Below are 57671 nucleotides of genomic sequence, written 5' to 3'. Positions count from 1 at the left end.
GCATCCCGTAACCAGAAATCTGATGCTGTGCTAATGTTATCGCCTGTATCAGCTAAATCAATCTTAGGAAATTCCCCATCCGGATTACGAGTTTCGTGAAATCTGTCGAGAATAAGCCGATCATGATTTTTAGGAAACTGGGTAAAGTAATGCAAGGTCCCCAAATTCCCTCCCACCAACAGGTTTCTGGTTATTCCCTGAATACCTTGCAGTTGTACATTTACAGTGATTTTTTTATAACCAACCGTCCCTGTTAAACCATAAGTTAGATCCGGATATCTGCTGGCCAGAATAGTACGATCATCGGCATCAACAACCCCATCACCATTTTCATCCACGAACCAAATATCGCCCACCTCTTTTCCAGCACGATGAGGATTATTATTCAGTTGCTCTTCGGATCTTATTATACCATTGGTTTTATAACCGTAAAATGAACGCAGGGATTTCCCCTCCACAATACCTGAGGTTTTCAGATCACGTCCTTCAAGATCTATAACTTCATTAGAAGCGGTTGTTACATTGGCTCCGAGACTATAATTCCAGTTTTGTGCTTGATAACGATAACCAAATTCAAGTTCAATGCCCGTGTTTTTTATATGCCCGGCATTAATATAAGGGTTACCACTTAAACCAGTTGAATTAGGTATCGGTTGGGCAAAAAGTAAGTCGCGTGTATCTTCAACATAAAAATCGGCAATGGCATAAATCCTGTTATCAAATATTTCCAGGTCAAAACCGAAATTCTTTTTTTCAGTACTTTCCCAGACCAGATCGGTATTAACGGCCGATGCAAGTGTATAACCCTGAAAAGCTTCATTATTCCGGGCATAATTCCAGTTAGTAAGACTGGCTTGGGTCCCATATGTACCAATACTTAACACATTACCCACAGTACCCCAGCTTACACGTAATTTAAATTCATTAAGCCAGTCTACAGATTCCAAAAATTGCTCTTCTCCCATTCTCCATGCAGCTGATACAGAAGGGAAAATACCATAACGATTAGCTTCATCCAGTCGGGATGTACCATCGCGTCTTACTGTTGCACCCAGTGTATATTTATCCTTATATGTATATCCTATACGACCAAATTGAGATTTAAAAGCCCAATCTGAAAAACTATTATTACTCGTAATTGAGGTAGGATCTGCTGCATTTAAATAACGGATTTCATTGGTGGGAGTTCCCTGTCCGCTTGAATACAATCTTTCATAAGTTTGTTCTTCAACAGAATATCCCAACATTCCTGAAAGTTGGTGATCTTCACCAAAGGATTTGTCATACTCTAATAAAAAATCAGTCACCCAGTGCAGCGTTTCACGATTATCTTTTGAAAGCGCATTTGTCGTTGGATCTTCCCACTGCCAAACAGGATTTGCTCCGGGCGTAAAATTACTTCTATAATCATTGGTCCACTCCATATTTCCTCTTGCAGTAAATTCAAAGTTATCAAGGAAAGTAAGTGTTAAGTAAAGATTACCAATTAATCCTTTCTGATTACGTTCTGAGGCCGTATTTTGTGCCATCCAAAGGGGATTTGAATACTGGTGTTCCAAATTTGTATTCCTAATTATACCCCAACCTCCGTCATCCTCAAAATTCCTGGTAAGCGGTACTTTCATAAGTGCTCTTTGATATTGTCCGACACTCCCAGATGTATTTGAGGTGAAAATATTTAGCGAATTTCCGAAGCTTATCCAATTGTTTATCTCATGGTCGGTATTTAACCTTAGATTATATCTGCTATAATCGAGCCCTTCTACCATCCCTTTGTTATTAGCGATGCCTGTAGATATATAATAATTTGATTTTTCTGAACCTCCGGCAACGGACAAGTCAGTATTGTATTGGTAGCCTGTTCGCCTGATCACGTCAAGCCAGTCCGTATCAATTCCCTCATACTTGGCCAAATCGTCATCCGTCCAGTTAGGCGTGACTTCAGCATTTTCGTGGGCTTCGGTATACAGGCGAAGCCATTCATCTGCATTTAATAACTCTACATCGAGATTACTCGACTGCTGAATTCCTGAATACGTATGTAAGTTGAATACAGGGTCCCGGCCACTTGAACCTCGCTTAGTTGTAATTTGTATAACTCCATTTGCTGCTCTTGATCCATATATAGCCACAGTAGAGGCATCCTTCAGAACTGTCACAGATTCGATATCATCACTGTTAATATTATCAATATCCGTTGTTATACTGCCATCAACCACAAAAATTGGAGAATTTGACCCACTTATAGACTGATCACCTCGTATTCGAATACTGGCGCTGGCTCCAGGCTCCCCCGAATTTGGTGTTATTTTCATGCCAGGTACATGTCCCTGTAAGGCCATGAGTGGATTGACAGCTGGTACGCGTTCAATATCTTCAGAGCTAACCTGAGAAACCGCCCCGGTCAGGTCATTTCTTCTCACGCTACCATAACCTATTACAACCATTTCATCACCCATTATAGCTTCGGGGGAAAGTTGGATATCAATTTGGGTCCGTCCATCAATGGGTACTTCCTGGGTCTGATAGCCCACAAACGAAACGACCAGCGTATCCTGAAGCGACTCCACAGTCAACTCAAAGTTGCCTTCACTATCTGTGGAGGTCCCGGTTGTTGTTCCTTTTACCAGTACATTAACTCCTGGCAGAGTTTCCCCAGAGTTACCATCTATGAGGGTTCCGGTAACCGACTGCTGTGACTGTTCATAGGTCTGCACTCTGCGTAGCTCTTTCGAGTGTTCAAATATGATTAGACTTCCCTTTTCGGATACGGCATAACGCAATCCGGTTCCCTCCAACAAGGTATAAATAACTTCATTCGCTGTAGTATTTTCAAAATATACCGTCACTTCTTTATCAATAGGCAGGACTTCTTTACTGTAGGAAAGTCTCATTCCGAGATCATTTGTTACCTGCTTCATTGCTTCCAGTAGTGGCACATCTTGAAAGTCAATAGATATAATCTGGTTTATAGAAGAAACAGACATTTCTTGGCTGGAGCGACTAACTAAAATATCAGATATTCCCTCCGAAGGAGCCAGCTTAGTATTCTCAATGTCTGATATTGACTGGCTCCATCCAAGCGCGAATGTACAGAAAATGAGCACCCAAGTGATACTAAATATTCGTAATGTTAAAGTCATGACTTTATACCTTTTTATCATAATCGATCCTTATTTATTAATTAAAAACCTGCTTTGATTCTTTGTTCAAAAATCTGACATATTGCTTGTCTTTTTCATAGCTTATGCCAACCGAAAGCGTAATAATCTCGAGAACTTCGATTATCGATTCCTTTTTAAATGTAGCCGTAACCGTACGATCTTCCAGGGCCAGCTCTTCAATCGTACATTCGATGTCGTACCTGCGCTCCAGTTTTTTTGCAACTTCTTTCAGGGGGGTATCCCTAAACACAAGTCGCCCCTCTGTCCATCCTATATAGCGCTCCAAATCATTAACCTCATTAATTGTCAGGTGATTCGTATCCGATAGCACCGCCCTCTGATTTTTTACTAATTCCGATGATTCATCTTCCATCTGGTGACTTCCTCCAAAAGCCACTCTACCTTCCTTCACAACAATTTGTACCTGTTCACCCGGATAAGCCTGTAAGTTGAACTGGGTACCCAGGACTTTAGTAAAGGATTCCCGGGCATGGATTAAAAACGGTTTATCGGGATTCTCGGCAACATCAAAAAAGGCTTCTCCTTCAAGATGTACTTCCCTGAAATCTCCACTAAATCGTGCGGGAACTTCCAGACGGCTGTCACTATTTAGCCAAACCTGTGTGCCATCACTTAATTTAAACTGACTTCGTTGTCCCCTTTCAACGATTAACTCCTGCATAGCAGGTGGTTCTTCGGATGTTGGCTGTTCCAGTGATAAAATTAGGGTGAGCAGCACTCCAACTATCAGAATAAGAGAAACAGCTACACGGTATCCCCAAATCTTATTGCGGTTTGTCTTTGACGAATAGCCTGTCTTCTTGACCTGGTCTCCAGATAGATTCACCAGTCGCAGTGATGTTTCTCTATCACCAATTAATTTCCCAGAAATATTTTCCCATGCTAAATCAACATCCCATTCTTCCTCTTGTTTGGATTCCCAAATATCTTTTAGTTCCTCGAATAGTTCTGCATGGTCCGGATCAGCTTCAATCCATGCCTCAACTTCTTTGCGTTGCTTTGATGAAGCTTCGCCGGAAATATATTTACCTACTTTATCCCAGGGTATTTCTTTTTTCATTGGATAGTGCATCTTGCCTTACGATTTTCATCTATAAAACAACTGAACATCCTGATACCCCTACAGCTATGAATTTTTTTTTAAGATTTTTGGGTGAAATATCACTTGAGACATCTGATCTCAACGTAAGCGAACGGATACGGGACAGTATTGCTAAAATCTCTTAAAACGCTGTCTATCTTTTTTTAGCCTGATAGGAAATAGCTAAAGTGCCAAGTTAGGACTACACAAAGCCGGGCATTTCGACATAATATCGGCATTGATGCCCCAATAAATTATATAATGTAAGGTTCAGGAAGAGGAAGTAAATGAGAACTATCAACAGAACTAGATCCTGGAGAGAGTACCATGAACGAAATATCGAATATACTAATAGAACGTAACCAAGCACACAATACTCTTAACTTCAGGTGCATTGTCGCGCCATTAAATCGAGATAAGCATGACCAGTATCATAATAAAATTATGATCAGCTACATAAGAACGCAGGTATTTAAGCGAACGGCCGATTTGCGTTTCTACCGTTTTAATAGATATATCCAGTGCATCGGCAATCTCCCTGTAAGTCAATCCGTGCTCACGGCTCATTTTAAAAATTTCCCGACGCCGTTCCGGAAGCTCCCGGATCCCATTGCGAATAACTTCTACTTTTCTTGCTATTAAAGTATCGGAATCTTGGTACCCTTTCCACTCCTTCATGCGGAGCTGAATTTCCGGCTCAGATTCCTGTTTTACTCTCTCATGCTTTTTATAGTTGAGTGCTCTATTACGAACTGATTTGAACATATAGGCTTTTGCACTCTCAAAATCGTCCCAAAGATCCTTCTGTTCCCATACATTCAGAAAGGTCGATTGTACAATACCTTCAGCTTCCTCCCTGCTGTTAACATAGCCAAATGCAAAGCTGCACAAACGCTCATAGGTGAGCCGGAAAAAAGCTTCGAATTCTCTTTTTTTCTGCCCCGTGTTCTCCCCGTATTTTTGTGCAGTATTATTATTGAACGGAACATCAGCCATATTACCCCACCCGTTGCTTCTTTTGATTTCTTAAAAACTGTCTGGATAGACCTTATCCAAACTTTCACCACTAATCCCTTAGCTATATTTATTAAGGATAGTTCCTTTTTAAAGTAGTAATCTTTAAATCAAAATCAAGTTATTTGAATTACATATTAAAAAAATTATGGCTTGGGCAATTTTTTCTGTAAAAATTACGCAGCTATGGCTGTTTGTTTAGTAGTCTTCCTCTGAAGATTTTTTTGTTCTTGTTGAAAGTCTTTGAACCCGTCCATCTTCAGGTCCCGACAACCCGTAATCCAATCCTATTGTACTTTGAGCAGGGCTCAAAATTGAGCCCCTCCCCGTAATTCACCCGGTCAGAAGTAGAGAATCGGGCGTTATGTGATGTTTCTGAATGTACTCATTCGGCGTTACATCTCATAGTGAGCTGTGAGGCCGGAAGGAGTTATATTCGGTCCTTACCCATCGAGTTTGTGCTAATTAAAGAGTTGAATGATCGATGTTTATCAAATAAAAATCTCGGGATAGAGTCTAAATCTATCTGTATTTTTTACTAGAACAAATTAAAAAAAGAGGAAAACGGTTCTATTAATAACTTATTTATATAAAACTATAATCAAACATTAGTTAAAGAAACTTAACTATTTAGGAAAGAAGTGAACTTGCTACATTTTGGTAGACACTCGGTTAAGGTATACCTTACGGTTATCGCATTAACCAAACCATACCATGAGTAAAAACAAACACGAACAACCTATACTGCTGAATTTAAATTAGACGTTGTCAATCAAAGTGAACACTGTGATAACATTTCGAAACTTGCCACCAATTTAGGGCTTCATCCGCAGCTCGTTTATCGCTGGCACAGGGAATTTAAATCCGACCCCGAGCGCAGTTTCCCGGGCAATGGGGTGGAAAAACAAACCCCGCAAGAAAAAGAGATAGCTCAACTACGCCGCGAGCTAACTGACGTTAAAACCCAGCGTGATATTTTAAAAAAGGCCATGGGCATCTTTGCCAACCACCCCAAGTAAGGTATCAATTTATGGACGAGTACAACGGTCAATTTTCCATAGTAAAGATGTCCCAGACCCTGGGCGTATCCCATAGCGGATACTACCGGTGGCGCGGTCGCGGGCCCTCAAAGCGCGCGCTGGAAAACAAGGAGTTTACCCAACAAATACGCCGGATCTGGGAAGCATCCGCAAAAACATATGGCAGCCCACGTATCCACCACCAGCTACTGGCCGACGGGGAGACCCTCAGTCGCCCGCGTGTAGCGCGTCTGATGAAAAAAGCGGGCATTGCTTCCCAAATCCGCCCGAAATGGGCTGCGACCACCGATTCGGGCCATGCCCTGCCGGTGGCGCCCAACCTGCTGGAGCGAAACTTTGAGGCCGAGCAATTGGCCAAGGCCTGGGTCAGCGATATTACCTACCTGCCGAGCTCCGGCGGCTGGCTGTATCTGACCACCATCATGGACTTGGCCTACCGGCAGATCATCGGTTGGTCGCTGGCCGAGAGCATGGCCACCGAGGCGACTACAGTCCCCGCCTGGAACCAAGCCTGTTCCCGGCGGCGGCCCGCCGAGGGACTCCTGTTTCACTCGGATCGCGGCATCCAATATGCCGCCGCGGACTTTACCGGCGCCCTGCAGACCTACAAGGTCACCCAATCCATGTCCCGCAAGGGAAATTGTTGGGATATTGCTCCGGCTGAGAGTTTCTTTAAAACCCTGAAAGCCGAGCTCCCGGCCGACACCAGCGGCTGTAGCTACTCCCAGGTGCGGCGGGTGCTGTTTAACTATATTGAAATTTGGTATAATCACAAGCGCCTGCATTCTTCCCTGGACTACCAAACCCCGGCCCAAACCGAACAGAATTTAACACAACAACCGGAAACCGCATGACGAGCTTAACTCACTGTCTACTTTTTTGTTGCAATTCCATACACATAATACATTAAACTTCATAGATCCCGTCTTAAGATTTAACCTTCTTGGATATGAACCTGAAGGATTAGATCTCCTCTCACAATTAGCTGATCATCAAAATTTAGATACTTTAAATATATTTTCTTTGAACCATGATACTTTATTCGAGAAATACTTTGCAGATTTAGACATAAATTATTTCGATGGCTTTGAAGAAGAGGACGGAGATATTATTTGGTATAACCCGAATTTTGATTATCAGAATAGCAGAGTAAAAATATTCAAGCATACAGGGTACGGCTAGAAGGGAAATTACCATCTGGATACATCCATTTATTGCTAATGTAAATAGGAAGACCGTTCCCTTTTAGAATCAATGAAATTTCTATTTCTGACAGATATTTCTGAGCAATTTTGTGGGCTAACTTCCTAAATTCTGTAGATTTAAAAGCCGGATTTATTTATAGATGTCCATGGTTTATAATTTTTAAGATAGGTATTATATACTCACTTTATATGATTTTGGAATTCAGGATCGACCATTAGCGCGTAATTATAATACATTCAAATGAATAAACTGGATTTCATGTATTAACTAACCTATCTGTTCCACCCATCATTTTTCAGTATTAACACGGCTCTGTTTAATTTCATATATAGCGGGATTTTCTACACCCATAATTCTTAATGCCTAATCAGATGCCATTGTCCCCGCCTATTGATACCAACAAAACCAAGATGAAGAAGTTGTTGTGTTCGTTTTTTGGCCTCTACCGGCTTCGATAAGCTTAAGACGTTAAGAACAACGTACTTTAACCGGCCAAAGACAGTTTTAAAAATCCTTCCTATTATATTTATCACTCTTAAGAAAATCCTATTTGTATTAACTGTATGACCCTACTTATCCTTTAATTGCTCAAAATTTTTTTGAAACAATTTTGTTATATATTTATTCCAGTACCTCATCCGGCAGATATAAACCACATATTCTCCTTCGTCTCTGACAGCATTAAATTGATGAAACGTAAATCAGAAAAGACAATTTATAAGTGGAACCCGTACAATCACACTTTGATGCAGGACTCATGCCTGAAACTTTTCGTCCTGCAACACAAAATCGAACAGATTCTTAGAAGAAGAACATACTTAAAACCCCAACTCCGGATTCAGGTAATTATTTAGTCTGCTAACGCTTCCATTCTAAAATGCTCTATGTCGGGAACTGTGTGCTCCCGTTCCATAATGGTCCGGATGCTGTCGACCACCTCCGGGTGCTGTCCGGCTACGTTGCGCTCCTCCCGGGTATCCTCCTCCAGGTCGTACAGTTCAATATCCAGGTTGTCCTCGGACATAATGTTCTGGCGGATCCCTTTCCACCGGCCCATCCGCACCGCCTGCTGGCCGCTGCTTGCCGGGAATTCCCAGTACAGGTAGTCGTGGCGGGGCTGATCCTCTTCGTTCCCCTGCAGCACGGGCAGGAAGCTGATGCCGTCGATATGCCCGGGCGGCTCCGTCCCCGCTACCTCGCTTAGCGTCGGCATGATATCCCAGAAGGCCGACAGGTGGTCGCTCGTGCTGCCCGCTTCAATTTGTGCCGGCCAGCTGGCGATCATCGGCACCCGGATCCCGCCCTCGTGCACCGAGCCCTTGACCCGGCCGTTTTGGTTGGAGAAGGGCCCCGCGCTGTCAAAATACTCGGGGCTAACTCCAAGACCGTTAAGCGGACCGTTGTCGCTGGTAAAGATAATCAGCGTGTTCTCATACTCTCCCAGTTCCTTGAGTTTGGCCACCAGCTGGCCCACCTGCTCGTCCAGGTACGAAATCATTGCCGCATAGGTGGCATTCGGGTAGCGCGCGGGCGTGTACTGCACCCTGCCTCCCCGGTCTTCTGATACATAGGGTTCTTCATCGCCGAACTTCTCCCGATAATGCTCGATCCATCGCCGGGGCGCCTGGAGAGAAACGTGGGGGATGTTGGTGGCAAAATACAGAAAGAAGGAAGTGTCCCTGTTTGCCTCTATAAATCTCAGGGCCTCCCTGCCCATTAGCTCCGGGGCATAGTCGGGCTGTTCGTGAAACCGCGCGTAACTTTCGGAATCATAGGGGTCGGCACCTTCCGGTAGTCCCTGGTGTGGGGGCACCAGCTCGTTGCTCAAGGCTACACGCTGGTTGTTCCGCCAAAGATAAATGGGATAGTAGGAATGAGCCTGCCGCTGGCCGTTGTATCCAAAGAAGAAATCAAAGCCCTGATTGTTGGGGACTCCTTCCGTAAACGGTGCGCCCAGTCCCCATTTGCCGATGGCCGCGGTTTTATAACCCGCTTGCTGCAGCACTTCTGCTATTGTAATGGTTGAGTCCGGAATCGGACGCTGTCCCTCCAGAGCCGGATTGGCCGCCATCTTTTCATAATTCCACACATCGCCCCGGGCTACCCACTCGTCATTACCCCGAATATAGGCATGCCCGGGATGCCTGCCGGTCATTAGCATATAGCGAGCCGGGGCGCAGACCGGCGCCCCCGAATAGTGCCGGATAAAGGTCATCCCATTTTGGGCCAGCGCATCGATGTTGGGGGTCTCGATTTTTTCCTGTCCGTACGCTCCTATATCACCATACCCCAGGTCATCGGCCAGAATATAAATAATATTCGGCTGCTCAGCCTCCTCGGGCTCAGTCGCTGCACACCCGGCAAGCACGCATAGTAAAATGGATAACGCGATACGGATATTGATCATATATCTATGATATATAATTCATTGGTTGCAAACTATTTCCCTGATGTGCCGGGTAATATTCAGTTCTCATTTTTTATTAATCCCCCAGCGCTTCCATGCGAAACCGTTCCAGCTCGGGGACCGTATGCTCGCGCTCCATGATGGTCCGTATGCTGTCGACTACTTCGGGATGCTGGTCAGCTAAATCGCTCTCTTCACGAATATCCTTTTCTAGGTTGTAGAGCTCGATCTCCAGATTTCCTTCCGTCATAATATCTTTCCGGATGCCTTTCCACTGGTTCATGCGTACGGCCTGTTGTCCCCCATAGGACGGAAACTCCCAGTATAGATAGTCGTGTTTCTTCTGCTCACTTTCCTCTCCTTTGAGGGTGGGCAAAAAGCTAATGCCGTCAACCTCCCGGGGTGGATTCACGCCGGCAATCTCACTGAGTGTAGGTAATACATCCCAGAAAGCAGACATATGGTCGGTAGTACTACCAGATGGTATAACGCCTTCCCATGTGGCAATCATCGGTACCCTTATTCCACCTTCATAAAGATGGCCTTTTACTCTTGATTGATTATTTTTGAAATTTAAAAAGGGTCCAGCACTTTTAAAATACTCGGGATTGACTCCGCCTCCGGTGGTAGGCCCATTGTCACTGCTAAACATGATCAAAGTGTTCTCATATACTCCCTGTTCCTTAAGTTTATCAACAATTGCACCGACCTGCTCGTCCAGATAAGAGATCATAGCCGCGTATGTGGCATTGGGATATCGGACCGGAACGTAACTTCCCTCCGTATACGGTTCTTCATTCCCAAACTTCTCAAGATAGTAATCGATCCATCGCTTAGGAGCCTGTAGAGAGACGTGCGGAATGGTTGAGGGTACAAAAAGAAAGAAGGGATCACTACGCTTGCCATCGATAAAGCCAAGGATTTCATCCAACATAACTTCCGCCGAATAATCCGGTTGATCATGAAATCGCGAGTAACTTTCCGGATCATACGGATCCAGATCTTCAGGAAGGTCCTGATGCGGGTTTACCAGCTCATTATCGAGCAGAATACGCTCGTCATTTCTCCACAAATGAGTTGGATAATACGTGTGCGCCTGCCGTTGGCAAAGATAACCATAAAAAAAATCAAAACCCTGATTGTTGGGATGTCCTTCGGAATTTGGTCCGCCATTCCCCCATTTCCCTCCGGCGGCTCCTGTCCGGTAACCCGCTTGTTTAAGTACCTCGGCAATCGTTACCGTGGAAGACGGCAGTGCAATCTGCCCTTCTATTTCCGGATGTTCAAACATCGCTTCAAAACGATTCTCATAATCATCCAGACTAACGCCCTCCGGCAGATCCCGGTCACCATTGGAACGAATATAGGCATGGCCAGGATGCTTGCCTGTCAACAACATATACCGTGAGGGAGCACAGACCGGAGATCCCGAATAGTGCTGGGTGAAGGTCATGCCATTGCGGGCCAGGGCATCGATATGGGGCGTCTCAATCTTCTCCTGACCATAAACCCCTAACTCTCCATAGCCCAAATCATCCGCTAAAATATAGACAATATTAGGCAAGTCATTTTTGTCCTGTGTATCGGCTGATTGACAGCCTGCACTCAGGACAAGTAAACAAAGTAAAATCGCATTAATATTTTTCATATTATTTTTTGTATTAGATCAAAAAGATAAAGTAGCGGCTAATGTAATAGCTTCACTTATTCCTATAACTTTGATGTTATCAATCTGGCTATTATCAACTGATTAGTAGCCGGGATTCTGCGTCAGATTAGAATTGATCGTCAATTCCTGTTCAGGAATTGGCCAAAGATAATGACGGTCAGGATCAAAATGACGGTTAATAATTCCCGATACAAACTGAACGGGTTCCGTTTCGCCCACCGGTATATAATCCATGCCAGGAACATTTCCCTGCAGTACATCTTCAGCTATACGCCATCTGATCACATCCCAGTATCTCAGACCTTCCATTGCCAACTCAACCATCCGTTCATTTCGAACAATCTCTCTCATCTCTTCCTGGGATTGACCGGTATTCGCTATTTCAGGCATATTTACATCAGGTCGTTGCCGCACTTCATTAATGGCATCGTATACACTGGCATCTATTTCGTTCAATTCAATCTTTGCTTCAGCATACATCAGCAATATATCAGCGTACCTCAATAAAATAAAATTGGTTCCGTTATTTGATCGATCGCTCATATCTTCCGGATTCACATATTTTCTCGTGTTAAATCCGGTATTGGTCCTATTTTGCTGAATAATAATCTCGTCAGCTGTCCCGGTTCCGGGTCTGTTTTCGTATATCTCACCATTATATAGTTCGCTTCCCGGCACATCATCAGAAAAAGTCGGAAGAAATAAAGTATATTCCAGTCTCGGATCTCTATTTGAATAGGGATCAAGTGGATCATACGATGGATCCTCTTCTATAGACAATCCGTTTTCTGTTTCATAGGCATCGACTAATATTCGGGTGGGACTTATTCCCACACTCCCATTCATCATACGGGGAGCATATGCTTCAAAAAAACTATGGGAATGATCATCTCGGGTATATTGGCGATCCAGGATCACCTCATCATTATTCTGGGCGGCGTATCCGAACAAATTTTCATAACTGTCATACAGATCGTATACGCCCAGGTTCATAACCTCAAGCGCAGCATCTCTGGCATCGGACCATCTATTATTATATATCATTGCCCGGGCCTTTAACCCCAAGGCTGCTCCTTTTGTAATCCGGCCTATATCATCCGATGAGGCATATTCAACCGGAAGGTTCCCGGCTGCCTGAGTTAATTCATTATCAATAAAATCAACGATCTCTTCCCGAGTAGCTGGCACCAGGCCACGTCCCTCTTCCACTGAAATTGAAGATGTGACAAGAGGAATATCACCAAACCAAAAACTCATGCGCATATACGTCATGGCACGGATTACCCGGGCTTCGGCCTGCAGGCGGGTCAGCAAGCTTTCAGAAGCGGCTGGATCATTCTCCTGGACTTTATCAACGTTTTCAAGAAAGTAATTAACCCTGCCTATCGTTTGATAATTGGAATCCCAGTAATTTTGAAATAACCCTGTACTGGCTCCATGCTCACCTCGCTGAATAGAAGCCCAGTCACCTGACGGAGACATTAGATTACCGATGTCCGAATATCTATCCCAGGCCATTTCACCGACTCCCGGCAATTCATTATAGATCGCATTAACGGCACTAAAAGCATCTTCCTCGGATTGCCAGTAGATTTCGCTATTCAGAGTATTCTGAGGGGTTGTATCCAAAATGCCCCCCTCACACCCTAAAAAAAGGATAGAGATACCAACTAACAAGAGTAAGCAAGATGATGACCAACGGTAAGTATTCATAAGATAGCCTGTTTTAAATTTTTAGAGATACAGTTTTATTTCTTTAAAATTTCACGTTTACTCCTACTGTATATGTTTTAGCGGGCGGATAGCGGTCTGCTCTTCCGGTTGGGGTTTCAGCATCTTTACCCCAGTCTTCCATTTCGGTGATAGTAAAAAAATTGGTCCCTCCTATGAAGGCTCGAACATTTCTGATACCAATTTTATCTGTTATATTTTCAGGTAAATTATATCCTATCTGAAGATTCTTCACCCTAATATAAGATCCATCTATTATCCACCATTCGGAAGGTTCTGTATTTTTAAGGGCAAACTTCTGTGGACGAGGAAAACGTGCATCTGTATTTTCAGGTGTCCAGTAATCCGTTGCCGCAGCCGGAGTAAATCCCGCCCAGCTTCCTGCTTCTGCATAAGCTCCGAATATCATCATGTCCCGTTTTCCTACCCCCTGAATCTGGGAATTAAAATCAAAGTTTTTCCAAGTTAAGTTAAGGTTGACTCCAAAATTAAAACGGGGGATCGTATTACCTATCACTTCCCTGTCATTAGCGGTAATCTGTCCATCATTGTTGGTATCGACATATTTGATATCGCCAGCGGTTCCATCAGCCGAGAAGGTAGGGTACCCCTGATCAATATCCTCTTGTGTTAAAAGACCATCTGTTTTATATCCCCATAGTGCATCAATCGGAGTACCCACCTGGCGTACGAGAGTATTTTTTTCAGCACTATAATAAGGTCCGGTTCCCGCCAAATCCAAAACTTTATTTCGGACGTCAGACAAATTGAAAGATACAGAATAAAAAACCTCGCTTAGCTGATTGCGATGTTCAATCTGAAACTCCCAGCCCGTATTTTGTACTTCTCCGGCATTTGTAGCGGCAGGATTAAGACCAACGGCTCCCGAAATAGGTAATTCCAAAAGGATACCTTCCGTATTCTTTCTATACCAGTCAATTACGACAGAGTATTTACCCTCTAAAAATGATACATCCAATCCGAAGTTTAACTGCTTCGTGGTCTCCCATCTCAAGTCTGTACTTGCCACACTATTTTTAGCCACACCAGTTACCGGGTTATTATTAAATACATACGTATTAGAAAGGATATTTAAATCATCAAAATAGGTATATAACCCTACATTTTGATTCCCTGTTTCTCCCCACGATGCCCGAATCTTAAATTCATCAACGGTAGTCTCCCAAGGCTCCCAAAAAGATTCTTCGGACAATACCCAAGCAAGAGAGCCCGAAGGAAAGAAAGAATATCTACTACCTTCAGGAAACCGAGAAGATCCGTCATACCTTAAATTAACTTCAAATATATATTTCTGGTCATAATTATAATTAAGACGACTAAAAAATGACCTCAATCCCCAATCGTTTATTGTACTCCCAATGTCTCTCGTTTCGGATTCTGTTAGTGAGAGATCTCTTAAATCATTGTTGTATAAGTTTCTGCCACTGGCATCAACACGTTTGTAATCAAATGTTTCTTGAGAGTATCCCGCTAAAAAATCAAATTGATGCACATCTATCCCAAAACTGTAATCAAGTGTGTTATATAAAGTAGTTTTAAGAGTCTCATCCCTGCGTTCAGTCAACGAATTGATTTGTCTCTCCCTGAGTACCTGATCCGGATTGAAATAATCCCTGATCTGATAGGTTGGATAATTTTCTTCTCGTATAAACCGCTCTGCTTCTACAGCAACCCGAGAAGTAAAAGCCAAACCATTTGTAATATCCCAAGTACCCGAAATATTGCCTATGGTATAGTAATCTCTTTCTGCAATACCTCCGCTTATATCGGGATCAAATTCAGCTAATACATTTTGGTTTTGGGGACTTAAACCATACGTGCCATCAGGATACCGGGGGACGGCAAACTGGGTTGCATGATCGAATAGGCGCATTGGACCACTTGCACCGGGAGTGCTTCGAGGTGTCCCAAACAGATCATTTCTCCCTATTCTCAAGTCGGCCGTAAAACTTAAGTAGTCTGTTACATAAATATCATTGTTTAATCGCAGCTGGTATCGCTGTGCATTTGTGTTGGGCATAAGTCCTTGCTGGTCAAAATGACTGGCGCTTGCATATGTGCTCAGATGCTCTCCCCCTCCAGATATAGAAATTGAATTTTTGATCATGGGTGCATTATCCCGAGGAACTATATTGTACCAGTCATTCGGAAGAGGATAATTCAGGGGATCACTTTGCGAAACATATTTCTGTATGTCTTCCTCAGAATATATGGGTGGGTCGCCAGCGTTTTGATATGCAATATTTTGTTGGCGCAAATATTCTTCGGTAGCCATATGCTCCGGTTTGAACGTCAAATTTTGAAAATCAATACTCGAGTTCAAATCGACCTGAATCGATTCTCCTTGTCCCCTCTTCGTTGTAATTAACACAACTCCATTAGCGGCTCTTGATCCGTAAATAGCCGTAGAGGAGGCATCTTTCAGGACGGTAATTGACTCGATATCATTTTGATTGATATCTTCATATGATTGTTCAACCCCATCTACAATAAATAATGGGTTATTATCATCAAGTGACGTTACTCCCCTAATTCTAATTTGGGCTTGTGATCTTCCCGGAGCACCGCCCAAATCTGATACTGTCACGCCCGACGTCAAACCCTGCAGAGCTGTCGTCACATTGACTGAAGAGGTCCTTGCGGCAACATCTTCACCTGAGATGCTGCTAATAGATCCGGTTACCTCCCGTCTATCTTGTGTTCCATACCCAACCACTACCAACTCTTCTCCTGCAATAGCTTGGGGCTGCAATACAACATCAATTTCTGTTCTTCCGCTTATTGGCACTTCCTGTGTTTGATATCCCACAAATGAAACCACGAGTGTATCCTGCAAGGACGGGACGGACAGCTCAAAACTCCCTTCAGTATCAGTTGATGCCCCAGTTGTTGTTCCTTTTACCAATATATTCACCCCGGGCAGGGTTTCGCGGGATTGCCCGTCCGTAACAGTACCGGTAACGGTCTCTTGGGTGGCGGCAGGAATTTGTTGGTGAGAATTATTAGCGTCTTTTTGCTCCAATAGTACCAGCTGCTTGTCGGCAGAAACAGCAAATCGCAGGCTGGTTTCTGCCAGCACCGCCCAAAGCGCCTCCGCAACGGTAATCTGCTCTAAACTCGTGGTTATAGAATGATCTTTTTCTGCCAGCAGCTTGCTGTTGTATACCATTTCCAGATTAGCCTTTACGGCTATTTTTTTAATCGTCTCCAGCAGAGGGACCTCATGTACGGATATAGAAATAATTTTATTGAGTACCGTAGACTCATCAACTTCCTGAGTTATGGGTATCCCGTTATATACCACCCTGTTCTTCTCAAGCGTGGCCATCCTGTCCTGACCCACAGCAACGGCTGAACACACGAACAATACCATCCCTATTTGCACTATCTTGCCCATCCCCTTCAAAATCGAATGCCGTATTTTATTGTCCATAACTGTTACTTTAATCGTTATTGATTGTCAATTAGTTTAAAATGATTATTTGCATCTATGGTGAATTTCACTATCAACTGTCCTCAAAAATGACGGTCCGCCCCTCCCGCCGGTAATCCATATCGAGCGACAGGGCAATCGAATGTAACACATTCGATAACGGTACATCCTTAAAGGAACCAGTCAGCAGTCGGTTTTCACTGGTAATCTCCTCGGCTATAGTGACCTCGATGTTAAACCAGCGCTCCAATCGTTGCTCTATTTCTTTAACCGGGCTGTCCCGGAAGGTTAGTCTCCCCCTGCTCCAATCCAGATATATTCCCAGGTCCGATACCTTCGATGCAGTAACCTCTCCATCAGAAAAAATTGTTCCCTTTTGATTCCGGATTAACCGAACCTCCGGGGACTCCCCGCTCTCACCAGAACCTAACATCACCTTCCCCTCAGAAACCACTACTTGTACTTTGTAATCTTCGGGATAGGCATTCACATTGAACTCGGTTCCCAGGACGCGAGTCACCGACCGAGGCGTATGAACCTCAAAAGATCTCTGCTTATCGGAAGCCACCTCAAAGAAGGCTTCTCCCTCAAGATAGACGATCCGATTTTTATCCCTGTTGTAATCAGCGGCTACACTCAAATGGCTTTCAGCATTCAGGTGGATACGCGTCCCGTCAGAGAGCCGGATCGTTGTCCGTTGACCTTTTTCGGTGGTAATTTCCTGCTTCACCAGCTCCGGTGAAACATCTGTAGTGGAAAATCCAACAAAGTGATAAAACATGACGGTCAGCAGAATAACCGCTGCCGCAGCGATCGCATACGCAACAAATTTTGATTTTCGTAACCTTCGATGCCTTGGCCCCTGATGACCTTTACCTGTATTAAGAGCATGCCCTTTGGAGATCTTACTGGTTTTGGAATCTTTATATGAAAAATATTGCTCGCTGAAAGCATCCCAGGCTTTGTAGGTATCTACCTCAATTCTTTTCCCGGGGGATACTTCCCAAATACGGGTCAGTTCTTCCATAATATTTTTGTTTTGGGTGGACTCGTCGAGCCAATGCTTCACCATTTCCTTTTCTTTAGGGCTACAATTCCCAAATACATAGTTATGCAGTACTTCTTTGTTCATTAGATATCTTTGGCTTTTACCATTTTCTCTATTAATAAAACGGCCGTAGCACAGGCCACCCTGCAACTTTTTTATTATTTCCCGGTATTTCTCAAAAATAGTATCAGACTGGTAAGCAATTATAGTCTCTAACTACAAATATTCTACTATCCAGTATCTAAAAAGGGCTGGTGTTGCTATTTGCTAATCGGTACAGTGGTTATTAGTATCACCCAACAGCTACGGTTGTCAAGCTGATAAAGTTGAAAACTGTGTTGGGTTTTCGGGGGGGGCGGGCTAACCCTAATATCCGGATGCTGAACCCCAATTAACCAAGTACAATTAACCAATAACGGAAATGTTGCTTATAAAAGGCGGCTGGAAATGCAAGACAACCTTAAAGTGCCCTATGCATTGTATAGTCAGTACACTACTCCGTACCCGTATCTCGTATAGAAAATATCTTCGCAATGGTTCGTTCGGTCACCTGGTCGGGCGAATTATTGCGCAGCCGGCTGCGCAGCATATCCAGTGCACGGCTCATCTGAGACTCAACGGTCTTAACGGTAACATCCATCACTTCGGCAATTTCCCGGTAGGTGAGACCGTCTTGCCGGTGTAATACGTATGTTTGCTGTGCTCGCGGGGGGAGGGCATCGATAGCCTGACGTGCCGCCTTAATGAATGCTTTATCTTCCTGGGTGATCATCTTTTGATGTACTTCCTCTTTTTGGTCATGACGTTGATCGGCCTGATACTTCCTGACCACTTTTTGATGGGCTACGTAGTCATACCCCTTATTTTTAACGGCCTGATATAAATAGACTTTTAAACTTTTATCAGGATCCAGCGTCTCTTTCAGGTCCCACAGGTCCGCAAAAACCTCTTGGACCAAATCTTCCGAAACAGCCCTCGACCGGGTGTACCTCCAGCAAAAATTACAGAGAGGCTCGTAGTGTTCCAGAAATATTGCCTTAAATGCCCACCTTTCCCCGTTTATAATTCCTTGTACATACCCTTTTTCGTTACCCATAGACACTTACCCTATTCAACAATTTGATAAAAACAATCAGCTTGGCTAATCCCAGATAGCAGCTAACTATATAATAAAAACGGCTCCTAACATTTCATCTCGAAAGAACCAACGGTAACCTGACATATCCCCTCTATAATTTACCCTCTCTATAATTAAAACGACTAAACTCGAATACACCCCGTAATTTTTTTTAAAATTATTTATAAAAATATTCTGAGTCTTTTCTAAAAGATTCCCCAAAAGACCCTTTGGAACATATTTTCTATTGATCACCCTATTTTGCTTACTCAGAGATGCTTACTCTTCCTTGAAAAAAATCCACATCATATTTATGAAGTAATAGCCCGAAAAAGCCCATCCTGTAAACTATCAACAACCTAACACACAAGTAACTATAGATATGGCATAAGAAAAAACTTGCCAAAATCCCTTCAGCAGTCTTTCAAAAGGTTATTGATGCCGACGGTCAATGGCAAATAAAGTTTACAGGATCATCCCGGAGTTCTATTAATACCTTCATAACTCAAACGTTAACGTACGGTCAGTAACTAAAATCGATTACGTGAGGATAATAATTGCTTGCCGGGAAGGGATTACATAATGGTTATAAGGGCGGAGTGGTTTAAGGATTTTATTTCAACCAGGTTTGCTTGATAATAGTCAATGACATGTAAAATAATATTTTATTTATTTAATAGGTTACTACCTCTAACTGTATTAAACTCATAATAGTTAGTAGTTTAACCTAAAAATCTTTAAAAAGGGATTTAAAAAAACTGATTTCAAATCGTATCTAATTGATCTGCAACCTCTTACCCTTCTCACTGATAAAATAATGATGTAGCCATGAGAGGTCATTTCAATAAACCATCAATAATAAATCGGGCAAAAAAGAGGACAAAATGAAAATAAAACTTAATCCAAATCTGAATCAGGATGACGGTATCGTTATTTCTCCACCGACCATACCTGACCTTCGAGATAAACTTGAAGTAGCCGAATTTCAAATTTCTAAATCAACGGTAGCCCCGTGTGAAGAAATTCAGGCAAACTGGGGGATACAAGCGAAGCAAAATAACGTCACTTTAAGTGATTATCAGTTCAGGCTTCGTGTACATTACGCGGATATTAATAACGATATACCTGCGAGGGGATCAGAGAATTTTTCGGTCTACAAGGATACCTTTTTGTCACTCATGGCCAAACATGTGAATAGTGGGAATATATGGTCCCCCATTGGTGAACCTCTCCAGATTACTACGGAAGGAGAAAATAAGATTAGGGAAATCCCACAATCATTACTTGATAATCTGGCCTTCAATCAAATAAACGATCAAATAGATGGTATCCAATACTTGAGATTTAGATCGGAAATCGAATCGACATGGTTTAATAACCGTATAGAATACAAATTGCCGCTGGAAATCGTCATAAATAACTTTTTTAATGGCGATCTTGATATAACTCTAAAGCTTTATATAAGAGCTGAACTGGATGAGGATAATGAAACCTCGTTAGAGGTAAGCATAACGTCCGATGAAAACGCCAACTTTCATTGGCTCGAAGACATAATTTCCCTGGGTCATAGTGCAACGGTTGCAAAAACTATAGAAAAATTGCTGCCCGTCATCATGGGCTACGTAACACGCGATGCAGAACGAGCTGTTCTACAGCAGGTACAAAGTTTCCTAAACATTGGTGGTTTCCTGGATGACAGGAGATTAATGGAAGTAAGAATTATCCCTTCCGGGAACCTTGGATATATCCAGTTTATTTTCTGTCTTCGAACTGAGGAAAGCCCTAACTTCGGTACCTCAATTGTAAGTCTAAGCGGTACTAAGGCTATCAAAGTTGAAGACCAATAAACCATAAACGAGCACGAAAATTAATGTTTTAAATACTATTCAGGTGGCCTCATAGCAGTAAATGGCGATATGTGTCCCCACGCTCAATAACTTTCTTCAAAAAAATTTGTGAAGATACCCACCAAAAGGACACTTACTACCTATTGTGAGGGTAGCGCCATACCCTCGCAAAACGAGTGAGCTGATACGCTTGGCGTGTCTCTCTCTGATAAATGATGGTTTGTCGACTGATACTCAACATGCTATTTTTTTACGCATTGGCTCCCCAATCCAGACTGCTTTCAATACTAGCAAGCCCCTTCTTTCCAAGTCACCGTTACACCCGGTCCTTTTTGTTTGTCACATGCAGCCTTAGTTATTCCTGGTTTTTGCTCGGACCAACCACCAGCACTTATAGTACAACAGCCAGTTGTTTCGTTTGGGGAATTTTTACTTTCTTTTTCAGCCTGTAAAAGAGCTTTTGCAACCTTTTTTTTGTCTGACATGTTTTTCTCCTTTAGTATCTATTGTTTCGGTTATCAACCCTGTAATATAATGTCGCGCTTGATATATAATGAATTAACAGATAATAAGCTATGATTTGTTACCTAATATTATACACCCTTAGTGAAGCATCTTATACACTATAAAATTGTTGAAAAAGACGATTTTGGAGAAAAACCGGTATGGGAAATATACTCTGTGGCGTCTATCAGATCAGGCGAATTATTGCTGACCTTACCAACCTTTTTATCCATTTAGTGAAAATCAATCGCATCATCAGGAAACGGATTAAGTAGCTCTTTGAGTGACTTGGTATTATGATCCAGCCACTTATCCCATTCTTCTTATAAGAGCATCACTGGCATGCGGTCGTGTAGCTCGCTCATTATATCATCCTTCGAAAGTACACCTCCGTCTCCTTATCTGTGCAAAAGATATAACATCCCCTCATACCCCTGGTCATAAGCGTACGGTAGGTATTCTTGATAATGCGGCCAGCCTTAGCTGCAGCTTTTTCCGGATCTTTCTTTCGCATCTTTTTAAGCCCTCGAATTGAGGAATCATAGGTATATCGCTCATCCAAATCGGTGACTACTTTTCCATCCCGAATTTTGAAATCCGGACCGATAATGACACCTACATAATCCAGCTCTAATCCCTGGCAGGTATGTATGCAGCCGATCTGATTAATCGAGCCTTCCTGTACCAACCATTTCTGCCCGTGATCCTCCAGATTCCATTGCTTGCTAAATCCATGCTCTGGAATGACAATATCCATCGCCCGGCTGTCCTTTTTACTTTTCCACGGCCAGCAATAGCCTGCTACAACCCGAGATTTGTCATTTACTTTATTCTTCTCCTTTATTTCCTCAAATAGGTCGTTAGGAGACGAAAACACCTGAAAATCATAATCGATATCCGAGAGATCTGTATTGGCCGTATCTCTTATCTGCAGGATGTGATCTACCCAAGCGAGGTATCCGTCAGACCCATTGCATCGAAACTGTGAGGAAAGCTCGGTTTCAATAACTTCCGCATCGAACTGATCGGCCCATTTCCTTATCTCCTCTTTCTTCCCTATGTCCTTTATATGTATGCGTTGGTCTTCGTCAATAAAAAAGACCGAAACGTTGGAGGCATTAATTATCTCTTTGATTTGGTTATCTCCCTGATTGCTGTAAAGACCGGACTTTTCTTTTAGACGGTGCGCTTCATCTACAATCAGGGCATCAAAATCATTGGGTTGAGCATCTATAAACTGTCCTGAACTACGAAATAGGTTCTCTACACTTGACCTTTTCATACTGCCCGTTAGATAGGAAGTATATACCTGTCGCGGAGCCGAATTTTTCGTGACATAACTGGCAACATGTCCCTTGCCTATTAATTTTACCAGTAAGTTTACTGCAATAACAGATTTACCGGTTCCGGGTCCTCCTTCTACAAGGATTACTTTCTTCTTCCCCTCTTCGGCACTTTCAACGGCGTCCATTACATACTCAAAGGCAACTTTCTGCTCATCAATCATGATAAACTCTTCGTTGCCTTCCAGCATCAACTTAAGGCTGTCGGCCAGCATTTTGGATGGGCGTATCTCCCCATTATCAATACGGTAAAGAATACCGGAACGGTCTCCGTATTTGACATACTTTTTTATGAAGGAGCGCAGCTTTCTATGGTCCCGATTTTTAAATACAGGGGCCTTGTTTACATACTCTTCGTAGAATGAGTGATCCAACACATTATCACCCATAAAGTTATGCAGGTATGCACACGGTTTTAAGTTTATCCCATCTTCGTACACGGACTTGTTGAAATCTTTTAGCAATTCAGCATATGACCATGCCTGGTAGGATGGGTGGCTCGTGTTATGCAACCCTCCCTGGAAATAGGTTTTTACGATCCCGTCCATATTGGTTCGCTGCGCTGTTTCCCACTGCTTGAGCTCAACGATCACGGCATGATCTTCTTTATTTTCATCCTGCCCGGCAATGATAAAGTCAATCCGCTTGGATGTCTGGGGAATCTGTAACTCGATACTAATTCCGGAATCCTCGGGGATCTCCTCATCATTCAATACCATATACATGTATTGCAGGGAATTCTTCCACGAGCGCTTTTCAGAATCAGAAACTCTCCTGTTGAGTCGAGCCTCATACATATAGGAAATAGATTCCTCAACCCCACCGGACTCAATATCTTCTGTAAACGACTCCTTATCTGCCTGGTAAACAATCATCTGTTAAAGCTCTGCATATTTCTTTGATGAACCCTTTGCTTTATTAACAGGATACTTTTTTTTGTTTTTAGCCAATTTCTTTCTTGCTACTTCCAGTAAATCAATATCATATTTTGAGGCCAGCAGTTGCAGGTATAGAAACACATCACCCAACTCTTCTTCCAGTTTTTCTTTCTCATCACGTTCTAGATCATAGCTCTGTTCTTCCTGCATCCACTGGAATATCTCGACAATTTCACTGGCTTCTACTGACAATGCCATGGCTATATTTTTGGGAGAATGAAACTGATCCCAATCCCGTTCCCTATTAAATTCCTGTAGTTTTTCTTTAAGATCGTCTAGCCGATTCATCAAAATCTTATCTCATCTTTAAGTAAAGCAAGCACTTCTTTGTAGGGGGAATAGACATCCAACATTTTGTTTATCCCATTCTAAGGACTGAAAAGGGAACAAGCAAAAAAAGAAATCCTAACCTAAAAGAGAAGGTATTCCTTTCCCTTTGCTGGTATAAACCGAATTATAGTATCCCCCTTTGCCAGCCGTAAAACATAATAATCAGCCGTCAGTATAATATGATCCTCCAGGGTAATACCCAGCATGTCCCCGGATTTGTTGATTCGCTGGATCTGGTGCCAAACCCCCCAAAAATTTTATAACAATGATCCATAATACCGTAATGCATCCCCGCTTGTAACGCGTTACATTGGGAGTGAAGTTGCGTTACCCCGTAACATAGAGCATCATGGCCACACGATAATTCAACTACGACTGAGGGATATTCCATGAATCACGATCAGCATAAAAACCACGAGCATAACGATCATGAGGATGCTCATGATCACAATCACACCGGGCATGACGAACAGGAGAGCCACCATGATCATGATCACGGTGATGGAGGGCATTCCCATCACGAACATCACAAAATGATGGTGGAGGATTTTAAATTCCGCTTTTGGTGGGTGCTCGCCTTAACGATCCCCATCATGGCGCTCTCCCCCATGATTCAACAGTTTCTGGGGGTCGACTGGCGGTTTGCCGGGGACACCTGGATTCTCGCTGCGCTCTCAACGGTGGTGTATTTCTTCGGCGGCTGGCCCTTTCTAACCGGTTTGGCCGATGAGCTCAAAAAGAGACAGCCGGGGATGATGACGCTGATCGGGTTGGCGATCTCCATTGCGTATCTCTACAGCACGGCTGTGGTATTCGGCTTTGAGGGGGACCTGCTGTACTGGGAGCTTTCCACACTGGTGGGCATCATGCTGCTGGGCCACTGGATAGAAATGAAATCGGTGATGAGCGCTTCCTCGGCGCTGGAAGAATTGGCTGCCTTGATTCCCGGAGAGGCCCATAAGGTGAACGAGGACGGATCCACCGAAGATGTTCCTGTTGAGGAGCTGCAGGAAGGGGACAAGGTTCTGATTAAGCCGGGGGAGAAGATTCCGGCAGACGGTATTGTGGTGAAAGGGGAAACGAGCGTCAATGAAGCGATGCTCACCGGGGAATCCAAGCCGGTAAGCAAGCAAAAAGACGACGAGGTCATCGGGGGCTCGGTCAATGAAAAAGGCTCGGTCACCGTACAAATATCCAAGACCGGGGACGACTCCTTTTTATCCCAGGTGATCAGCCTGGTGCGAGAGGCGCAGGAAAGCAAATCCCGCACCCAGGACCTGGCCAACCGCGCCGCTTTCTGGCTGACGATCGTAGCGATTACCGCCGGACTCCTGACCTTCGGGGCGTGGATATTCTTTACCGGGCAGAGTTTTGATTTTGCCATGAACCGCACCGTTGCCGTGATGGTCATTACCTGTCCCCACGCCCTCGGACTGGCGATTCCGCTGGTGGTCTCACGATCTACGAGCATCGCCGCCACCAACGGCTTTCTGATTCGCGACCGGGCCGCTTTCGAGCAGGCCCGCAACCTGGATGCCGTTATTTTCGATAAAACCGGCACGCTTACCGAGGGTACCTTTACCGTCACCGACATCCTGAATTTCGGGAGTGATCATTCCGACGCGGAGATCCTGAAATACGCGGCGTCCCTGGAGAAAAACTCCGAACACCCGCTGGCCAAAGGCATCCTGGAGAAAGCGGATGAAACCTGGGAGCCGGAGGAATTCAACTCCATCACCGGGAAAGGGATTGAGGGGAAGGTGAACGGCAAAGCGGTGAAGGTGGTGAGCCCGGGCTACATCCGGGAACAGAAAATGAACTACCCGGAAGCAGACGTCGAAGAGATTTCAAGCCAGGGAAAAACGGTGGTGTTTGTGATCATCGAAGAGGCCCTGGCAGGAGCGGTGGCCCTGGGAGATGAAATCCGCGCCTCATCCAGGAATGCGATCGATGCGCTGCACGATATGGGCATCGAGTGTATCATGCTTACCGGGGACAACCGGCAGACTGCTGATTATGTGGCCCGGGAGCTCGGTATCGATCAGGTGTTTGCTGAAGTGTTGCCCGATGAAAAGGCCGACAAGGTAAAAGAGGTCCAGCAGCAGGGCAAGAACGTTGCCATGACCGGGGACGGGGTCAATGATGCCCCTGCACTGGCGCAGGCCGATGTCGGTATTGCGATCGGTGCAGGTTCGGATGTCGCCGTGGAAACCGGGGATATCGTGCTTGTGAAGAACAATCCCGAGGACGTTACCGCGCTGATCAAACTCTCCAAATCCACCTACCGGAAAATGGTGCAGAACCTGTGGTGGGCCTCCGGGTACAATATCGGGGCCATTCCTTTGGCTGCCGGCGTGATGTATGCCTGGGGCGTCATCCTGAGTCCAGCACTGGGTGCTATCCTGATGTCGCTGAGTACCGTCATTGTAGCTGTCAATGCCCGATTTCTCAAGATGGAGAATTAGCTTCGACTTCACCATTCGGAACATCAAGCGCCTTACACTACAAGTGTATCAAATGTCTTTTTTTTTGATGCCTTGAATGCTTGAAATCCAACGTTCCGTCTTGACGTCTTGTACTACGAAAGGATTCCCCTGCAGAGACTTTTTCTTCACCCCTCAAACTGGTTGAACCGCTCGCGGGCGGCTTTGGACAGCTCTTCCCGGTGGTCGGGATGGGCGATCCGGATAAGCGCCTGGGCCCGCTGGTGCAGGTTCTTGCCGTAGAGGTTGGCGATGCCGTACTCGGTGACCACAAAATGCACGTGCGCCCGGGTGGTGACCACGCCCGCTCCCGGTTTCAGCTGCGATACGATCTTGCTCTCTCCCCGGCTGGTGGTGGATGGCAGCGCAATAATGGGCTTCCCGCCCTCGCTGAGCGAAGCCCCGCGGATAAAGTCCATTTGTCCCCCCACCCCCGAGTAGTGATACGTGCCGATCGAGTCCGCACACACCTGTCCCGTGATATCGACTTCCACGGCGCTGTTGATGGCCGTCACTTTCGGGTTCTCCCGGATCACCGCGGTATCATTCACGTAGGCCACATCCAGCATGGCCAGCATGGGATTGTCATCCACAAAGTCGTAGAGCCGGCGGCTTCCCATCACAAAGCTGGCGACGATCTTTTCGGGATGCTTGGCCTTCTTCTTGCCGTTTATAACGCCCTTTTCCACCAGGTCGATCACCCCGTCGCTGAACATCTCGGTGTGGATGCCGAGATCCCGGTGGTTCTCGAGGGACTTCAGCACGGCGTTGGGTATGGCCCCTATGCCCATCTGGAGGGTGGCCCCGTCTTCAACCAGTTCGGCGCAGTTGTTGCCGATCTGCTGCTCCACTTCGTTGGGGACGGGAATGGTGAGCTCGTGAAGCGGCTCATCGGTTTTTACCAGCGCATTGAAGCGGCTGGCGTGAAAGATGCCGTCCCCGTGGGTGCGGGGCATATTCGGGTTGACCAGCGCAATCGCCTTCCTGGCACACTGCAGGGCTGCGCGCGAAGCATCCACCGAGACCCCCAGCGAGCAGTACCCGTGCCGGTCGGGCGGGGAAACCTGCACCAGGGCCATGTCGATCGGCAGAATGTCCCTGCGAAACAGGCCGGGCACCTCGCTGAGGAATATCGGCAGGTAGTCGGCACTGCCCTCGTTTACGGCTTTGCGGACATTGGCGCCGACAAAGAGGGCGTTCGTGCTGAAGGTGTCGCTGTATTCCGGTCGGACGTAGGGCGCGTCGCCTTCGGTATGCAGGTGAATGACTTCGATATCTTCCAGCTCCGGCGCCCGCTCTGTCATGGCGTTAACCAGGGTCTGCGGGGCGGCCGCGACGCTGTGAACAAAAACGCGGTCGCCGGAATTGATGAGTGTTACCGCTTCTTCGGCCGTGGTGTAGTTAAAATGTGAACCCATAAATATCAATAATCCGTTATGTTAATTAGCTTTTATGTTTCGCCCGGCGAGTCGATTAGCCAACTCCCGGATACTGTCTTCGATGGACTGGTTGGTGTCGACCGGAATCAGATGGGAATCATCCAGTTCGGCGGGTGGTTCATAGGCCTTGCTGAGCTTGTCAAAATCCTCCAATCGCGCGTCGGAGACCACCCCGCTCTGCTCCTCTCGCCTCCGCAGGCGTTCCTTAATGGTCTCGTCGGGGCACCGCGCCTCCACAAACAGGTAATCGCGTCCGCTGGATTCCAGCTTCTCCACCAGTCGTTCCCGGTCTTCCCTTTTGCTGTAGGTCGCATCCAGAATCACGGTGTTCTCATCGCTGCCTGCGGCTTGTTCCCCCAGCACCCCGTAGGTGTGCTCTGACATTTCCCTTGAATAGAGCTTCGGACGCTGGTCCTCGGGCGTGCGATCGGTGAGCGGCAGGCCCATCGACCGCTTGCGAATGTGATCCGAGGAGTAGCGGCTGACCTTCAGCCGGTCCGACAACCACCCGGACAGGGTGCTCTTGCCGGTCCCTACCCGCCCCATGAAAATCACCACCACCGCATCAGAACCCAGCAGGGCATAGCGCAGCGACAGGCTGAAGTAGCGGGAAGCAAGACCGGCCGCTTTTTCGCGCTCCTCCGGGGGCACTTCCTCCTCGGTGCTCTGCAGGCTTTTGACCTTGCCTTTGACATACGCCCGGTAGCATTTATAAAAAGTGATGATCCGCTCCAAATCGCTGTCACCCAGTTTCCCGGCCATGCGGGACACAAAATAGCGCTGTTCCCGCCAGCAGCCGTTAAAATCCAGGTCCATCGCCAGAAAGGCCAGGTCGGCCGCCAGATCGCCGTACCGGAAGCGGTCGTTGAATTCAATACAGTCATAGACCATCACCTTCTCCGGGGTAATATAGATATGCTCGAGATGAAGGTCCCCGTGACCGTCGACGATGCGCCCCTCTTCCCGGCGTTTTTGGAACAGGTCCCCGTGCCCCCGGTAATAGTCCCCGGTATACTGCCGAATCGCCCGGAAGGTATCTCCTTCAATGGTCTCGCCGATAAATCGTTTCGTCTGGCTAAAATTCTCGTCGGTATTGACCTTCACCTGCTCCATCGCCCCCCACTCGGAGAGCTCGTCGCTCTGCTGCTGGCCGGTATAAAAGCGGGCCAGCCTCCCGGCCACACGGTCGAGGTGCCGGTTGGTCAGACGTCCCTCTTCAATATAGGAATGCAAAAAATATTCCTCGGAAAGCTTCCGCATCTTGACGGCATACTCGACCACGGAACCGGAATCCGGATCCATATCCATACCCTGGTCCACGGACCCGATCAGATAGCCTCTTTCCCCCTCCCGCCGGGCGATACCCACCACCCCGAGATAGATATCCTCGGTAAGCCGCCGGTTGAGCTGCACCTCGCGGTGGCAGTATGTCCGCCGTTTTGCGAGGCTGCTGTAGTCCAGAAACCCGAAATCAACCGGTTTCTTCAGCTTGTAGACATACGGGGGGACGATAAACACGTGGGAAATATGGGTTTGAATATGGCGGACTTCCCGGGGGGCATGGGGATAGGAACCGGGACGCTTTAGAAAATGCAGCAGTTCATCAGTAAGACCGGTAGGTGCTGGGTTGTCACTCATAACATCCGCTGATTAATGAATAATACTGACAGGTATTGAATATGGCTAAACACGGCCGCCTCAGCAAACGTTCTTTCCACAAACTCATTCTTCACATACCATTCAAACTCCAAACTATTACTCAACTATACACAAAAGAGGAGGTCCTCCCGGCTGCAGGCCCCTCATGCTCCCCGGCGGCACTGGGCTCCGGCCACCCTCTCTCTATTCGGCGGTAGAGAATTTATAGATGGTAGTGGACTCGTATCCCTCTTCCGGGGTGATACGGGTGGAGGGGAAGTTAGGGTGGTGCGGGGCGTCGGGAAAGTGCTGGGTTTCCAGGCAGACGGCGGACCGGGGACCGTAGGGATGTCCCCCTTTCCCCACCTGGCTGCCTTCGCCGGTCAGGGAGTTGGCCGTATACACCTGCAGTCCGGGCTCGGTGGTAAAGACCTCCATAACGCGTCCCGTCGCCGGCTCCGACAGTCGCGCAGCCAGCGCCAGTTCTCCGCCGTCCTTGTTCAACACAAAGTTGTGATCGTAGCCTCCCACATGCCCGAGCTGCCGGTTGTCCGCATCGATGCGCGCGCCGATGGGGGTCATCTCGGTAAAGTCGAAAGGCGTTCCCTCCACCTCCCGCAGCTCTCCGGTGGGTATGGCCGTTGAGTCCACGGGAGTGTACCGGTCGGCGTCCACATAAAGCTCGTGATCCAGGATATCGCCGCTGCCTTCGCCGGCCAGGTTAAAGAATGCGTGATTGGTCATATTCAAGATGGTGGGCTTGTCGGTGCTGGCTGAGTACTCCAGCTTGAGCTCATTGTTATCCGTCACGGTATAGACGACCGTCACTTCGAGGTTTCCGGGATAGCCCCCCTCCCCGTCTTCGGAAAAATAGCTCAGCTCCAGCGTCTGCCCGTCCACCTGCCGGGCGTCCCACACCTGGTGCCGAAATCCTTCGGTCCCCCCGTGGATAGAGTGCTCCCCATTGTTCTTGTCCAGGTGATAGGTGCTGTCGTCGAGCATAAACTGTGCCTGGGCAATGCGGTTGGCATAGCGTCCCATCGTAGCCCCGAGCGAAGCAATGCCGTCGAGGTACTCCTGGGCGGTTTCGTATCCCAGCACCACATCCCCCAGCGTTCCGTCGCGGTCGGGCACCAGCAGCGACACGATCTTGCCCCCGTAGTTGGTAATCTGAACCTTCATCCCCTGCTCGTTTTCCAGGGTGTACAGGTCAATCTGCTTGCCCTCATGCTGCACCTGAAAATCCGCCTGTTCTACGGGCACGTACTCCGGGGAGTCTTCCGCACACGAGATAAAGCTGATGATGATCAAACAAAGGGCGGCCCGGCGAAGATATGAATACATAAATATGAATAAAATTGGGTTAGCTGAATAATTTGAATGTGAACGATCCCGGCAGCCGGTCGAACTCAGCAAAACCGGACGCAAATCGTCTGGCTTTCACTACCATTCCCGGGTCCGACTACCGGTATAATATAACAGAAATTGCCTTATTGGAAAGAGCATCCCGGTATTTATCGCTCCCTCATGATACCCCCATAATATTCTCCTATAAAACCCTGCGTGCGGCCAGGTATCGATTCGCCCAGTATTCCCGGGACAGCTCGCTGATGGTGACCCCCCGCGAGGTGGAAGCGTGTAAAAATTCCTCCCGGTCTACCATAATACCGACATGCAGCCTGTTCCGGCCGGTCCGGAAGAAAATAAGATCGCCGGTCCGCACCGCGGTTCTGCGAACTCCCTCCCCGACATTAAGCTGGGTTCTGGTATTGGTGGGCAGGTCCATATCGAAGTAATCCGCGAAAACGATATTGATGAACATGGAGCAGTCCACCCCGCTTTCCGATGCGCCTCCGAGGCGGTAGGGCGTTCCCTTCCATTCCCGGTAGGCCTGCATCAGCGAAGCCCGGGTGCTATTCACCACAGACACGTTCATGGCGGACGGCGGACGGAACGATTCTCTGTCCCCCGCGGCAGCACTATCGGGGGCATTGCCGCCGCCGGATGCCGTTATAGCGGACGGCGGGCGGGCGGACTGTTTGACCGCTCCGCACCCGGATGAGAGCGCTGCCACACACAACAAAATCACTGTTTTCTTCGCAGATACCATAAAACGGATGATTTAGAACTTAAACTACTCCCCTAAATAATCTATATTTAAAGGCATAATTACAATGACAAAATGAAAGCAGCTATTGAACTATGCAACTTTTGGTGAATATTGATCATGTTGCCACGCTCCGGAATGCCCGGGGCGAAGGGTATCCGGACCCGGTAAAAGCGGCGGCCGTTTGTGAAAAAGCCGGGGCGGCAGGCATCGTTTTCCACCTGCGCGGCGACCGCCGGCATATTCGTGATGACGATGTCTATGCGTTAAAGGAGAGCGTGACGGGATCCCTGGATTTTGAGATGGCCGCCAGCGAAGAGATGCTGGATATTTCCACGGAAATCAACCCACACCTGGTCACCCTCGTCCCCGAAAGCCGGGAGGAGCTGACCACCGAGGGCGGCTTGCGGATGGAAAAGGTATTCGACGACTTTCAACAGCGCGTATTCCCCCGGTTCCGGGAAACCGATATCAGGATCAGCCTCTTTATCGATCCGAACAGGGAAGATATCGAGCTGGCCGGCGAGCTGGGGACCGACATGATCGAGCTGCATACCGGGACCTACGCCAACGCGGAAACCGAAGAAGCCCGCCGGCATGAGCTGCGCCGGCTGAAAGAGGGAGCCGTGCTGGCGCACGAGCTGGGCATGGAGGTCAATGCCGGACACGGGCTGAACCTGGATAACCTGGGACCGCTGGTGGAAACCGTGCCGCACCTCAACGATATCAGCATCGGGCACGCGCTCGTTTCGTCGGCGCTCTATGACGGGCTGGAAACAACGGTGAAGAAATTTTTGAACATTATGAGAGGAGGTTGAAAACCAGGAATCTTGCTCAATACAAACTCCTGAGCGATTTTGAACCGCAGTGTATATATTAAGTACATATACAGGCGATACATGAGGCTTTTGAAATCGCAAAAATGAAAATGTAGAGGTTGGGCAAAACAACGGCTTTGCAAAGGTCTCTGTGATCTGTGGATTGATCCCACGGTATTGTTATCTTCATTTCAACATTAACCCGGATTTTCACCAAGAAATTTGTACTTCAGCAAGGCGAAGGAAAAATAGCAGCGGAGACCTACCACGGTACGTTGAGCACACTCTTTTTATCTTCAACGCCGCTGATGGACCAATTTCGCAGTATGTTACACACTGTTATAATTTTCTGGCCTCTAAAAACGATATATGTTCATATATATCAAAAGGTTACAACAATATACCATAAATTTTTGTGAGAAATACAGGTTAGCAACGTATTAATATTAATGTAAAAAGTAGTATGGAGCATACAGCGGGACATAAATCGGGCTACGTCGCTATTATCGGCAAGCCGAATGCGGGCAAATCGACGCTCATGAACCGGCTGCTGGGCAGCAAGGTATCGATCACCACCCACAAGCCGCAGACCACCCGGCACCAGATCCTGGGCATCCATTCGGAAGACGACCTGCAGATTATTTTTTTGGATACCCCCGGCGTCATCAACCCGCGGTATGAGCTGCAGAAAGCCATGATGAAGACCGTCGACCGCGCCCGCGCCGATGCGGATATCATCCTGCTCATTGTGGATGTCACCGACTATGAGGTGCCGGGACGCATTTTCGAGATGCTTTCCTCGCTGAAGGGAAAAAAGATCTTCCTGGTGATCAACAAAATTGATAAAACCTCCGGGCAGCAGACGGAAGTCGTGGCCAAAAACATCCGGGAGAAATTCGACTTTGACGACACCCTGCTGGTTTCGGCCCTCAACGGGGAGGGACTCCAGGAGCTGATGGATACCATCAAAACCAACCTCAAAGAGGGACCGCCTTTCTATCCGAAGGATATGCTCAGCGAGCAGCCGGTACGCTTTTTTGTGGCGGAGATGATTCGCGAGCAGCTCTTTTTACGCTATCACCAGGAGATCCCCTACTCCTCGACGATTGAGATCGTGCAGTACGACGAGCGCGACGACCTGGATTATATCAGCGCGGATATTATTGTGAACCGCGACTCCCAAAAAGGGATTCTCATCGGCAAGGGCGGCAAGGCCATCAAGCAACTGGGCCGGAACGCCCGCGAGGTGATCGAGGAGTTTGTCGAGAAAAAAGTGTATCTGGACCTGCACGTGAAGGTGCGCGACAAATGGCGGGAAGATCCCAACCGCGTGCGGCATTATGGGTATGGATATTAATATTAATACCAGAGCGACCTTTGGAAAACCGGGAATGCTGGTCGATATCAACCCCGAGCGTATTCAAAACCACAGCGTGTAAAGAATATTTGATGATGTTTCGTTCGCGATAATGCAGCAATGGGCCAGAAGAACGGTTTTGCAAAGCTTTCTATGACGGTTACTATTCACGGAATCCTCTGACTTGCTTATGAACAGTCCAACGACCTGCTTGTTATTTCGAATCGGGTTATTCCTGCTGCTGTCTGTTGCCTTTGCGCGGCCGGCGGACGGGCAGGAGCAGGCCGCCCTTCCTGCCACCCGGGCAGACACCCTTCGCGGGTCCGTCACCCCCCAGCGGGCCTGGTGGGAGGTCACCTACTACGATCTCCATGTCGCCGTCCAGCCGGAGGACTCTTCCATCCGCGGGTACAACAGCATCACCTACCGCGTTACCGGGTCCCCCCGAAAGCTGCAGATAGATCTTCAGCCGCCCCTCCGGATCGACCGCGTGACCCAGGACGGGCGGGAGCTGTCCTGGCAGCGGGCAGGCAACAGCAGCGCCTACTTTGTGGAGGTCCCTACTACCCTGAGCCGTGATTCCCTTTATACCCTTTCCGTCCATTACCACGGGCAGCCCAAAGTGGCGGAAAATCCTCCGTGGGACGGGGGATTTATCTGGGCGGAGGACCCAAGGGGCAACCCCTGGATCGCAACCGCCAACCAGGGACTGGGGGCCAGCGCCTGGTGGCCGAACAAAGATCATCAAACGGCCGAACCCGACAGTATGAGTATCCACATCACCGTGCCCGACCCGCTGGTAAACGTATCCAACGGGCGTCTCCGGGATACGATCCGGCACGCCAACGGCACGACCACCTGGAGCTGGTTTGTCTCCAACCCCATCAATAATTATAATATCGCCGTCAATGCCGGCCATTACGTGCATTTCAGCGATACCTTCAAGGGCGAAGACGGCAAACTGGACCTGGATTACTGGGTGCTGGAGCAACACCTGGACAAGGCAAAGGAGCAGTTCCGGCAGGTAAAGCCGATGATGCGCTGTTTTGAGGACTGGTTCGGCCCCTACCCTTTTTACGAGGACAGCTATAAGCTGGTGGAAACGCCTTATCTGGGCATGGAGCATCAAAGTGCCGTCGCCTATGGCAACCGTTTTCAAAACGGTTACCGGGGAGAGGACCTTTCCGGCACCGGGTGGGGACTCAAGTGGGATTTTATCCTGGTCCATGAGTCGGCCCACGAGTGGTGGGGCAATAACATCACGACCAAAGACATTGCGGATATGTGGGGCCACGAGGGCTTTACCAGCTATGCCGAGTCCATCTACACCGAGTGCCGGTTCGGGAAACAGGCCGCCGCGGAATATACGAGGGGCCTGCGCGACAGGATTCAAAACAGGCAGCCGGTGACCGGGAGATACGGACTCAATGACGAGGGATCCGGGGACATGTATTACAAGGCCCATAACATGCTGCATATGATTCGCCATATCATTGACGACGACTCCACCTGGAAAAACATTCTGCGCGGGCTCAATAAAACGTTTCGTCATCAAACCGTTACCGCCGGCCAGGTCGAGCGATATATCATTCGTCACTCGGGCCGGGAGCTGGATGACCTCTTTGACCAGTACCTGCACTACGGCGGACTGCCGGTCCTCCGGTATTATATAGATGATCTCAACCGCCTCCACTATCGCTGGCAGGCGGACCTCCCCCATTTTGACATGCCGCTGAAGGTGCGGGTGACGGGCGGGGAATACTCTTTTATCTATCCGGTATCCGAACGATGGAAGACCATCCGGCTGCGGGACACTAATACGCTGGAGGTGGACCCGAATTTCTATATTCGGACCGATTCCCTTTCGAAGCCGTAGTTGGTTAACACCGGCGGAGCCGGTCAACCTTTTGGTCTGTAGCAGAAGTGGAAATCCCGCCCGGCGGGAATGAAAAATACGGGTAAAACTGTTATTAAAACTTGTATGGTTTCCAAAAAACATTTATGTTAGCCTTGAAATTATAAACAGATGTCCGATGAAACGAATAGTCAACCATATTACCTGCTGCCGGATGTGCATGATTCGATTTTGTATGCTTTGCACACATCCGAAGGTCTGATTCGTTTCATTTGATTGAACCAAATTGAAGGCCCTTCGGAAAAATCCCGGAGGGCTTTTTTTATGCACTGTTCTTTTTAATTACTGAGCATTGTTATCAAGAAAGGCTGAGGGAACAGGCCCGAAGACGCCTTAGCAACCGCTCTGCCCGGCGCATGTTAAAGTATACTGTAATAATTTATTTGATATGCCGGGGAGGAAGGTGCTACGTCCTGCTCCAGTAGTCCGGAGGAAGATAAATAAAGAGACTTCATTCAGCATCAGACTGTGACTGAATAGCCTCTCTGCGAATCTTCGCTCCGGAAGCAAGATTCGGGGAGAGGCTTTTTTATTGGCAGAGGTTTTGGAAAACCAGCGATTTTGGTCAATATGAACCCCTGAACGAATTCCAAACCACAGCATATAACGCCTATGCGATGATTTGAATGCGCGAAAAAACGGAGATTAAACAAAAACGCTTTTGCAAAATTCTCTGGTATTCATGCTAATTTGATATAAAGCAAACAACGGAATGCGAACTACTTTTAACAACTGGTACGATGAAAAGATGCGCGCCACGGAAGCACTAAGTGCTGAAACCGACCGCGCAGAAAAAACGCTGGAGACAACGTCAACCATCGCTATTGTCGGACTTTCGCGCAGTTTTCACAAAGACAGCCAGTTTGTAGGACGGTACCTGCAGAATGCCGGCTACGACATTGTCCCCGTCAATCCCAATGCAGACAGGATACTCGGCGAACAATCGTACCCGGACCTGTTGAGCATCCCGTTTCCCATTGATGTGATCGATGTTTTTCTGCCGCCCGGGGTGCTTCCGAAAGCAGTGGATCAGGCCCTGGAAATGGAGCCCCGTCCCAAAGCGATATGGCTGCAGCTGGGTACCGGACAGAATCCCGAAGAAGAGAAAAAGGTCAGCGGATCCGGTATTGAACTCTACCAAAACCGCTGTATCAAAGTGGACCACCAGTTCCTGATTCGACCTAAAAAACAAGCAAACACAATATCTGAAACTTAATCCATACAACCATGAGTAATAACGGAGAAGAACGTACCTTTAATTTTGAGACCCTGCAGCTACATGCAGGCCAGGAAGCCGACCCCACAACCGGTGCGCGTGCTGTTCCCATCTATCAAACCACTTCATACCAGTTTGACGATACCGAACACGCTGCCACCCTCTTTGCCCTCAAGGAGTTCGGCAATATCTATACCCGCATCATGAATCCCACCAGCGATGTTTTTGAAAAACGCATCGCCGCCCTGGAAGGAGGCGCTGCGGCGGTAGCTACGGCTTCGGGACAGTCAGCACAGTTTATGGCTATTGCGACGATCGCCCAGGCCGGTGACAATATCGTATCTACTCCGTTTCTCTATGGTGGAACCTACAACCAGTTCAAGGTAACCCTCCCGCGTCTCGGTATCGATGTAAACTTCGTGGAAGAAGATACCCTTGAAAGCTACGAGGCGGAAATTGATGAGAATACCAAAGGTATCTATGTGGAATCGATTGGAAATCCCCGCGGCAACGTGCCCGACTTCGAGGGATTGTCTGAGCTCGCGCAAAAACACGGCATCCCGCTGATTGTGGACAACACCTTCGGGGCCGCCGGCGCCATCTGTCAGCCGATAAAACACGGGGCCAATATTATCACGGAATCCGCGACCAAATGGATCGGGGGACACGGGACCAGTATCGGCGGCGTGATTGTGGACGCGGGGAACTTTGACTGGGGCAACGGCAACTTCCCGCTCTTTACGGAACCGTCCCCCGCCTACCACGGGCTTAACTTCTGGGAAACGTTTGGTCCCGACGGACCTTTCGGCAATATTGCTTTTGCTATTCGTGCGCGCGTGGAAGCGCTGCGGGATTTCGGATCGGCGCCCTCTCCTTTCAACAGTTTTCTGCTTCTGCAGGGACTTGAAACGCTGTCGCTGCGCACCGAACGGCATTGCGAAAATGCCCTGAAGCTGGCCAAATGGCTGCAGCAGCAGGATGCGGTGGAATGGGTGCAGTACACCGGTTTGCCCGACCACCCGTACCACGAGCGCGCCCAAAAGTACCTGAAGCCCGGGCAGTTCGGAGCGGTTCTATCTTTTGGCGTGAAAGGCGGATTTGACCCGGCCCGTTCCTTCATTGAAAACGTCGAGCTTGCCAGTCACCTGGCCAATGTGGGAGATGCCAAAACACTGGTCATCCACCCCGCTTCAACGACGCACCAGCAGCTGAGCGAGGCTGAACAGGCTTCCAGCGGTGTGAAGCCGGATCTTATCCGTGTTTCTGTCGGTATCGAGCATATCGATGATATCATTGAAGATTTCGACCGTTCATTCAAACAGCTCGAAGTAACCGCATAACTCACAGACAGCGCCCTGCAGCACCAGCGGCAGGGCCTGTTACAATACATCCATTGAATTAATAGCATCATATGAGTACTACTACTGTTAAAGAACAACAAACTCTTGACCAAAACGTCATCCAGGCTGTGCAGGCCCTCGCCAAGGAGATCAACAGCAATCCCGAAAAAGCGGATGTTTCTTTCAGGGCCGAGTCCAAACTCGAAAAAGGACTTCAGTCTGAAATCAACGTGCGGGAATTTCAGTTTGTCTCCGACGAGCCGGAAAGCCTCGGCGGCACTAACCGGGGCGCATCACCCGTGGAGTACGTATTGGCCGCATTGGCTGCCTGCCAGGAAATCGTGATCAAAGCACATGCACTGGCCCTCGGCATCAACGTAAAGTCAGTTACGATAAAAACAACCGGTAACCTTGACCTGCGCGGTTTCCTGAATCTATCGGATGACGCCCGGCCCGGATTTAATGACGTGAACCTCATTACGGAAATTGAAACGGACGAAACGGATGAGAAGAAGTTGAAGCAGCTGGAAGAAATTTCCTATAAAAACTGTCCGGTCCTGGACATCATTGAAAATCCCGTGCCGGTAGAAGGAACCATCAATTTCGTCAGCTGAGCAACCATATATTATATAATGTGTTAAATCCGCCGGACAACCTTGTTGTCTGACAGATATATCTTATTATGAACAAAGGCGTACAACAACACAAGCTAAAAGAACCTTTCGTCACCGAGTCGGGGCAGGCCATCCCGGAACCCCTCGTGGCGTACCAGACATGGGGCGAACTGAATAATGCCCGGAATAATGTCTTTCTTGTTTGTCACGCTCTTACCGGCAATACGGCCGTGGACGAATGGTTTGGCGGGCTGTTTGGGCCGGGCAAAACGCTTGACCCCGAACAGCAGTTTATTATCTGTATCAATTCGCTGGGCAGCTGTTACGGCAGCAGCGGACCCACGAGCCAAAACCCGGAAACCGGTCGGCCGTATCGCATTGATTTCCCGGAAATTACGATTCGGGATATGGTTCGACTGCAACAAAAACTGCTCGATGAACTCCGGATTACCGGCATTGAACTGGTCATTGGCGGGTCCATGGGCGGTATGCAGGCCCTGGAGTGGTGCATTATGGACGATCGTCCCCGCTCCGCGGTCTTTGTCGGCATGGGCAAGGCCCACAGTCCCTGGGCGATCGGAATCAGCCACACCCAGCGGCAGGCCATCTACAATGATCCGAACTGGAAGGAGGGCTACTACAGCGCAGACCAGCCCCCCAGGAAAGGATTAGCGCTGGCCCGCATGATCGCCATGATCAGCTACCGGTCCGATGCGGACTACGAAAATAAGTTCGGCCGGCTGCCCCAGGAAGACGGGGATCAGTTCCAGGTAGAATCGTACCTCAACTACCAGGGACAAAAACTGGTGGATCGGTTTGATGCGGTTTCCTATGTGCGGCTCAGCCAGGCAATGGACAGCCATGACGTGGCCCGCAATCGGCCATCGTACCAAGGGGTACTGGGACAGCTGGATATTCCCACCCTGGTGATCGGTATCGACACCGACCTGCTCTACCCGGTGCAGGAACAGCAGGAGCTGGCTGAGCTGTTGCCCGACGCCCGGTACCGTGAGATCCGTTCCGTACACGGACATGACGCTTTTCTGATGGAGTTTGAACAGATGAACGATCTTATCACGTCCTTTATAACTGAAACACCAAGACCAACGCTCTCGTCCTGACGATGAAACAACTTCCGATACATATTTTAAAATTTGGGGGCACTTCGCTGCAGAATGCGGCTTTTATAGAGCAGGCTGCCCGGGTGGTCATAGAGCGGTCGAAATCGGCCCGTCCTTTTGTGGTCGTTTCTGCCCTGAAAGATGTGACTGACGCCCTGATCGCATTGGCGGACAACCCCGGGGGAGCGGAACAACGGATCCATCGCCTGGAGCAGAAACATCTGGAGCTGTTTGACCAGCTGACAGAGCCGGGGCCGGACCACCCGCGCAGGCAACAGCTGCGCGAACTGTTTGAAGAACTCGGCCGGACCACCCGGGATGAGCAGCTGCGAAACAGTGATCGCGAGGCCTGGAAAGACCGTATCCTCTCGGTGGGAGAGCGGGCCTCCGCTCTTATTTTTGCCGCGACCCTCTCCAACCGAGATCTGGATGCGGAAGCTTTTGAAGCCCATCAGTTTATTAAAACGGACTCAACGTTCGGGCAGGCACGGGTGCAGCCTGCGGCCACGCGGAAACTCGCTCGCAGGTTTTTACAGAATCCCGCTACAATCCCCGTAATTACCGGTTTTATCGGTTCCGACGCCCACCAGCGTATCACCACCCTGGGACGCTCGGGATCCGACTATACCGCCGGTATCATAGCCGACGCGCTTGAGGCCGATCACCTCGAAATCTGGACGGATGTCAACGGCGTCCTTTCGGCCGACCCCCGGTGGGTGCCCACCGCCCGGCCGATCGATGAGCTCAGCTTTGCAGACATCGGGGAGCTTTCAGCACACGGGGCCAAAGTGATTCATCCCAAAACGATACGACCTATTTCGAACAAGGATACCACGGTGCTGGTGAAAAACAGTTACAATCCTTCGCATCCGGGCACACGCATCCACAGCGACCATCAATCCAACGGGGCGTTCAAAACCATCACGGTTACGGGCCCCTTTACCCGGCTGCAGGTGGAGGACCAATATGGGTGGGACCTGCTGCAAAAGCTGAAGGACCAACTGAGGGACCGGCCCGACGACGAAACGATCTCCTTTCACCGCAGCTCCTCTTTTGAACCTGCGCGCTTTCTCATCCGCCAACCGTTCTATGACGAGGTGCGAGAGCTGATCAAAAGCTGGGCCCGGGAGCGGGATATCGCACTCAATCCCCGGGAGCATCTTTACAAAGTTAAAAAATTCAGCAATCACTTCAGGGAGGGCGAACAGCTCACCAAACGGATCTGGGATCTGCTGGCTTCAAAAAATTTGCAGCCGCTCCACATCAACAGGAACAGCGACGAGCGGTTTATCTCCTTCCTGTTTGAAGAAGATGAGGCGCGCCGGGCAGCCCGCCTGCTCAACGATTACCTGCAGCACAGGCAAACGACGATCGATCTTTTCGTAGCGGGAACGGGTGCGGTGGGACAGACGCTGCTTCATCAGCTTGCCGCCGCTGATACTAAGGATCTCCATTTCCGGCTGCTGGGAACGTGCAACAGCCGGCACGCGTTATGGGACGACCGGGGACTGGATATGTCCCGGGAAGCCCTGGACTGGTCCGATGCCGTTGAAACCGACTGGTCTCTTCTGCTGGAAAAGCTTACCCAGTCGTTCCGGCACAATATTATTTTTGTGGATGCCACCGGCAGCGAGGAAGTAGCGCGCCTGTATCCCCGGCTCTTTGCCAGCGGAATCCATATTGTCACCCCCAGCAAGCTGGCGAATACCCTTGAACAATCATACTTTGACAGGCTCCAAAAAGAAGCACAGCAAAATAACGCCTCTTTTCGATACGAAACGACCGTTGGGGCAGGGCTGCCTGTTATCGCTACGCTCGAGGACCTGCAGGACAGCAACGACGAAATTCAGAAAATATCAGGAGTTGTCTCCGGTACTATGACCTACCTGTTTAATCAGCTCGAAAAAGGTATCCCGTTTAGCGAGGCCATCATAAAGGCACGTGAACTCGGTTATGCGGAGCCGGATCCCCGCGACGACCTGTCCGGAGAAGATGTGGCCCGCAAATTTTTGACCCTTGCCCGCACCCTGGGCCTGAAAATAGAGCGCGAAGAATTACAGGTCGAATCACTCATTCCGGAAGAACTTGCACAAGTCGATAAATCAGCCTTTCTTACACGCTTGAAAAAATACGATGAACAGTGGCAGCAGCGCATGCTGGAAGCTCAAAGTAACAATGAAACGCTACGATACACGGGACAATTAGTTGAGGGAAAAATTTCTATAGGTATTGAATCCATTCCCGTAAATTCACCAATCGGACAGCTAAAGGGAACAGACAATCTTATCCAGATTTTTTCTACATTCTATAGCCAGACGCCGTTGGTCATTCAGGGTCCGGGCGCGGGAAAGGAGGTAACAGCCGCAGGCGTTCTGAGTGATATTATGAAAACGGCTAAACGACTTAAGTAAGTAAATTTATACTTTTTGCAATTTCAATAACGAAAACCTAACCAATAATGATGTCTTCTGATCAGGGTTTATACCAATCCCACCATGAACATGATGCTTGCGGAATTGGATTTGTAGTCAACATTCAGGGAAAACAATCCCACAAAATTGTGGAGCAGGCGCTCACTGTGCTCCACAACCTCGATCACCGGGGCGCCACCGGCAGTGAAAAGAATACCGGCGACGGCGCGGGCATTCTGCTTCAGATTCCCCACAAATTTTTGAGCGATTCCTGCCAGGGTTTGGGCATAAACCTGCCCGGACGGGGACAATATGGCGTGGGCATGATCTTTTTACCGCCGGGACGGGAAGAACGGCTGGCCTGCGAGAAAGTCATCAGGGAAGTAGTCGAAGAAGAAGAACAGGAAGTACTGGGATGGCGCAAGGTGCCGACCGACAATTTCTACCTTGGCCAGTCGGCCAAAGATGCCGAGCCTTCGGTCCGACAGTTGTTTATCGGTCGAAGCCGGGACATCCGCACCGAACTCGAGTTCGAGCGCAAGCTGTATGTCATCCGACGCAAAATCACCAAAAGAATTGAAAACAGCGATCTTGCGGATAAGGATTACCTGTATATCAACAGTCTCTCTTCGCGCACGATCATCTACAAGGGGATGCTGACGTCGACTCAGCTGAAGGATTTTTACCCGGATCTCACTGATCCGAAAATGGAATCGGCCCTGGCGCTGGTCCACTCCCGGTTCAGCACCAACACCTTTCCCAACTGGAAGCTTGCGCACCCGTTTCGCTATCTTATTCACAACGGGGAGATCAATACGCTGCGCGGCAACCAAAACTGGATGCGTGCCCGCGAGGCGCAACTCTCAACCGATCTGTTTGATACGGATATGGATACCCTCACCCCCATCATCCAGGAAGACGGCAGTGACTCGGCTAAATTTGACAATTGCCTGGAGTTCCTGCTGCTCAGCGGACGATCCCTGCCCCATGCCATGATGATGATGATCCCCGAACCCTGGGAAAAGCATGAGAGCATGGATGATGAAATGAAAGCCTTTTACGAGTACCACAGCTGCCTGATGGAACCCTGGGACGGCCCCGCTTCCATCGCATTTACGGACGGTAAAATGGTGGGCGCGACGCTCGACCGGAACGGCCTTCGTCCCTCCAGGTACTATGTCACCAGCGACGATATGATCGTCCTTTCCTCTGAAGTGGGTGTGCTGGATATCCCCCCCGAGGATATCGTTTACAAAGACCGGCTGCAGCCCGGGCGCATGCTCCTCATCGACACCGAAGAGGGGCGTATCAAAAGTGATGAAGAGATCAAGCACCAGATAGCGCGCGAGCATCCCTACCGGGAATGGCTGGACGAAAACCTGATCGATTTTCATGACCTTCCCTATAGCTTTCAGGAAGAACCGAAGGCAGAGCACGAGGACATCGTGCAGCGCCAAAAGGTATTCGGCTATACCTACGAAGATCTGAATGTCAATGTGGGGCCGATGGCCGAAGATATGCTGCAGCCGGTGGGAGCCATGGGCAACGACGCCCCCATAGCCGTGCTCTCGAACGAACCGCAGCTGCTCTACAACTATTTCAAGCAGCTGTTCGCCCAGGTCACGAACCCGCCGATCGACCCCATCCGGGAAGAGCTGATTACCTCCACGGAAACTATCCTGGGCTCGGAAGGCAACATCCTGGAGACGACTCCTGAAAGCTGTCGGCAGATACGCCTGAAAACGCCTGTTCTGAAGAACGAAGAGCTGGCACAGCTCAAGAATATCAATAACCTCTCGGGGTTTAAAAGCAAGACCCTGCCCATCCTCTTTGACGTCAACAGGGGCGGCGAGGGACTGGAAGAAGCGCTCGAAGAGCTTTTTGCGGCGGCCGACAAGGCCGTTGAGAAGGGAGTCAACATCCTGATTCTCTCCGACCGGGACTTTAACCGGCAAAAGGCGCCGATACCGGCGCTGCTGGCCGTGGCCGGACTTCATCATCACCTGATCCGCTCGGGCAATCGTACCAAAGTGGGACTGGTGCTGGAGTCGGGCGAACCGCGCGAGACTCATCATTTCTGTACGCTGCTGGGATACGGCGTGGAGGCCGTGAATCCCTATATGGCCTACGAAAGTCTTCACGACTTAATTCGCGAGGGCCATCTCGACCTCTCCTTCAAGCGAGCCCGGAAAGGGTACAACAAGGCGGTCGTCAAAGGCATTGTCAAAGTGATGTCGAAGATGGGTATTTCGACTATCAAGTCGTACCGCGGGGCCCAGATTTTTGAAGCGCTCGGCCTCGACAAGGAGCTGGTGGACAAATACTTTACGTGGACCGATTCGCGTATCGGCGGCATCGGGCTGGACACCATTGCCCTGGAAGCCAAAATGCGACACCGGGAGGCCTACCCGAACTATCGCACCAACGGACAGGTCCTGGATGAGGGCGGTCAGTATAAATGGCGAAAAGGAAGTGAATACCACGCCTATAACCCCAAAACCGTCCACACGCTTCAGCTGGCCACCAAAAATGGGGATTATGAGCTCTATAAAGAATATTCAAAGATGATCGACGAGCAGTCGGATCCCCCGGCCGCGCTCCGGAGCCTGCTGAAGCTCAAGACAGACGAATCAGAGGCTGTCTCCATCGAGGAAGTGGAATCGGTCGAAGAGATCTGCAAGCGATTTAAAACCGGGGCGATGTCCTACGGCTCCATCAGCAAGGAGACCCACGAAGCGCTGGCTATTGCCATGAACCGCATCGGCGGAAAAAGCAATACCGGCGAAGGAGGCGAAGACCCGTCCCGCTACACGCCTGAACCCAACGGCGATTCCAAGAACAGTGCCGTCAAGCAGGTGGCCTCCGGGCGATTTGGCGTGACCAGCGAATACCTGACGCAGGGCAAGGAAATTCAGATTAAGATGGCACAGGGAGCCAAGCCCGGCGAGGGCGGTGAGCTGCCTGGACGCAAGGTCTATCCCTGGATTGCCGACGTGCGGCTTTCGACCCCGGGCGTGGGACTTATTTCACCGCCGCCGCACCACGATATTTATTCCATCGAGGACCTGGCGCAGCTTATTCATGATCTCAAGAATGCGAATAAAGATGCGCTCATCAACGTAAAGCTGGTCTCTGCGGTGGGGGTCGGTACCATTGCCACCGGCGTTGCCAAGGGACATGCGGATGTCATCCTGATAAGCGGCCACGACGGCGGGACGGGCGCCTCCCCGCAGACCAGCATCAAGCATGCGGGGCTGCCCTGGGAGCTGGGGCTCTCCGAGACCCATCAAACGCTGGTACTCAACGACCTGCGAAGCCGCGTGACGCTTGAAACTGACGGGCAGATTAAAACCGGGCGGGATATCGCCGTCGCGGCGCTGCTCGGCGGAGAGGAATTCGGCTTCGGGACCAGCGCCCTCATTACGCTCGGCTGTATCATGATGCGGGTCTGCCACCTGGATACCTGTCCCGTTGGCATCGCTACCCAGAATCCGGAGCTGCGCCATAAGTTCACCGGCGACCCGGCCTACGTGGTCAACTTTATGAAATTCGTGGCCCAGGAGCTCCGCGAGCATATGGCTGAGCTCGGTTTCCGCACCATCGACGAGATGATCGGACGTACCGATAAGCTGGTTCAGGCCGAAACGGATCACTGGAAGGCCCGACACCTGGATCTCTCGCCCATCCTGCATCGCCCGGAAATAGCGGATAATGTGGGCACGCGCTGCATGATCTGCCAGAATCACGGGCTGGAAAACGCCCTTGATATCCAGACACTGATGGATATCTGCGAACCGGCGCTGTCCGACGGAAAGAGCGTCCGCGCCACCCTGCCGATCAAAAACACCAACCGCGTAGTCGGGACCATTGTCGGCAGCGAAGTGACCCGCCGTTTTGGGTCCAAGGGCCTGTCGGAAGATACCATCCATCTCAAGTTCGAAGGATCGGCGGGACAGAGTTTCGGGGCTTTTATCCCCAACGGGATGACGCTCGAACTCGAGGGCGATGCCAATGACTACTTCGGAAAAGGACTTTCCGGCGGCAAGCTGATATTGTATCCTCCCAAAAACGCCCGCTTCGACCCGGCGGAAAATATTATTGTCGGGAATGTCTCCTTCTACGGGGCGACCAGCGGACAGGCTTACATCCGTGGCAAAGCCGGGGAGCGCTTCTGCGTGCGAAACAGCGGACTTCATGCCGTGGTCGAATCGGTCGGTGATCACGCCTGTGAATATATGACCGGGGGACGCGTGGTCGTACTCGGGGAAACAGGACGGAATTTTGCCGCGGGGATGTCCGGAGGCATTGCTTATATTCTGGATCTCGATCAACAGTTCCATAAACGATGCAATACCAACCGCGTCGTGCTGGAGCAGCTTCGGGATGAAGAAGAAATAGATCAGGTCTATGAAATGATTCGCCGTCACGCCGAATATACCGATAGTCACCGGGGCTGGAGAGTCCTTGCGAAATGGGATGAAATGATTCACCGGTTTGTCAAGGTGCTTCCCAAAGACTTTAAGAAGATGCAGCAATCGATTGAAAAGGCTCAACAGGAGGGGCTGGACAAGGATGAAGCCGAAATGGAGGCCTTCCTGCAGAATAAATAAAAGCAGCCGGCAGGTTGTTGGATCCGATGGCATATCAGCGAAAGAAATTAAACTCAACAAAATTGTATATCGAATACTATGGGTAAACCAACTGGCTTTATGGAGTTTGAGCGTAAAGAAGCTCCAGGCAGAGATCCCGAAAAGCGGATAAAGGACTGGGATCAGCTGCACGAACACTTAACGGAAGAAGAACTTCAGGAGCAGGGGGCGCGGTGTATGGACTGCGGAATTCCTTTCTGCCAAACCGGCGAGGACAAGAACGGCCGTACCATGGGCTGCCCCGTCCATAACCTGATCCCGGAGTGGAACGACCTGGTGTACAGAGGCAAATGGAAGGAAGCGCTGCACCGCCTGCACAAAACCAATAACTTTCCGGAGTTTACCGGCCGGGCGTGCCCGGCCCCCTGCGAGGGTTCCTGTGTCCTCGGGATCATCGAGCCTCCCGTGGCTATCAAGAATATTGAGCAGGCGATCATCGACAAGGGCTTTGAAGAGGGATGGGTCCAGCCCAATCCGCCGGAAAACCGCACCGGCAAGAAAGTGGCGGTTGTGGGATCCGGTCCGGCCGGACTCGCCGCCGCGGCACAGGCCAATAAAGCGGGACACCATGTGACCGTCTACGAGCGAGACAAGCGTATCGGCGGACTGCTGATGTATGGCATCCCCAATATGAAACTGGAGAAATCCGTCGTGCAGCGCCGGGTTGACCTCCTGAGGGAAGAAGGCATCGCGTTTGTTACCGGGACGGAGATCGGAACCGATATTCCCGCTCCTGAACTGACCAGGGAGTATGACGCCGTCATCCTGGCCGGCGGAGCGACGAAGCCTCGGGACCTGGAAATCGAAGGGCGCGATCTTGACGGGATTCATTTTGCGATGGACTTCCTGCATGCCAATGTGGAGAAATTGCTGGACGATGAACACAAAAAGAAGTTCATTTCTGCCGAGGATAAAGATGTGATTGTCATTGGCGGCGGAGACACCGGCACCGACTGCGTAAGCACCTCCATGCGGCACGGGTGCAATACGCTGACCCAGTTCGAAATCCTGCCGAAGCCCCCGGAAAGCCGTGGGGAGGACAACCCGTGGCCCGAATGGCCTCACATATATAAAGTGGACTACGGCCAGGAAGAGGCCAAGGCCCGCTTTGGAGACGATCCCCGGGAATACCAGGTGATGACCAAAAAATTTGTGGGGGACGGAGACGGGAACGTTAAAGAATTACACACGGTTCGCATTGAATGGAAAACCAATGAAGACGGCCGCAAAGTGCCCGAGGAAATTCCCGGTACGGAAAAAGTGTGGAAAGCGGATCTGGTGCTGCTCGCCATGGGTTTCCTCGGACCGGAAAACCCGGTGCTGGAACAGCTCGAAGTAGAACGGGACCAGCGCTCCAATGCCAAAGCGAAACACGGCGATTACCACACCAGCGTAGATGGCGTTTTTGCCGCCGGCGATATGCGGCGGGGACAAAGCCTGATTGTCTGGGCCATCAATGAAGGACGCGGGGCTGCACGCGAATGCGACCGGTACCTGACGGGGACCACGGAATTGCCCTGATTAGGGTTATTGTTACTTGCTATCGGTTACCGGTTATTTTGGCGGGGGTGATCCCCCGCCAAACTTTTTTCTCCCACACTCTACCACCTTTCTCCCTTTTGGCCGTTTGCCTGCCGGGCTAAACCCATTGCTTTTCCTTAACCCGGGTTTCTCACCAAGAAATTCGGTTTATCCCCCTCTCCGGCGTCTTGCCGTCTTCTTTCAAGTCCCGTTTCCAATCCCCCCACTTATCGGTTTAACGGTTAATTTGATTTTTTGTAATAAGTTCTTGACATATTACACCCTTTCGGGGTACATTGTGGGGTGAAGTGGTAGAATGTGGGAGTTCATATCCACTCGTCGAATTCGATCATAATCGCTGTAATTCTGGGGTCTTTTTATATGCCTAGTTTCAAGGGCCAATATAAACATAGTGTAGACAGTAAAGGACGCGTCAGCTTCCCGGCTAAACTGCGCAAAGCTCTCAATCCCCAGGCGCAGGAGCGTTTTACCATATTGAGAGGTCTTGAACCCTGCCTTTATCTCTACCCAGAAGATGAATGGCAAAAGGTTGAGGACCAACTCTCCCGGATTAACAGCTTTACCAAAGAGGGTCGAACCGTAAAACGCAATTTCCTGCGTTTTGCCGAAGACCTGTCCCTGGACAATCAGAACCGCATTCCACTTCCTTCACAACTTACAGACTGGGCCGGCATCGACGGAAAAGCCATCTTTATCGGCAGCGGCGAGCGCATTGAGATATGGTCGCCCGCCAAGCTGGATGAAGTCGATTCGGGCCTGGACTTTGAATCGTATCAAGAACTTTTTGAGCGTGTGATGACCGACAATGACAACGATGAACAAAAATGAAACATACCATGAGCATCAACCGGTATTGCTGCAAGAGTCCGTAGAGTACTTGATTACGGATCCCGGCGGTATCTACGTCGATGCTACGCTTGGCGGTGGTGGACACAGCCTGGCATTGTTGTCTCAACTAAATAGTGACGCCCGGCTTGTGGGTATTGACCAGGATGACGAGGCGCTCAGGGCGGCCAATGACCGTATTGGCAACGATGCCCGTTTTTCTCCCTTAAAAGGCAATTTCGGATACCTCACACGATTATTATCCCCGGAGTTACAGGGGGAGGTATCCGGAGTCCTTTTTGACCTGGGCGTTTCCACCCACCAGATCAGCGACGCCGGGCGGGGATTTACCTTCCAGGAGGAAGGTCCGCTGGATATGCGGATGAGTAACCTCCGGGGAGTCACGGCGTACCAGGTGGTCAATGAATACTCCTACGAAGATCTTCGCGATGTGATCTACCACTACGGGGAAGAGCGGTTCAGCCGCAAAATAGCGCGCGAAATTATCGACCGGCGTCCCCTCGAAACCACTACCGAACTGCGCGAGGCTGTGGAAGCCGTTGTGTACGGCAAACATCAAATCAAAAGTGTAGCGCGGGTATTCCAGGGGATCCGCATTGAAGTCAACCGCGAGCTTGACATGCTGCGCGAGGGACTGGAACAATCTCTTGAGATCCTTCATACGGGGGGACGTATTGTGGCTATCAGCTACCACTCCCTTGAAGATCGTATTGTAAAGAAATTCTTTAAGGCGGGAAATCATGAGGGAAAGATCGAGAAAGATTTTTACGGCAACCCGATGACCCCCATCGAAGAAATATCCGGCGGCATCATTCGTCCCACTGAAGAGGAAATCAATAAGAATCGGGCTGCGCGGAGTGCAAAAATGCGTGTTGCCGAAAAGATCAATCTTCCGGAGGTATAAGTATGCTGGTAAAATCCCCTTTGAAAAAGGACGACGTGCGTCCCAATAAACGAAAAAAGAAAAAGAGCAAAAAAAAATCTTCTGAGCGTACATCCGGTTCCGGCGAAAGGGTTTACGGCAAAAGAGTCAACAAAAGGAAAGGGAAAAGAAGCCGCATCCCTTTCCCAAAAGTCAAGCCATGGAAGGTTATTACCGGGGCTGTTGTGTTGGGACTTCTGGGCATGCTTTACCTGAAGCATGTATTTGCCACACAGGAATTATTACGTGAAGTACAGCAGGCCGAGCGCGAATATAACCAGGCAAAACGCCTGCACAGCAATTACCGCCTTACCTACGACCAGATGATCGGTCCGGCCGAAATTTATAACAAGGCCAAAGAGATGGGCTTCATGAACGGCGGTCCCGCCGAAAAGGTGATAGAGGTAGAGAAATAGATGCAAAAAGAGCAATCGGGCATATTGAATCGCATGTTTGTGATTTTCGGGCTGGTACTTTTAGTACCCTGTGCCATCGGTATGCAGCTCTTTCGCCTTAACTTTTGGGAGGGAACGGAACTTCGGGAGCTCTGGAGCGAACAGGCAATCGACTATATCCCTATTCCCGCCCAGCGCGGTAACATCTATGATGATGACGGCAGCTTGCTCGCTACGAATACGGTAGCCTATAAAGTGGCCATTGACCCGAAGATAAGCGGGCTCACCCGTGATCAGATTCAGCAGGTGTGCGATACGCTCGGGAAATACCAGTACGAGTCGTCGGGACAGTATCTGCAAAAAATTAATGCGGCGCCGCAGCGGTCGCGCTACGTGGTATTGGGCAAAAATATAAAAGCCCGGGCGTACGAGGCGCTTCGGCAGATGGATATACGCGGCGTTATCCTGGAAGAGGAGTATGAGCGGCGCTACAGCTTCGGATCCCTGGCCGCCCACGCGCTGGGTTATGTGAACCATGAGATTACGGGCATGACCGGACTCGAAAACCAGTACAATGAAGAATTGAACGGCGAGGATGGGGTCCAGCAGGTACGCCGGGGACGGGACGGACGCATTTACGCCTATGTCGGCGCCCCCCGGAAACAGCCCCAACGGGGACACGCGCTCTATACCACCATCGATTCTCACATCCAGGCCATTGTGGAGGAGGAACTGAAATCGGGGATCGAACGTACGGATTCGAACTACGGGACAGCCATTGTCATGGATCCCGGGACCGGGGCCGTAAAGGCGATGGCAAACTACCCCACCTACAATCCCAATAACCCGGCTTCCCTGAATACAAGCAATCGCCGGAATTTTGCTATTTCGGATATGATCGAACCGGGCTCGACGTTCAAGTTGGTTACGGCCATTACGGCTGTTGAGCAGGGGAAAGTATCTTTTGAGGAGGAGTTCGAAACCCCGGAAGACGGGAAGGTTCAGATCCACGGGCAGTGGATGCGGGATCACGATCCGCTGGGGACCCTTTCTTTCTCGGAAGTGATCGAACAGTCATCCAACGTAGCCACTTCACAGATTGCAATGAGGCTTTCCGACGATATCTTCTACCAGTATGCCCGGAACCTGGGGTTCGGCACCCCCACGAATATCGACCTGCCCAATGAAGAAACCGGCCGCTTGCCCAAACCCTACGAATGGAGTAAAGTAAGCCTTCCCTGGATGTCCATCGGCTACGAAGTGCAGGTCACCCCTATTCAACTGGCACAAGCATACGCCGCTTTTGCGAATGGGGGACAAATGATGCGTCCCTATATGGTCCGTAAAGTTGTAGACAGCGAGGACAATCTCGTCTGGGAACAGGAGCATACCGTGGTCCGTCAAATTGCTGAAGAAGAAACGTTAAAAAAATTGTACCCCTCTTTTCAGCGCGTGGTTTCTGACTCCGGTACCGCCGAGAAGGCCCAGGTTACAGGATTGACGATTGCCGGAAAGACGGGGACGGCCCAAAAGCTGGTTAACGGGCGATACAGCAATTCCTACCGCTCCTCCTTCGTGGGCTTTTTTCCGGCAGACGACCCCAAATACGTGGTTCTCGTCATTTTGGACGAACCGGAGACCTATCCTCCCTATGGCGGGTGGACTGCCGGACCGGTGTTTCAGCAGACGGCAAAACGTATTGCGGGACTGGATAATGAAATTGAAAAACATATTATAGAACAGGGCACTGAAAACGAAGCCTGGGCCTATGCCCCGGACCTGCAGGGCCTCACCCTGGAAGAGGCAAAGTTACTCCTGCAGAAACAGGGCATTTCATACACCGCGGAGGGAGCCGGCGACTGGATTACAGCACAGAATCCCGCCGCCGGCTCCGCTTTGAACCCTGCCGATGAGGTTACGGTCGAGTTATCGGAACAAATGACAGTCGCGGATAAAACAGATCTGCCCGAGGGATATTCTGTTATTCCGGATGTGGGAGGCATGAGCATGCGCAAAGCCACCCGGCTGATTGCCGGACGAGGCTTTAACATAAAAATGATCGGCTCGGGGACGGTGTACTCCCAGTTTCCGCGCCCCGGCGACCAGATGAAGAAGGGGCGAACGATTACCGTCCGCGGCAAATCAAAAACCCTCAACACCTTAGTCAGTAAGTAACGGTAACCAACCGGACATTAACTACCTTGACCTTTAAACAACTCATAGCACTTTGCGAACCGATGGACGTCTCCGGACCGGAGCCGGGCGAGATCGGTATGCTTCGCCAAGACTCGCGCAAAGTGACGGGCGGGGATGTCTTTATGGCCATCCGGGGCCTGCAGGCAGACGGTCACCTGTTTATGGAAGAGGCCGTCGACAAGGGAGCTTCGGTCGTTATCTGTGAAGAGAAGATCCCTCTGGGTAACCAAGTGGCCATAGTCAGGGTGGCGGATACGCGGGCTTTGGCCGGTCCGCTGGCCCAGGCCTTTGAGAACAATCCCGCTGATGAGATGAACGTGATCGGCATTACCGGTACCAACGGCAAGACCACCGTATCCACCCTTGCATACCAGGTATTGCGGACACTTGACACGAAAGCGGCCCTGCTGGGAACCGTGGGCAAGCATATCGATGACCGCGTTATCAAAAGCAGGCTTACCACTTCTGATCCCATCGAACTGGCTTCGGATATGCGGCAGATGGCGGATACGGGACATACCCACCTGGTGATGGAAGTTTCATCCCATGCCCTCGACCAGCGGCGGGTGAACGGCATCCGTTTTGATGTAGCGGCCTTTACAAACCTGAGCCACGATCACCTGGACTACCATAATAGCCTGCAGGATTATGCCCGCGCCAAAAAAAGGCTGTTTGAATCCCTGGATGAGAAGGCGACTGCCATTATCAACGGCGATGACGAACAGGCGCTGTTTATGATCTCCGGCACTCCCGCCGAAACCATCACGTTCAGTTTCAACAAAGCGCTGGACGTGGAATGCCAGATTTTAAAAGACAGTACGGAGGGACTCCTCGTCCGTATCGGCAAAAGACTAATCAAAAGCGGGTTGATGGGCGAATTCAATGCCTACAACCTCACCGAAACCTTTTTGATTTGCCGGGCCCTCGGCTTTGATGAGGACGCCATAGCGGAGGCCCTCCAAAGGGCCCCCGGAGCGCCCGGGCGCCTGGAGCGCGTCAAAACACCCGGGGACGACGACCCGGTCGTATTGGTGGATTATGCCCATACCCCCGACGCCCTGGAAAATGTGCTACGTACGCTTTCGGGGATAAAAAAGGATAAGCAGGTGCTACACCTCGTATTCGGCTGCGGCGGCAATCGAGACAGAGCAAAGCGGCCAAAAATGGCGTCCGTGGCGGAACGGTATGCCGACAGAATCACCGTCACCTCCGACAATCCCCGGGATGAAGACCCCGAGGCCATTATTGACGAGGTGATGAAGGGGTTCAAAGACCGGGATAAAGTGATCCGTACCGCCGACCGTGAAAAAGCGATCATCCAGGCGATCCGACAAGCCGACCAGGACACTATTATTTTGATCGCCGGCAAGGGACACGAGACCTACCAGGAGATTGGCGGACAGCGCCGCGACTTCGATGACCGGAGCGTGGCGCGCGAAGCATTAGCCGGCAGGAACAGGAATGGGAACACCAAACCTGCGGGGACCTGATGTTATACGAACTTATCAGCTGGCTTGAAGTCAATTACCAGCCGCCCGGCTTTGGTGCGTTTGAATTTATTACGACCCGGGCTGCGGTAGCCGCGGCGATGGCCCTGTTTATCAGCATCATGATCGGCCGGCAGATTATCACGTGGCTGGAACAGATGCAGCTTCGCGAGATTATTCGCGATGACATAGGCCTCGACACCCACCTGGGCAAAGCTCATACGCCAACCATGGGGGGAATCATCATCCTGCTGGCGGTGCTTATTCCCGCCCTGCTCTGGATGAGGATGGACAGCATTTACACCTGGATGATCGTCCTGGTTACCCTCATATTGGGCGTCGTCGGCTTTGTGGATGATTATATCAAAGTCGTTAAAAAAGATAAATCGGGACTCAGCGGGCGTCTCAAAATAGCGGGACAGGTGACCGTGGGACTCCTTCTGGGCTGCGTGCTCTACTTCTGGCCGGATTTTCAGGAATTTAATACCCTCACGACGGTCCCTTTCCTGAAGAATGTCAATATTGATTATGCCTTTTTGGGAGAAGCCCTGGGCTGGGTCATCTATATACCGGTCGTCATTTTCGTCATTACCGCCGTCAGTAATGCCACCAACCTTACCGACGGACTTGATGGACTGGCTGCCGGGACCTCAGCTATAGCGGGACTCATTTTGGGGATTTTTGCGTATGTGTCGGGACGAACGGACTTTTCGAGCTTTCTGAATATTATGTACCTGCCCGGCGCCGGGGAACTGACGATTTTTACCGCTTCCCTGGTTGGAGCCTGTATGGGTTTCCTCTGGTACAATACCTATCCCGCCTCGGTTTTCATGGGCGATACCGGCTCCCTTGCGATCGGGGGGGCCTTTGGTGCGCTGGGATTGATGCTCCACAAAGAGCTGCTGCTGCCTGTCGTATGCGGTATCTTTTTTCTGGAGACCCTCTCCGTGATTATCCAGACGACCTACTTCAAATATACGCGCCGCAAGTACGGCGAAGGCAGGCGATTTTTTCTGATGGCTCCCATCCACCATCATTTTGAAAAAAAGGGATGGCCGGAATCCAAGATCGTGGTACGATTCTGGATTATAGCCGTGCTGCTTGGAATCCTCGGACTGTTAACCCTGAAGCTGCGATAATGATGATAATGGACGTGCAAAACAAACATATCGTTGTGATCGGTGCCGCCCGCAGCGGGTTGGCTGTCGCTTCCCTGCTGAAACGGAAAGGAGCAAAGCCGTTTGTCACGGACCGAAACGAGCTGGAACCGTCCGTTTGCTCCCGGCTCGCCGGGCAGGAGATCCCGTTTGAGCACCGGGGACACACCGAAAAGGCGGAGCAGGGCGATTTCGCCGTCCTCAGTCCGGGCGTGCCCACGGAGGCCCCGCTGGTTCAGCGTTACCTGAATTCCGGCAAAGAGGTTTTCTCAGAGATTGAAGTTGCAAGCTGGTTTAACCGGACGCCTGTCGTGGCTGTCACCGGCAGCAACGGCAAGACAACGGTCACCAACTGGATGGACCATACGTGGAATCTGGCAGAGATTGACCATCATACAGCCGGAAATATCGGCTATGCTTTTTCCGATACCATCGATACCGCACAAGAGAAACAAGCGGTATTGCTGGAGGTCAGCAGTTTTCAGCTGGACCATATCCGCAGTTTTCATCCTCGTATCAGCTTGCTGTTGAATATCACCCCTGACCACCTGGACCGTTACGAGCATAATTTCGACAAATATGCCGCGGCCAAATTCCGCATCACGGAAAATCAGTCCTCCGGCGACTGGCTGATCTATAATTATGACGACAAGACCATTGCCGGGCACGTGGAATCCCTTAAAAAAAAAGAAGATGCTCCACGGCTGCTGGCGTTTTCCGGCCGGCAGGAGCTTTCCGGGATCGACGGGGCGTTTGTCCGCGATCAACAGATCATACTAACCTTTAACCGAGAAGAAGAGATTCTGATGCCTACAACTGATGTAAACCTTTCGGGAAAACACAATCTGAACAATGGACTGGCCACGGCATTGGCCGCCCGTGCATCGGAGATCAAAAGCGATGTTATCCGGGAAAGCCTCAGCTCTTTTGAAGGGGTTGAACATCGCCTCGAACAGGTCCGTACCGTCGGGGGCGTGCGATATGTCAACGACAGCAAGGCTACCAATATCAATGCCGTTTGGTATGCCCTGGATAGTTTCAAGGTGCCCCTCACCCTTATTTTGGGGGGGCGGGACAAAGGAAACGATTACCGGGAGCTGGCGGATCAGATTCGTGAAAAGGTACACACCGTCATCGCCATCGGCGAAGCAACGCCGATGATCGAAGAACAGCTCAAGGCGATCGTACCTCATTTTAAAACGGCCGATACGATGAACGAGGCCGTTCGGCTGGGAAAACGAAACGCAAAACGGGGAGAAGTCGTCTTGCTAAGTCCCGCCTGCTCCTCCTTTGATATGTATGAGAATTACCAGCATCGGGGCAATGAATTTAAGAAAGCCGTAAACAGACTATAAATACCGTGAATACATGACAAACAGCAACCACGACCACCTTTACGACCGATGCCTGCATCAGGCGCATTTGTGCGACCGTTGAAACGTAACCCTTTGGAATTTACAGCGAAGTGATCTTTACAACACCCAATAACAACATATCCTCCATCATGGGCACCAGCCCGGATGAGATCGATACGCCCAGCCAGGGCAGCGACCGGGTACTGCTGGTGTCGGTCGTCCTGCTTATGATTTTCGGAACCCTGGCGGTGTATTCTGCCATTGCCTTTTTTGCGGAAAGCAAGCATACCTCGGCCGGCAGCCTGGTTATGGGACATATTCTGAAGCTGAGTATCGCTTTCCTGGGCATGCTCATCGCCTCAAAAATCAATTATCACAACCTGGCCAGGTTCAGCCGCTTCGGTATGATCATCAGCTGGATTTTTCTCATCGCCGTCATGGTCTTCGGCACGGAAGTATTCGGTGCCAAACGATCGCTGGATATCGGGGGATTCTCCTTTCAGCCTTCGTCCTTTGCCACCGTTGCCCTGCTGATTCATGTCTCGGTGCTTCTGGATGAAAAACAGGACTATATCAAGGATTTCAAGCGCGCTTTTCTTCCCATTATGTTTTGGGTGGTTATAACCTGCGGACTCATTGGCATCGAGGATTTCAGTAGTGCGGCGATCCTTATGGGACTTTCCATGCTGCTGATGTTTGTAGGCCGTATAAGTTCATTACAGCTGGGCGCCCTGGTTATCATCGGTCTG

Annotated in this window: 37 protein-coding genes, 1 pseudogene and 1 riboswitch (2 of these 39 cut by a window edge); of the genes and pseudogenes, 22 read left to right on the top strand and 16 right to left on the bottom strand. The window is 49.5% G+C overall.

What is annotated here, in order from left to right; genetic code table 11:
* The 3 genes from BUB16_RS02385 to BUB16_RS02375 all read right to left on the bottom strand — a co-directional run.
* Positions 1-3164, bottom strand: the 5' portion of a protein-coding gene (locus BUB16_RS02385; RefSeq protein WP_084087974.1) for a SusC/RagA family TonB-linked outer membrane protein. It extends 217 nt beyond the left edge of the window; 3164 of the gene's 3381 nt are visible here — the first part of the coding sequence; its start codon is at positions 3162-3164; its stop codon lies off the left edge, out of view.
* 16 nt (positions 3165-3180) lie between these two features.
* Positions 3181-4245 (bottom strand): FecR domain-containing protein, encoded by a 1065-nt coding sequence (locus tag BUB16_RS02380; protein WP_073059228.1) that lies wholly within the window; start codon positions 4243-4245, stop codon positions 3181-3183.
* A 426-nt stretch (positions 4246-4671) separates the two neighbouring features.
* Positions 4672-5262: an RNA polymerase sigma-70 factor gene (locus BUB16_RS02375; RefSeq protein WP_073059227.1), complete on the bottom strand. Its 591-nt coding sequence runs from the start codon at positions 5260-5262 to the stop codon at positions 4672-4674.
* Between the two features lie 755 nt (positions 5263-6017).
* Here BUB16_RS02375 and BUB16_RS22005 point away from each other — a divergent pair.
* Positions 6018-6299: pseudogene (locus BUB16_RS22005) on the top strand (transposase); the annotation flags it as partial.
* 11 nt (positions 6300-6310) lie between these two features.
* Positions 6311-7174, top strand: a complete 864-nt coding sequence (locus BUB16_RS02365; protein ID WP_073059226.1) for an IS3 family transposase — start codon at positions 6311-6313, stop codon at positions 7172-7174.
* Positions 7175-8376: 1202 nt separating this feature from the next.
* On the opposite strand, the gene BUB16_RS02355 is transcribed toward BUB16_RS02365, so the two are convergent.
* The 6 genes from BUB16_RS02355 to BUB16_RS02330 all read right to left on the bottom strand — a co-directional run bounded on the left by BUB16_RS02355 (position 8377) and on the right by BUB16_RS02330 (position 18931).
* Positions 8377-9933 carry an arylsulfatase gene (locus BUB16_RS02355; RefSeq protein WP_073059224.1) on the bottom strand — a complete coding sequence of 519 codons (1557 nt, stop codon included), beginning with the start codon at positions 9931-9933 and terminating at the stop codon, positions 8377-8379.
* 76 nt (positions 9934-10009) lie between these two features.
* Positions 10010-11581 carry an arylsulfatase gene (locus BUB16_RS02350; RefSeq protein ID WP_073059223.1) on the bottom strand — a complete coding sequence of 524 codons (1572 nt, stop codon included), beginning with the start codon at positions 11579-11581 and terminating at the stop codon, positions 10010-10012.
* A gap of 102 nt (positions 11582-11683) precedes the next feature.
* Positions 11684-13231 carry a RagB/SusD family nutrient uptake outer membrane protein gene (locus BUB16_RS02345; RefSeq protein WP_170864250.1) on the bottom strand — a complete coding sequence of 516 codons (1548 nt, stop codon included), beginning with the start codon at positions 13229-13231 and terminating at the stop codon, positions 11684-11686.
* Positions 13232-13358: 127 nt separating this feature from the next.
* Positions 13359-16787 (bottom strand): SusC/RagA family TonB-linked outer membrane protein, encoded by a 3429-nt coding sequence (locus BUB16_RS02340; RefSeq protein ID WP_084087971.1) that lies wholly within the window; start codon positions 16785-16787, stop codon positions 13359-13361.
* Positions 16788-16860: 73 nt separating this feature from the next.
* The gene (locus BUB16_RS02335) at positions 16861-17919 is read right to left on the bottom strand and encodes a FecR family protein (RefSeq protein ID WP_073059221.1); all 1059 of its coding nucleotides are present in this window, start codon (positions 17917-17919) and stop codon (positions 16861-16863) included.
* Positions 17920-18328: 409 nt separating this feature from the next.
* Positions 18329-18931 (bottom strand): RNA polymerase sigma-70 factor, encoded by a 603-nt coding sequence (locus BUB16_RS02330; RefSeq protein ID WP_073059220.1) that lies wholly within the window; start codon positions 18929-18931, stop codon positions 18329-18331.
* 905 nt (positions 18932-19836) lie between these two features.
* Here BUB16_RS02330 and BUB16_RS02325 point away from each other — a divergent pair.
* Positions 19837-20799: a hypothetical protein gene (locus BUB16_RS02325; RefSeq protein ID WP_073059219.1), complete on the top strand. Its 963-nt coding sequence runs from the start codon at positions 19837-19839 to the stop codon at positions 20797-20799.
* Positions 20800-21086: 287 nt separating this feature from the next.
* Here the strand turns inward: BUB16_RS02325 and BUB16_RS02320 are convergent, their stop codons facing one another.
* From BUB16_RS02320 to BUB16_RS02310, 3 genes are all read right to left on the bottom strand, one after another.
* Positions 21087-21284 carry a hypothetical protein gene (locus tag BUB16_RS02320; RefSeq protein ID WP_073059218.1) on the bottom strand — a complete coding sequence of 66 codons (198 nt, stop codon included), beginning with the start codon at positions 21282-21284 and terminating at the stop codon, positions 21087-21089.
* A gap of 383 nt (positions 21285-21667) precedes the next feature.
* The gene (locus tag BUB16_RS02315) at positions 21668-23521 is read right to left on the bottom strand and encodes a DUF2075 domain-containing protein (RefSeq protein WP_073059217.1); all 1854 of its coding nucleotides are present in this window, start codon (positions 23519-23521) and stop codon (positions 21668-21670) included.
* A 3-nt stretch (positions 23522-23524) separates the two neighbouring features.
* Positions 23525-23872 (bottom strand): nucleotide pyrophosphohydrolase, encoded by a 348-nt coding sequence (locus tag BUB16_RS02310; protein ID WP_073059216.1) that lies wholly within the window; start codon positions 23870-23872, stop codon positions 23525-23527.
* Between the two features lie 431 nt (positions 23873-24303).
* Between BUB16_RS02310 and BUB16_RS02305 the strand changes: the two genes are divergently transcribed.
* Positions 24304-26379, top strand: coding sequence for a copper-translocating P-type ATPase (locus BUB16_RS02305; protein ID WP_073059215.1), 2076 nt, complete (start codon positions 24304-24306; stop codon positions 26377-26379).
* Between the two features lie 146 nt (positions 26380-26525).
* On the opposite strand, the gene BUB16_RS02300 is transcribed toward BUB16_RS02305, so the two are convergent.
* The 4 genes from BUB16_RS02300 to BUB16_RS02285 all read right to left on the bottom strand — a co-directional run bounded on the left by BUB16_RS02300 (position 26526) and on the right by BUB16_RS02285 (position 31584).
* Positions 26526-27815, bottom strand: a complete 1290-nt coding sequence (locus BUB16_RS02300) for an acetyl-CoA hydrolase/transferase family protein (RefSeq protein ID WP_073059214.1) — start codon at positions 27813-27815, stop codon at positions 26526-26528.
* Positions 27816-27836: 21 nt separating this feature from the next.
* Positions 27837-29474 (bottom strand): bifunctional aminoglycoside phosphotransferase/ATP-binding protein, encoded by a 1638-nt coding sequence (locus tag BUB16_RS02295; RefSeq protein ID WP_073059213.1) that lies wholly within the window; start codon positions 29472-29474, stop codon positions 27837-27839.
* Between the two features lie 204 nt (positions 29475-29678).
* Entirely contained in the window at positions 29679-30818 is a 1140-nt protein-coding gene (locus tag BUB16_RS02290; protein WP_073059212.1) for an aldose epimerase family protein, read from the bottom strand.
* Positions 30819-31023: 205 nt separating this feature from the next.
* On the bottom strand, positions 31024-31584 hold the full coding sequence (locus BUB16_RS02285; protein WP_084087970.1) for an NlpC/P60 family protein: 561 nt from the start codon (positions 31582-31584) through the stop codon (positions 31024-31026).
* 92 nt (positions 31585-31676) lie between these two features.
* Here BUB16_RS02285 and BUB16_RS02280 point away from each other — a divergent pair, with 92 nt between their 5' ends.
* The 18 genes from BUB16_RS02280 to BUB16_RS02195 form a co-directional block, all read left to right on the top strand.
* On the top strand, positions 31677-32399 hold the full coding sequence (locus BUB16_RS02280; RefSeq protein ID WP_073059211.1) for a pyridoxine 5'-phosphate synthase: 723 nt from the start codon (positions 31677-31679) through the stop codon (positions 32397-32399).
* Between the two features lie 463 nt (positions 32400-32862).
* The gene (gene era / locus BUB16_RS02275) at positions 32863-33756 is read left to right on the top strand and encodes a GTPase Era (RefSeq protein ID WP_073059210.1); all 894 of its coding nucleotides are present in this window, start codon (positions 32863-32865) and stop codon (positions 33754-33756) included.
* A 190-nt stretch (positions 33757-33946) separates the two neighbouring features.
* Positions 33947-35632, top strand: coding sequence for a M1 family metallopeptidase (locus BUB16_RS02270; protein ID WP_073059209.1), 1686 nt, complete (start codon positions 33947-33949; stop codon positions 35630-35632).
* 331 nt (positions 35633-35963) lie between these two features.
* Positions 35964-36114, top strand: a riboswitch (SAM riboswitch).
* A 269-nt stretch (positions 36115-36383) separates the two neighbouring features.
* Complete coding sequence (locus tag BUB16_RS02265) at positions 36384-36887, top strand: CoA-binding protein (RefSeq protein WP_211483064.1); 504 nt, start codon at positions 36384-36386, stop codon at positions 36885-36887.
* 11 nt (positions 36888-36898) lie between these two features.
* A complete protein-coding gene (locus BUB16_RS02260; protein ID WP_073059208.1) occupies positions 36899-38227 on the top strand; it encodes an O-acetylhomoserine aminocarboxypropyltransferase/cysteine synthase family protein in 1329 nt (442 codons plus the stop codon).
* Positions 38228-38298: 71 nt separating this feature from the next.
* Entirely contained in the window at positions 38299-38841 is a 543-nt protein-coding gene (locus tag BUB16_RS02255; RefSeq protein WP_084087969.1) for an OsmC family protein, read from the top strand.
* Between the two features lie 68 nt (positions 38842-38909).
* Complete coding sequence (gene metX / locus BUB16_RS02250) at positions 38910-39962, top strand: homoserine O-acetyltransferase MetX (RefSeq protein WP_073059207.1); 1053 nt, start codon at positions 38910-38912, stop codon at positions 39960-39962.
* Between the two features lie 2 nt (positions 39963-39964).
* Entirely contained in the window at positions 39965-42373 is a 2409-nt protein-coding gene (locus BUB16_RS02245; protein WP_073059206.1) for an aspartate kinase, read from the top strand.
* Positions 42374-42420: 47 nt separating this feature from the next.
* Positions 42421-46983 (top strand): glutamate synthase large subunit, encoded by a 4563-nt coding sequence (gltB, locus tag BUB16_RS02240; protein WP_211483063.1) that lies wholly within the window; start codon positions 42421-42423, stop codon positions 46981-46983.
* 78 nt (positions 46984-47061) lie between these two features.
* Positions 47062-48543, top strand: coding sequence for a glutamate synthase subunit beta (locus BUB16_RS02235; RefSeq protein WP_073059204.1), 1482 nt, complete (start codon positions 47062-47064; stop codon positions 48541-48543).
* A gap of 381 nt (positions 48544-48924) precedes the next feature.
* Positions 48925-49392, top strand: a complete 468-nt coding sequence (gene mraZ, locus BUB16_RS02230; protein ID WP_073059203.1) for a division/cell wall cluster transcriptional repressor MraZ — start codon at positions 48925-48927, stop codon at positions 49390-49392.
* The gene (gene rsmH / locus BUB16_RS02225) at positions 49379-50314 is read left to right on the top strand and encodes a 16S rRNA (cytosine(1402)-N(4))-methyltransferase RsmH (protein WP_073059202.1); all 936 of its coding nucleotides are present in this window, start codon (positions 49379-49381) and stop codon (positions 50312-50314) included. The genes mraZ and rsmH overlap by 14 nt, the downstream gene beginning before the upstream one ends.
* Positions 50315-50334: 20 nt before the next feature.
* Positions 50335-50748 (top strand): hypothetical protein, encoded by a 414-nt coding sequence (locus tag BUB16_RS02220; protein ID WP_244545624.1) that lies wholly within the window; start codon positions 50335-50337, stop codon positions 50746-50748.
* A complete protein-coding gene (locus tag BUB16_RS02215) occupies positions 50749-52902 on the top strand; it encodes a peptidoglycan D,D-transpeptidase FtsI family protein (RefSeq protein WP_073059200.1) in 2154 nt (717 codons plus the stop codon). It begins immediately after the preceding gene.
* Between the two features lie 26 nt (positions 52903-52928).
* Positions 52929-54413: a UDP-N-acetylmuramoyl-L-alanyl-D-glutamate--2,6-diaminopimelate ligase gene (locus tag BUB16_RS02210; protein ID WP_073059199.1), complete on the top strand. Its 1485-nt coding sequence runs from the start codon at positions 52929-52931 to the stop codon at positions 54411-54413.
* Positions 54413-55549, top strand: a complete 1137-nt coding sequence (gene mraY, locus BUB16_RS02205) for a phospho-N-acetylmuramoyl-pentapeptide-transferase (protein ID WP_073059198.1) — start codon at positions 54413-54415, stop codon at positions 55547-55549. The genes BUB16_RS02210 and mraY overlap by 1 nt, the downstream gene beginning before the upstream one ends.
* Positions 55549-56922 (top strand): UDP-N-acetylmuramoyl-L-alanine--D-glutamate ligase, encoded by a 1374-nt coding sequence (gene murD, locus BUB16_RS02200; RefSeq protein ID WP_073059197.1) that lies wholly within the window; start codon positions 55549-55551, stop codon positions 56920-56922. Before mraY ends, murD begins: the two co-directional genes overlap by 1 nt.
* A gap of 149 nt (positions 56923-57071) precedes the next feature.
* Positions 57072-57671, top strand: partial view of an FtsW/RodA/SpoVE family cell cycle protein gene (locus BUB16_RS02195; protein ID WP_139240162.1) — the 5' portion only. Its footprint extends 552 nt past the window's final position; the window shows 600 of its 1152 coding nt (coding positions 1-600); its start codon is at positions 57072-57074; the stop codon falls past the right edge of the window.

The organism is Fodinibius roseus (assembly GCF_900129315.1).
In the GTDB taxonomy this organism is placed as follows: domain Bacteria; phylum Bacteroidota; class Rhodothermia; order Balneolales; family Balneolaceae; genus Fodinibius; species Fodinibius roseus.
This window is presented reverse-complemented; position numbering and strand designations above follow the sequence as displayed.

Coding starts and splice junctions, on each gene's coding strand:
- BUB16_RS02380 (WP_073059228.1), bottom strand. CDS start 4,245: ATGAAAAAAGAAATACCCTGGGATAAAGTAGGTAAATATATTTCCGGC.
- BUB16_RS02375 (WP_073059227.1), bottom strand. CDS start 5,262: ATGGCTGATGTTCCGTTCAATAATAATACTGCACAAAAATACGGGGAG.
- BUB16_RS02365 (WP_073059226.1), top strand. CDS start 6,311: ATGGACGAGTACAACGGTCAATTTTCCATAGTAAAGATGTCCCAGACC.
- BUB16_RS02355 (WP_073059224.1), bottom strand. CDS start 9,933: ATGATCAATATCCGTATCGCGTTATCCATTTTACTATGCGTGCTTGCC.
- BUB16_RS02350 (WP_073059223.1), bottom strand. CDS start 11,581: ATGAAAAATATTAATGCGATTTTACTTTGTTTACTTGTCCTGAGTGCA.
- BUB16_RS02340 (WP_084087971.1), bottom strand. CDS start 16,787: ATGGACAATAAAATACGGCATTCGATTTTGAAGGGGATGGGCAAGATA.
- BUB16_RS02335 (WP_073059221.1), bottom strand. CDS start 17,919: ATGAACAAAGAAGTACTGCATAACTATGTATTTGGGAATTGTAGCCCT.
- BUB16_RS02330 (WP_073059220.1), bottom strand. CDS start 18,931: ATGGGTAACGAAAAAGGGTATGTACAAGGAATTATAAACGGGGAAAGG.
- BUB16_RS02325 (WP_073059219.1), top strand. CDS start 19,837: ATGAAAATAAAACTTAATCCAAATCTGAATCAGGATGACGGTATCGTT.
- BUB16_RS02320 (WP_073059218.1), bottom strand. CDS start 21,284: ATGTCAGACAAAAAAAAGGTTGCAAAAGCTCTTTTACAGGCTGAAAAA.
- BUB16_RS02315 (WP_073059217.1), bottom strand. CDS start 23,521: ATGATTGTTTACCAGGCAGATAAGGAGTCGTTTACAGAAGATATTGAG.
- BUB16_RS02310 (WP_073059216.1), bottom strand. CDS start 23,872: ATGAATCGGCTAGACGATCTTAAAGAAAAACTACAGGAATTTAATAGG.
- BUB16_RS02305 (WP_073059215.1), top strand. CDS start 24,304: ATGAATCACGATCAGCATAAAAACCACGAGCATAACGATCATGAGGAT.
- BUB16_RS02300 (WP_073059214.1), bottom strand. CDS start 27,815: ATGGGTTCACATTTTAACTACACCACGGCCGAAGAAGCGGTAACACTC.
- BUB16_RS02295 (WP_073059213.1), bottom strand. CDS start 29,474: ATGAGTGACAACCCAGCACCTACCGGTCTTACTGATGAACTGCTGCAT.
- BUB16_RS02290 (WP_073059212.1), bottom strand. CDS start 30,818: ATGTATTCATATCTTCGCCGGGCCGCCCTTTGTTTGATCATCATCAGC.
- BUB16_RS02285 (WP_084087970.1), bottom strand. CDS start 31,584: ATGGTATCTGCGAAGAAAACAGTGATTTTGTTGTGTGTGGCAGCGCTC.
- BUB16_RS02280 (WP_073059211.1), top strand. CDS start 31,677: ATGCAACTTTTGGTGAATATTGATCATGTTGCCACGCTCCGGAATGCC.
- era (WP_073059210.1), top strand. CDS start 32,863: ATGGAGCATACAGCGGGACATAAATCGGGCTACGTCGCTATTATCGGC.
- BUB16_RS02270 (WP_073059209.1), top strand. CDS start 33,947: ATGAACAGTCCAACGACCTGCTTGTTATTTCGAATCGGGTTATTCCTG.
- BUB16_RS02265 (WP_211483064.1), top strand. CDS start 36,384: ATGCGAACTACTTTTAACAACTGGTACGATGAAAAGATGCGCGCCACG.
- BUB16_RS02260 (WP_073059208.1), top strand. CDS start 36,899: ATGAGTAATAACGGAGAAGAACGTACCTTTAATTTTGAGACCCTGCAG.
- BUB16_RS02255 (WP_084087969.1), top strand. CDS start 38,299: ATGAGTACTACTACTGTTAAAGAACAACAAACTCTTGACCAAAACGTC.
- metX (WP_073059207.1), top strand. CDS start 38,910: ATGAACAAAGGCGTACAACAACACAAGCTAAAAGAACCTTTCGTCACC.
- BUB16_RS02245 (WP_073059206.1), top strand. CDS start 39,965: ATGAAACAACTTCCGATACATATTTTAAAATTTGGGGGCACTTCGCTG.
- gltB (WP_211483063.1), top strand. CDS start 42,421: ATGATGTCTTCTGATCAGGGTTTATACCAATCCCACCATGAACATGAT.
- BUB16_RS02235 (WP_073059204.1), top strand. CDS start 47,062: ATGGGTAAACCAACTGGCTTTATGGAGTTTGAGCGTAAAGAAGCTCCA.
- mraZ (WP_073059203.1), top strand. CDS start 48,925: ATGCCTAGTTTCAAGGGCCAATATAAACATAGTGTAGACAGTAAAGGA.
- rsmH (WP_073059202.1), top strand. CDS start 49,379: ATGAACAAAAATGAAACATACCATGAGCATCAACCGGTATTGCTGCAA.
- BUB16_RS02215 (WP_073059200.1), top strand. CDS start 50,749: ATGCAAAAAGAGCAATCGGGCATATTGAATCGCATGTTTGTGATTTTC.
- mraY (WP_073059198.1), top strand. CDS start 54,413: ATGTTATACGAACTTATCAGCTGGCTTGAAGTCAATTACCAGCCGCCC.
- murD (WP_073059197.1), top strand. CDS start 55,549: ATGATGATAATGGACGTGCAAAACAAACATATCGTTGTGATCGGTGCC.